The following is a 53,522-nucleotide window of genomic DNA, read 5'->3' as shown; positions in this document are numbered from 1 at the left end:
TCAATCACGAGGAAGCGGTGCCAGCAGTAGATGCGCCGCGCCACAGTGCCGAAGCACCTTCTGCTTCGGAGCCAGTACAGCCGGTGTAGCTGGAGCTTAGCGCTACACTCTTATTCGAAGGATCTTACTCCGCCAAATAGCAAGAAGCTGCTAGCGGGGTAAGGTCCTTCTCTCGTCAAGAAGACTCCCGTTTTTGAGTAGCTTTGATAACAACCACTGCTTTCTCCTAGCTTCTTTTGTTCGTGTCGCAGCCGCTTCTTTCCGTTTCCAACCTCACTATCGACTTCAACTCGCACCGGGGTGCCACGCGGGCAGTGAACGATATTTCCTTTGACCTACACCGCGGCGAGACGCTGGCAATTGTGGGCGAGTCGGGGTCGGGGAAGTCGGTGACGTCATTAGCTTTGATGGGGCTAATTCCGATGCCGCCCGGTCACCTCGTGTCAGGGGAAGCTAGGTTTCAGTCGTCGCACTTTGGCGAAGTGGACCTGTTGAAACTGTCGGATAAGCAGCTGCAACAGGTGCGCGGCAACGACATCAGCATGATCTTCCAGGAGCCGATGACTTCGCTGAACCCGGTGTACACCTGCGGCAGTCAGGTAGTGGAGGCGTTGCGACTGCACACGAAATTGAACGAGAAAGAAGCCGCGGCCCGCACCGTGGAGCTGTTCACGATGGCGCAGCTGCCGCGCCCCGAGAAGATCTTCACGTCGTACCCGCACGAAATCAGCGGCGGCCAGAAGCAGCGCGTGATGATTGCCATGGCCATGGCCTGCAACCCCGCCATCCTCATCGCCGACGAACCCACCACTGCCCTCGACGTGACGGTGCAGGCGCGCATGCTCCAGCTCATCGACGACCTGCGTCGGGAGCACAACACGGCCGTGCTGTTCATCACCCACGACCTAGGTGTAGTGGCCGAAATTGCCGACCGGATCCTGGTGATGTACCGCGGCCGGGTAGTGGAGCAGGGGAATGTGCTCGATATCTTCACCAATCCGCAGCACCCGTACACAAAAGGGCTGCTCGCCTGCCGACCAAAATTATCGGTCGGTAAAAAAAGATTGCCGGTAGTAGCAGATTTCATGCGCGAAGCCCCCGATGGGAGCTTTATTGCCACTGCAACTACCTTTAGTCAAACGCCTGACGTTGAAGATCCTGAGCTGTCTAAATCGAACCCTCAGAATAGTATCGAAACCACCAAAACGTTCCCCGTGGAACATTCTGTTTCACAGCTGAACGAACCGCTAATTGGTTTCAATAATGCACCTGGCACGGAATCAGGCCAGCCATTGCCTGGCTCGTCTGCTGTGCCTCTACCTACTAACGTGGCTGAGGATCTTACTGCCGGCAAGCAGGGCGGGAGTGTTGCTGCACCCAGTGTCTTCCAGGAAGACACGCTAGCGGCAAATGCTACTTCTGCTTCAACGCCGCTCTTGCAGGTCGAGAACTTACAGGTGTACTTCCCGATTCGCAAAGGCTTCTTCAACCGCAAGCCGGAGTTTGTGAAGGCCGTGGATGGGGTGAGCTTCGATATCTACCGTGGCGAAACGGTAGGCTTGGTAGGGGAGTCGGGTTGTGGCAAGACGACCCTAGGTCGGGCGCTGCTGCGCTTAGTAGAACCCACGGCCGGCCGCATCCTGTTCGAAGGCACTGACTTGGCTGCCCTGCCAACGGGTGAGCTGCGCCGCCGTCGCCGCGAGTTTCAGATGGTGTTTCAGGATCCGTACGCGGCCCTGAACCCGATGATGACCGTAGGCGAAGCCATCCTGGAGCCGATGCGCGTGCACGGCGTAGGAGGGACCCGCACCGAGCAGAAAGCACGGGTGCAGGAACTGCTGCTCACCGTCGGGCTGCGCGAAGATCATTACCTGCGTTACCCACACGAGTTTTCCGGCGGTCAGCGTCAGCGCATCTGCATTGCCCGCGCCCTGGCTTTGCAGCCCAAGTGCATCGTGTGCGACGAATCGGTATCGGCTCTCGACGTATCGGTGCAGGCACAGGTGCTGAATCTGCTCAACGACCTGAAGCGCGACTTTGGCATCACCTACCTGTTCATCACCCACGACCTGTCGGTAGCTAGGTTTATGTCGGACCGGCTGCTGGTAATGAGCAAAGGGCAGATTGTGGAGAGCGGCCCCGCGGCGCAGGTGTACGCTCACCCGCAACACGAATACACCCGCACGCTGCTCAGTGCCATTCCCAAAGACGAGCCCGCCGATATCCGCGCCGCCGTAGCCCGCCGGATGTAGGAACGCGCCACGGCGCGTTCGGCATGGAACGATGCCAATAGAACGAGAGAGTAACGGAATCAACCAAACGATGCCGCCGAACATGCCGTGGCGCGTTCCTACATGAGCGCGTTACTTTTTGGAATGAATCTCGATCCATTATCGTTAGAAGATATAGCTAGGGTAAGTCTCGCATGACCCGGCATTTTGCGCTACCAATAGCTATTCTCGGATCTATTTCGTAGTATCTGATCGAACACGGCAGCTAGCCTTTGTTCTGTATGCGTGCTGGCTTGTGCCGCACCTATTATTCCTAACCTCGGAGCAACACACTTACGTAAGCTCCAATCTACACTTTCTGGCCGCCTGAGAAACCGACAACAAACCGGCGGCGCCCATTTTCTACATGAAAAGAAAAGACGAATCATCGGCTCCCCGCGCCGCCGCGAAAGCCACCCGTGCGCCGAAAGGTGTACCTACTCCGGTGACCAAAACTGAGGTCTTCCGGATTTTTGCCGATAACCCCGGCAAAGTATTCTCCTACCGCCAGCTCTCCCGTCGCCTCGGCGTGACGACCAAAGAGCAGCGCGAGGATGTATTCAGTCACTTGAAGGCGCTGCGCAACAGCAACCAGCTTACGCACCTTCAGAACGACGATTATCGTCTGACTGATGCAACCGCCTTTCACAATGCTACCGAGCCCGCTAGTGGCCGCAGAACGCGTAAAAACGAAGCTCCGCTCGTAAGCCGTGGTGGCGGCCGTCCGGTAGAAACGGAATTCGGGCAAGACCCGGTAGTGCACCGCCGCCGCGATGCCGGCTTCGATTTCCCCGATGCCGATCAGCCCGAGACGCCGCGCCGCGCGAATAGTGGCGGCGAGACCATCGTCGGGACTGTAGCGCTGGCCACCGATAAGTACGCTTTCATCATTAGCGAAGAAAGCGAAACCGATGTGCGCGTCTTCACCGACCGATTGAAGTTTGCCATGCAAGGCGACACGGTGCGTATCCGCCTGCGCGGCTCCCGCGACGGCCGCCCCGTGGGCGACGTGGTGGAAGTGCTCAAGCGTCAGCGCACCGAGGTAGTCGGGCGTCTGTTTGTGCAGGGCGGTATCGGCTTTGTGAAGCCTGATAACCGCAAGCTGTACTTCGATGTGTTTGTGCCCGAAGAGAAGCAGCACGAAGCCAAGCACGGCGAAAAGGTGCTGGTTCGCATCACGGAGTTTCCGGAGGACTACGCCCGCTCGCCGGTAGGTGAGGTGGTGCGCAGCTTCGGACCAGCCGGTGAGAACGAGGCCGAGATCAACGCCATCATGGCGGAGTTCGGCCTACCGTTCGAATTCCCGGCTGCCGTGGAGGAAGAGTCGGAAGCCATTCCGGATGTGATCAGCGCAGCGGAGATTTCCCGCCGGCGCGACTTCCGGCCGATTACGACCTTCACCATCGACCCCGCCGATGCGAAAGACTTCGACGATGCCTTGTCCATTCAGCAGCTCGAAAACGGGCACTGGGAAATCGGGGTGCACATCGCCGACGTGACCCACTACGTGCGCCCGAACACCGAGCTGGAGCGTGAAGCCAAGTACCGCGCTACCTCGGTCTACCTGGTCGACCGGGTGATTCCGATGCTGCCCGAACGCCTCTCGAATGGCCTCTGCTCGCTGCGGCCGAATGAGGATAAGCTGACCTTCTCAGCCGTGTTTGAGCTCGACGAGAAAGGCAAGCTGTACGACTCCTGGTTTGGCAAAACCATCATTCACTCCGACCGTCGCTTCTCCTACGAAGAGGCTCAGGAGCGCATCGAAACCAAGGAAGGCGACTACACCGTCGAAATCAATCTGCTCAACGACATTGCCAAGAAGATCTGCGCGGCCCGCTTCAAGAAGGGCGCCATCAGCTTCGAGACGCAGGAGGTGAAGTTCCGCCTTGATGCGGAGGGCAAGCCGCTCGGTGTGTACGTGAAGGAGCGGAAGGATGCGCACAAGCTCATTGAGGAGTTCATGCTGCTGGCTAACCGCAAGGTGGCCGAGTTCGTGTTCAAGCTGAAGTCGCGTAAGCCACGCTTCACGATGGTGTACCGCACCCACGACGCGCCCGATCCGGACCGTTTGGAGAACTTTGCACTCTTCGCAAAGAAGTTCGGCCACACCCTCGATTTGAGCAACCCGAAGAAGCTGAGCAACGAGCTAAACGACCTCTCGGAGGAAGTGATGGGCCGCCCCGAGCAGAACGTCCTTCAAACCCTGGCCGTGCGGACGATGTCGAAGGCCAAGTACACCACCGAGCCCCTAGGTCACTTTGGCCTGGCCTTCGACCACTACTCGCACTTCACCTCGCCCATCCGTCGGTACCCCGATATGATGGCGCACCGCCTCCTGGAGCACTACCTGGAAGGTGGCAAGAACGTGGAAGTCGAGCCGATTGAGGAAGACTGCAAGCACTCTTCGGAGCGCGAGAAAATAGCGGCCAACGCCGAGCGCGCCAGCATTAAGTACAAGCAGGTCGAGTTCATGTCGAACGTGATTGGCGAGACGTTCAAGGGCGTTGTGTCGGGCCTTACCGAGTGGGGCATGTTCGTGGAAATCGAGGAGAACAAGTGCGAAGGCATGGTGCGCCTGAGCGAAATTCCCGGCGACTTCTACGAGCTCGACAAAGACCACTACCGCATCGTGGGGCAGCGCACCAAGCGCATCATCCAGTTTGGCGACGAGATGCAAATCATCGTGAAAGCCGCCAACCTGCTCGACCGCACCATCGACTTCGAACTGGTAGATAACAGGCCCGATTCGGTGAAGCGTCGCGAGCAGGAAGAGCGCGAAAGCCGCGGTGGTCGTGGTAGCCGCAGCGGCGGCCGAGGCAGCCGCCCTGAGCGGGAGCCGCGCGGTGGCAAAGGCAACCGTCGGCGCTAACCTAGGTAGCGCGGATTCTGTAATCCGCGCCTGAACGAACATCGACGCGGACTACAAATTCCGCGCTACAGCAGAGCCCCAACGCCGCAGGACGTTGGGGCTTTTTGCGGCAAATAGCCGCCGTGCTTGCCCGCCAATAAACCGCCAATCGTTTCCTCCGTACCTTGTCCATTCAACCCCTTCTTGCCCCTGTGGACCTCGCCTTTTTCACGCAAAAAATCACTGCCGGCCTAGCCGAACTGCGCTACGGCACCGAACCCGAAACGCTGTACGAACCCATCCGCTACATCATGGCCCTAGGTGGGAAGCGCATCCGGCCCTTGCTCACGCTGCTCGGTGCGCATCTGTTCACCGATGACCTAGGTGCCGTCGTGCGCCCGGCGTTGGCTACCGAAGTCTTCCACAACTTCACCTTGCTCCACGACGACCTGATGGACCAGGCGCCCCTGCGTCGCGGCCAACAGACGGTGCATGAAAAGTGGAACCCTAACGTGGCCATCCTGAGCGGCGACGTGATGCTGGTGCGGGCCTACGAGCTGTTCTTCGACGTGCAGCCTGAGCTGCTGCCGACTGTGCTGCGCAAGTTCAGCCAGGCGGCGGCGGAGGTGTGCGAAGGCCAGCAGTGGGACATGAACTTTGAGTCGGAAACCCAGGTCAGCATCGCCCAATACCTCGACATGATCCGGCTGAAAACGGCCGTGCTGCTGGGCTTCTGTCTGGAGCTAGGTGCCCTGCTCGGCGGAGCGTCGGCTGCCGAAGCAGACCGTTTGCGGCAGTTCGGCACGGATATCGGCTTGGCTTTTCAGCTGCGCGACGACCTGCTCGACGTGTACGGCGACGCCGCTACCTTCGGCAAGCGCGTCGGCGGCGACATCGTATCGGACAAGAAAACGTTCCTGTTGCTCACGGCGCAGGCCCAAGCCAACGCCGAGCAGCGTGCCACGCTGGCCCGGTACATCGGCCAGCCCGTGCAGGATGCCGAGGCAAAAGTGCGCGCCGTCACGACCGTGTACGACGCCCTAGGTATCCGCGCCCAAACGGAGGAGTTGATCAACCAATACTTCGTAGAAGCCTTGCAGCACCTAGGTCAGGTAGAAGTTGCTGCCGACCGCAAAGAGCCGTTGCGCCGCTTGGCGCTTCAGCTTATGGAGCGCGAAAGCTAGGTTGGTTGATGTGCTGGTGTGCTGATGCGTTGGTCAGATGATGCTCAACGCTCACACAAAGAACAACCAACTCACCAATCCGCACATCAGCACACCAGCATATCAACTCACCAGCACATCTATTCAACTCACCCCATCAATCCATGTTTGCAGTCGATGCTACGCTTATTCTAATTCTGCTGACCGCAGCTATTTCCATCTATGCCTGGTCGAACCATGAGTTTCAGGAAAGCTGGATGCTGAACCCCGTTGTGATGCGCAAGCGCAACGAGTGGTACCGCTTCCTGACCGCCGGTTTTCTGCACGCCGACCTGATGCACCTGATCTTTAATATGTTCGCCTTTTACTCGTTCGGCGTCATCATTCAGGCGGTTTTCGAACGGTTCTTCGGCCCACAAGATGGCCTTATGCGCTACCTGATTCTGTATCTGGGCGGCATCATCGTGTCTGATATTCCCTCTTATATCCGCCACCGTAAGGACGTTGACTACCGCAGCCTAGGTGCTTCGGGTGGGGTGGCGTCCGTTATTTTCGCGAGCATCCTGTTCAATCCGGTGGCGCCGAAAGGCAGCGGGATCTACGTTTTTCCGATTCCTTTTCCCATCCAGCCTTTCCTGTTCGGGCTGCTCTACCTAGGTTATTCCTACTACCAAGGCCGCCGGCAGGGCGACAATATCAACCACGACGCGCACTTCTACGGCGCTCTTTATGGGATGCTGGTCACATTGATCATGTTTCCGGAAGCTGGCCCAATATTCCTGAGTCAAGTGAAGCAGTACTTTACGTAAACAGTTGATTATAAATGTATTACGTATAATAATCACTCTGTTTTATATCCATTCGGGGAGGTGTGCGTAAAAACCCAAGTAGTTTTCACTTTCTCTCTCCATACCATGAACAAACTCGCTTCACTTTCAACCCGATTAGCCGTTCTTGTATCTACGTTTGCACTGGCTTTTGCTACTACGGCATGTAGCCGTCCTAGTCTTGTCAAAAGCAATGGCGTAGTAAGCATTTTTGGAGTTGTTTACTACATATTAGCATTCCTGACCATTGTAGATATATTCAAACAGTCTTGGGGGCTTTTCACAAAGCTTATATGGACTATAATTGTCTTGGTACCTTTTGGCTTGATATTGTATTATCTAATCTCGGGTAGAAACAAAGCAAGGTAACTGCCTCATCGACTTAAAAACTAAAGCCCTGTTGCAATCGTGCAACAGGGCTTTTTTGTGCGCATTTCTTTTTGGAAGCAAGATCAAAGGTTGCGCTACATGGAGAGAACCTAGGTTACGCTCACTTACTATTCAGCTCCTGCTTCTTCAGCTGCGCAAAGCGCTTTACCAGCTCACGCGCATTCGCAATTTCCTTCACCTGCCAATGGTCGCCTTCGTTGTGCATCTTCAGCTCGATCACCATCGTGGTATCGTACCTAGGCTGGGCAAGCTCAACACCTACCAGCGCCTGGTCGCCGTCCTTCCGCACGTACTTGATGCCTTTGAGGCGGCTACTGGCTCCTACCACATTATCCACAACACCCAGCACCGAAACCTTTCCTAAAGGGGTTGAGGGTAGCTGATCAGGATTGGGAGGTGTGCCAGATTCCACGAAGTGTTGCACTTCTTGCCTTGCTACCTCAGCCAGCTGTGGCCTGAGCGCTTGCAGCGCGCCTTGTAGCAATAGGCTATTAGAGCCAGGAATACCCAGCGCTTCGCTCTGATCAGCCACTTGGTTGATGAGGTTACTCGATACGCTCCGAACATCCACGTACTGCTCGAAGCCAGCTACATCATGCGTTTGAAAGGCTCTTGCGGCCTGCATCAGCGCGTACGTTGGGCCTGCCGCCAAGCTCCGATAGTAGAAGTAGCCGCCAATTAGGAGGCCCAGCAGGACGAGTAAGACAAGAACTTTCTTCATAAAAAGCTTTCTTAGGTAAGGCTCTGACTAACGCTCAAAGCTAGGATATAGGTTGCTATCAGGCCCAAATACACGCTTATCTTCCCCAGCTGAGTCTCTTTCATTTGAGCTGCTTTAAAGCAAACCTAGGTATGCTCTGGCAGGCTAAACCTAGCTTTTCAAGGCGGCCCCGAGCGGTGCTCTTACGTAGCAGGCGTATGGAAAAAACTACTGATTCTGCTGGCAATTACCTCAAGCTTGAAGTGCACGGCCACCGCGGCTGCCGCGGCTTGCGCCCCGAAAACACGTTGCCGGCTTTCCTCTACGCACTGGAGTTGGGCGTCGATACGCTGGAGTTGGATGTCGTGATTTCCGCCGATGAGCAGGTAGTTGTGTCGCACGAACCATGGCTCTCAGCGACGCTCTGCTCGGACGCTGATGGGCAATCTATCATGCCCGACCAAGAGCCCAGCTTCAACCTTTTTCAGCTGCCCTACACCTACATCCGGCGCTGCGACTGCGGGCTTCAACGGCAGCTTCGGTTTCCGGAACAGCGCCTGCAAGCCGCTTACAAGCCCTTGCTGCGGGAGGTATGTCAGGCAGTAGAGGCGCGTGCGCGTGAGCTCAACCGCGCACCCGTGCGCTACAGTATTGAGGTGAAAAGCACTCTGGAAGGAGATACTATCTTTCACCCGTCGCCCACTCGCTTCGTTGAGTTGGTGCTGGGCGAGGTGCGCACGGCTGGTGTTGAATCCCGAACGTCGTTCATTTCTTTCGACAAGCGGGCTCTGCAAGCGGCCCGCGAACAAGCCCCCGCGCTGCCGCTTGGTTTGCTGGTAGAAGACCTCAAACCGTTTCAGCAGCACCTCCAGGAGCTGGGTTTTATCCCGGCGCTTTATGGCCCCGAGTACCCCTTGGTTGATGCGCAGCTTATGGCTGAAGTGCGGGCACACAACATGCGTATTGTGCCCTGGACGGTGAACGAGCCTGCGGCCATGCGCGCCCTGTTACACCTAGCTGTCGACGGCATCACGACCGATTACCCTGACCGATTGTTGCGTCTGCTGAACCGCCTATAGAGCACCGAATTTTACGCGGGACCATACTGTTACATCAGGAGCCAGGTTCCCTCCAAACCTAGGTTCGTCTCTAGAAGAAGCAAAGCAGTTCCACGGCTATCCTGTGTCTTACACCAACAAAGCCTTGGTACGTTCAGAAACCTGCTTCTGAGCGTACCAAGGCTTTGTTGTATACACTTGTAACAATAATCTGTACCATGTACACGTGTTACATTGGTATTTTTCAATGTGTAACACGTTACACATTGAAAAATTATGATACATATGTGTTTGTATCGTTACATTGTACAAGTGTCTTTTACGCCTAGCTTTTTGTTAAAATGAAACAGCTTGAGCATCTTTACACCCCTAGCATATTACACCGCTGAATTCATGCCGCATCAAGGCGAAATACTTCAGGAAGCCATCAAAAACAGTGGTATCTCAATCACACGTATCGTTGATGAGCTAGGTATTACGCGTCCTACTATTTACCGTAAATTCAAAGAAGATACACTCGAGTACAACTTTGTAAAGAAAATAGGAGACATAATAGGACACGACTTCTCTAATGAATTTACAACAGTTCAGCAAGGAGTGTTGCCACTTGTGTCACAGTCTGTAACATCAAGTTTGAACCATAATGTAACACAGAAGCAGGGTGCGTTACAATCTGCTGATTCAGACCCTGTTAAACAGCTTTTAGGGCTGCAAATGAAGTATATAGCCCTGCTGGAAGCGTATAATGAGCTTCTGTTGAAGGTGTATGGACCTAAGTGACAGAAATGTTCCACGTGAAACATTTCTGTCACTTAGGCTTTATAGAATTGGACGCTTTTTTGAAGCAGGAGGGATGGGGTTCTGAGCAGGGTTAGTACCCAATTTTACAGCGCTGACCTTCGAGTAAATTCAACTCTTGATCAATGGTCAGCATCTCTCGGGCGGCCGCAAAATCTTCCTGGTACCGCTGCTTAAGCTCCTTGCGTTTGATGGCTTCCAGGAAGCGCCGGGTATCAATAGATGTCTCTAGAATAAGGCCGGGAACCAGCGTCGGCTGCCCTGCTTCGTTCTTCGCAACCATCGTGAAGTAGGAAGTGTTCGTGTGCTTTACCGAGCCCGTACGGACGTCTTCCGCAATGACCCGGATACCGACCAGCAGGGACGTGCGGCCAACGTAGTTAACCGAAGCCAGCAACGATACCAGCTCGCCCACCTCAACGGGTTGTAAGAAGTCCACACCGTCGACACTGACGGTGACACAGTAAGTGCCGGCGTGCTTGGCTGCGGCAGCATAAGCAACCTTGTCCATCAGAGAGAGGAGCGTGCCGCCGTGAATCTTGCCGCCGAAGTTGGCGTAGCCAGGAATCATCAGCTCAGTGAGCGTTACTCGCGAGTAAGACACTGGCCGGTAGTCGGGGGGAGGTAGCAAAGACATAAGTAAGTTGATAGTTGAAGCTTGGTGGCACCAGGCATGAGCCCGATAAGTAAAACCGCCACTTGAAACCGTAAGCTATCAACTTGGTCTTCCCCAGCGAAAGAACAGTGACAATGCGAAAAGCCGAACCACTCTCTTCCAGATGCTGCCTAGCAATTCCATGCAAGCGAAAGGAAGCTGCGAACGGAACGCTGGGATGAAAGTATAAACCTAGGTTTTAGCTAGAGAACCCGCAGCAAAGAGGTCGGGAACCTCACAGGCGGAAAAGGCGGATGAAAGCGCCAATCAGCTAAGATGGGATTTATAGGAAGATGACTTCTTGAATCACCTGTTCCCCAATCTCCGCGTTGATAATTTCTACAACGCGCGTTTTTGCCATCACAAGCTCGTGCTTGAGTGGGGCCGAGCTGAGCCGGACAAAGAGCTTATGATTGCTCACGTAAACTTCCTGGGTTTTCAGCGCCACAGCCTTACCCATGATCCTCTCCCAACTCGATACGACGGTTACCTCGTTCAGCTTACCCTGCAAGCGATAAGCTTTCAGCAACGCCGTAATTCCATCCTTCAGCGGCACGATATCCGCACGACGGGAGTTTTCGGGAGAGTTGGGTTTTTTCAAAACAAATAGGTACTATACACGCGCAGCCTCCTACAGGGAGACTGCACAAAGATACGACCTAGCCCTCCAGCTATAGCAGATAAGCTTTGCCGTTTTCCACCCGGAAGCGAGCTATTTGCTCCGAGACGCCACTAAGAATTCTGTCGGTTCGTTCCAAGTGGGTGTCGGTCAGGAACACCTGCCCAAACGTCTGGTCAGCCACAAGCTGCATGAGCCGCGTGATGCGCTTCTCGTCGAGCCGGTCGAAGATGTCGTCCAGCAGCAGGATGGGCTTGTGCTGCTTACGGGCAGCAATAATTTCGAATTGCGCTAGCTTGAGCGCAATAGCATACGACTTCTGCTGCCCCTGCGAACCATAGTTCTTAACCAATAGCTCATCCATGAGGAAAACGTAGTCGTCCTTGTGCGGGCCGGTGGTAGTACGCTGCAAGGCTAGGTCCTTCCGCTCATTAAGGCGTAGCAGCTGGCCAAAGTCAGCACCCGGTAGCTGGCTCTTATAGTCCAGCGTCACGGCCTCCTGACTATCCGCAAGCTGACGGTAGTGCCGTTGAAAAATCGGGACGAAATCGGCCAGGAACTGCTGACGCAACTGCACGAGCTGCTCGCCCAGAGGAGCCAACTGGTCATCTAAAACTAACAGGTAGTCGCGGTCGTAGCCCTGGCGGTCGGCAGCTAGCTTCAGCAGCGAGTTACGTTGTCGCAGCAGATGCGAGTACGACATAAGCAACTCTAGGTAGCTTTGGTCTAGCTGCGATATGAGGCTGTCGAAGTACTTGCGTCGGTCCTCGCTGCCTTGCCGGATTAGGTCCGTATCATAAGGAGAGATCAGTACAACCGGGTAGCGCCCGATGTGCTCCGTTATCCGGTCATAAGGCTGCTTGTCGTGCGTGACGACTTTCTTCTGGCCCAGGCGCAGGCTGCACTGAATCGTTTCGACGGTAGCGAGCGGAACCTGAAACTTCCCTTTTACCACGAAGAACTCCGCCCCTTGTTTGATGCTTTGCGTATCAGTAGGAGTGAATGCACTCTTCGTGAGCGACAGGTAATGGATAGCGTCTAGCAGGTTCGTCTTACCGCTGCCATTGTCGCCTACGAAGCAGTTAATGTGTGGCGAGAAGCCTAGGTTGGCTTCGTCGTAATTCTTAAAGAACAGAAGGTGTAGACTTTCGAGAATCATTCAGGTTCGGAATTGCAATCCTTTTACGTATTTTCGCATCCCAAACGCGAACAACCAAGAGCACAATGGCGGAAACGAAAGTAAAGGCTGCTTCAAATGCTTCCAACTCGACGGATAATTCGTCGAATCAGGAAGGAGCCAACAACCCTACAGCTGCTACCGATACGATAAAACAGCCAGATCCTATGCTGCCGCCTTCTAACGAAGAAGCTGCCGAAGCAACAGGTTCGCCGAGAGCTGAATCACCCGAGAACCCGGAGTTTTCGAAGGAGCAATACCTCTCTTGGTATGAGCAAATGCAGCTCATGCGTAAGTTTGAGGAAAAGGCTGGTCAGCTATACGGTCAGCAGAAGATTAAAGGTTTCTGCCACCTCTACATTGGTCAGGAAGCCTGCGCCGCGGGTGCCGTATCGGCCCTGCAGAAAGGCGATAAGTACATCACGGCTTACCGCGACCACGCCCACCCACTAGCCCTAGGTACCTCTCCGAACGCCATCATGGCCGAGCTGTTTGCTAAGGCAACCGGCTGCTCGAAAGGCAAAGGCGGTTCCATGCACATCTTCGATAAGGAGGTGAACTTCATGGGCGGCCACGGTATCGTAGGTGCGCAGGTACCCCTAGGTGCCGGCATTGCTTTCGCTGAGAAGTATAACAAGACCGGCAACCTTTGCATTTGCTACATGGGCGACGGTGCCGTGCGCCAAGGTGCTTTGCACGAGGCCTTCAACATGGCCATGCTGTGGAAGCTGCCCGTCATCTTCGTAGTCGAGAACAACGGCTACGCAATGGGTACTTCGGTGCAGCGCACGTCCAACGTGACGGAGCTGTATAAGCTAGGTCTGGCCTACGATATGCCTTCGGAGCCAGTGAATGCGATGAACGTAGAAGACGTGCACAATGCCGTGGCAAGAGCTGCCGAGCGTGCCCGTGCCGGTGAAGGCCCGACTTTCCTGGAGTTCAAGACGTATCGCTACAAAGGTCACTCGATGAGTGACCCGGCGAAGTACCGCACCAAAGAAGAAGTAGAAGAGTACCGTCACCGCGACGCCATCGAAGCCGTGCGGCACACGATCCTGAGCCACAACATGGCGACGGAAGAAGACTTGACCGCAATTGATGACCGCATCAAGGAACAAGTAAGTGCCTCTGTGGAGTTTGCTGAGAACTCACCGTATCCGACTGCCGATGAGCTGTTCAAAGACGTGTACGTGCAGCAGGATTACCCTTATATCCGCGACTAGCCTCTAACCCACATAATCTGAAAGCTAGGTTCGCCTTTCTTGAAATTAAGTAATGTCGAAGATTCCTTATACGCGCAATAGCCCGACGGCACGCCAGCAAACCACGCAAGTGCCTGCCGACCCGAATCAGCCCCTAGGTGCGGTTGGCTCGGAGCACCCGTTGCTGGAAGATCCAGATGCTTTGGCTGAACGTCTGGCCAACTCGGAAGACTTTCTGCGTCGCAACAAGAACTTGCTATTTGGTGTCTTGGCCCTGGTGGTGCTAGCGGTAGTAGGTGCTTTTGGCTATTACACTTGGCGTTCTTCACAAGATGAGAAAGCCCAGGCAGCGATGTTTCAGGCTGTGAACTACTGGGAGGCTGATTCGCTGAAGAAAGCCATGAAAGGCGACGGTCAGTATGATGGCTTAGAGTCAGTCGCCTCAGAGTATAGCGGTACGAAAGCCGGCAACCTAGCTAACTTCTACGCCGGGGTAGCTTCGCTGAAAGACGGCAAGTACCAAGCTGCCATCGATTACTTGGAAGACTTTAGCTCCGACGATCTGCTGGTGCAGGCGCGTGCTTATGCTTTGCTAGGTGACGCTAACCTAGAGCTTGGCAAAACGAAGGAAGCTGCTGATCTATACGAGAAGGCAGCTAACACGAATGCCAACGAGTACTTTTCGCCGGGTTACCTGATGAAGGAAGCGACTGCGAGAGAGCTGGCCAAAGACTATGACGGCGCTATCAAAGCTTACGATAAGATCATCAACGACTACCAGACCGCGGCTGAGGTAAACGAAGCCCGTGGGTTGAAAGCACGAGCTGAAGCACTGGCTGGTAAGTAAGAGCAAAAAGCTAGCTTTACGAACAACAAGAGGACGGTCTGGTGCCGTCCTCTTCTTTTTTAGGGAGGATCAGCGTTAGCCAGTAGCTCTGCGTTCATCTCTCCACTCACAGAACTCAAGAACAACTATGGCCACCTCTCTTAAGAATCTGAGCGATTACACGTCGGATCACTTTATTGACATCACAGATAAGCGCTTCGGACTAGTTGTGGCCGAGTGGAACCGCGAGATTACGGATGTGCTCAGTACGGGTGCTTACGAAACCTTGCTCAAGCACGGCGCCCAACCCGACAACATCTTCCGGAACACCGTGCCCGGCAGCTTCGAGCTGACCCTAGGTGCGCAACTGCTGGCCCAGCACGAAGAAATAGATGCCGTCATCTGCCTGGGTGTGGTCATCAAAGGTGAGACCAAGCACGACGACTACATCTGCCATGCTGTTGCCAATGGCATCACCAATGTTGGCCTGAAGTTCAACAAACCCGTCATCTTCGGCCTGGTGACTACCAACACCCTGGAGCAGGCTTGGGACCGAGCCGGGGGCAAACACGGCAACAAAGGTGTAGAAGCTGCTGTGGCCGCCATTCACATGCTCGGCTTCTAGCACCTAGGCTCCGGAATCTTATTGCGTTATAAGAAGATGGTATTGGTACGATAACAGACAAAACCGTAGCTTTGCGCCCGATAAGATAATTGCATTGACTAACTAAGAAGCTAGGATAAATCTTTGCTTACTATAGCTATGCAAACTTATTAAAGCCGGCTACTGTTGAGATATCATCATAAGCTCACCGGTAGTTGGTAAGCATGAAACACACCTGTTATTATCATTCTGCTACTTATTTCCCTGAACCAACATGAGTGAAGAGAACCTGCGCTATTCCAGGGAAGAACTGGTCGAATTTGAGGAGATCATTCAGGATAAACTCACGGCCGCCCGTAAGGAATTAGCATTCATCAAAGAAACCCTGAGCCGTCGCAACGACTCAGGTACCGACAACACAGCTTCTTCTTCGAAGGTGCTGGAAGACGGTGCCGACACGGCGGAGAAAGAAAGCCTGAACCAGCTGGCCTCGCGCCAGATGAAGTTCATTCAGCAGCTCGAAAACGCTCAGCATCGGATCAAGAACGGTACGTATGGTGTGTGCATCGGCACCGGCAAGCTGATTCCGAAGGAGCGTTTGCGCGCTGTGCCGCACACGCAGCACTCGATTGAAGCTAAAATGGCACGGCGCGACTAGCGCGACAGTTGCCTTCTACACTGCCCGGGCTTTCGGCTTACTCTTATTTCAGAGCTAGGCCGATCGTCCGGGCACTGTTTTCTGGGAAGATCTGTTGCAGTGATTCTCAGACTTTTGACTATCTACTTACATCATTCACTCGTACCGTAGCGATACGGCACTAAGCTCGCAAACATGAGCAAAAGACATAACTCCGACGATAACGCTGGCCGGCGTGGCCGCGGCAACAATCGCCCAACTGGCAACTCCGGTCAGGGTGCAGAAAGCTTCCGCAAATTCTTCGACCCAGCCGCTGCGAACAAGCCCGGCAAAGGGCGTGGAACTGGCGAAGGCGCCCGCGGCGATGAATATCCATCGCGTCCCACCTTTGGCAGACCTACTGGCAAACCTAGCTTCGGGGGCGGCAACTTTAGCCGCTCCAATGATCGGCCGGGCAATAATTTTGATGGCCCACGGCGGAGCAGCGGCGGCGATGACCATCGCCCGTTTAACCGCGAGAGCAGAGATGACCGCCGTTCATTCGAGCCAAGAGGCAACGCAGGGGGCCGTTCTGACCGGCCTAACAACCGCTTCGACGACCGTCGCGGCAGCGAAGACCGGCGTCCGCCTCGGCCGTTTGAGCCGAAGGCAACTTGGTCTGGTCAGCCATATCAGCAGGAAGGCAAGCCAACTGTTCCGCGTGGTAGTGCCGGCGAGCGGAATAGAAAGTTCAACAAAACGAACCCATATCAGCAACCTGAAGCTAAGCCAGCTCCTGCCCGCGAAGAAGGATTCAAGCGCACCGAAGACACCGGCCCGAACCGAGAGATACGGCCAGCGCGGCCTTTTGATTACCGTGGAGCACCCGAGCAGCGAGGTGGTGAGCGGGACCAAAAGCCAGCGGGTGGTTATAACCGTCCGGCTCGCCCGGAAAGCGGCTTTGGTCAGCGTAGCACCGGTGAGCGTGGCCTGGGTAATCGTGGCTTCGGCAGCGACCGGCAGGATGGACCTAGCCGCGGCTTCAACCGTCGCGACGACAAAGGTGATGCTCCGCGTACGTTCCGTGAAATCCGGGAAGCCGCCAAGGCCGGAGAACGGCGCTTCGGGCGTGATGCCAGCTCCAACCAGGCGGGCAAACCTAAACGCGGCGAAGTAGCCGGTCAGGCACCCGATTACAAGAACCTGCGGCACTACGAAGAGGATAAAAACCGTGGCAACAAACGGCGGCGTAACGAAGAAGATTTTGGCAACGAAACCATGCGCCTCAACCGCTATATCGCCAACGCCGGGATCTGCTCACGCCGCGAGGCTGATGCACTGATTGCGGCTGGCGAGATTCGGGTGAACGGGGAAGTGGTGACGGAAATGGGCTATCAGGTGCAGCCCAGCGACACGGTTCAGTATGGCAAAACAAACCTGAAGCGGGAGAAGCTGGTGTACGTGCTGCTGAACAAGCCGAAGGACTTCATTACCACCACCGACGACCCGGAAGGCCGCCGCACGGTGATGGACCTGATTGCCGGAGCCTCTTCGGAGCGCTTGTTTCCGGTAGGTCGCCTGGACCGCAACACGACGGGCTTGCTGCTATTTACCAACGATGGCGAAGTAGCGCAGAAGCTGACCCATCCTTCGCATAAGAACAAGAAGATCTATCAGGTCGAGCTGGATAAACCGTTGACGGAAGAGCACCTGCGGCAGATTGCTGAAGGTCTGGAGCTGGAAGACGGCAAGGCCGAAGTAGATGACGTGGCCGTAGTGGCGGGCAACGCGCACTTCGTTGGTATTGAGCTGCACATCGGCCGCAACCGCATTGTGCGCCGCATCTTCGAGCACCTAGGTTATGAAGTGGTAACGCTCGACCGGGTGCAGTATGCCGGCCTCACGAAGAAGGATCTGCCCCGCGGCAAGTGGCGCTTCCTCAACGAAAAGGAGGTTATTCGCCTGAAGTATTTCATGTAGCACGCAACCTGGGAGGCTAGCTTTGGCTCTTCCTAGTGAACGTGAATCTATTACGCTTAAACGATAGAAGCACCGTTCTCATCACTTGCCAATGCTGGCATGATGGGAGGGGTGCTTCTGTTGAAAGAACCAAGCTGTGTTAACCAAGCTTCATGCGCATCCTGACCGTTGATATCGGCAACACTGCCAGCAAGTACGGGTGCTTTGAAAACGGCGTACTACACGAAACGGCGGCGGTGCAAACCGTCGAACAGCTCCTGCACATTGCGGAGCGGCTACAGCCTAGGCACGCCATCGTATCGTCGGTAGTGGAGCCAACGACGGCCTGGGCCACGGAGCTGCAACGTGTAGTGCCGGGGCAGGTGCTGGAGTTTTTGCCGGCTACTACGCCGCTGCCCATTCGCAATGCTTACGGTACCCCGCAGACCCTAGGTGCTGATCGGCTGGCGGCCGCTGTGGGTGCGGCCTGGCTTCGGCCGAACGCCGATACCCTCATTCTGGATGTCGGCACGGCTATCAAGTGTGACTGGGTGGAAGGCAGCCATACGTTCTGGGGCGGTAGTATTGCGCCGGGTTTGCGGCTGCGTTTTCAGGCCTTGCATACGTTTACAGAGCGCTTGCCGTTGATTGAGATGCCCGCCGACCTAGGTGCTCCGGTGCCGCTCACCGGGGCCGATACGCAGGGCGCCATTCGAAGCGGTGTGCTGAACGGCGCCGTGGCCGAAGTCAATGGCCTGATAGACAGCTACCGCGCCCAACACCCAAACCTAGGTGTTATCCTGGCGGGCGGCGACGCTAACTTTTTTCAACCCCGGCTGAAAGGCCGTATCTTTGTCATCCCCGAACTCGTGCTGATCGGGCTTCACCGAATTTTGGTGCATAATGTGGAAGAATAAATTCGCCGGCCTGGTCGGTTTGACGCTTGTTGGCCTAGTGGCCGCACCACGCAGCCAGGGGCAGGGACTCGGCAACTCGCCTTATTCCCGCCTAGGATTAGGCGATGCGAACCCCAATACGGGCGGCGTCCGCCAGCTCGGTATGGGCGGCGTAGGTCTGGCTGCGCCAAACGGCGTTCATGTAAACGACCTGAACCCGGCGCTGATCTACTATACTAGCCGTACAACGTTTGAAATGGCACTTAATGGCCAGTTTCATACCGTTAGTAACCGCCTTGAATCGCAACGGGATGGAAGTGCTACCCTCGGCTACCTAGCTTTCTCCGTGCCCATTTCCAAGTGGTGGGCGGCTTCCGCTGGCTTACGGCCATATAGCGCCGTCGACTACAACTCCACTTCTACCGGCTCAGTTGCCGGCGACCCCACGGCCCAGACTCTGGAGCAAAACACGGGCACCGGCGGCCTAGCCGAAGCGCACATGTCGCACGCGTTCCGTCTGGCGAAAGGTCTCACGGTAGGCGGCACGGCTTCCTACGTGTTTGGCAGCATCGACCTAGCCTCTGGAGTGCTCCTGAATAAGGCGAGTGTGCAAACGCAGATCAATACCATCGAGCATGTGCATTACTCCGACTTCACATATCGGGTCGGAGCGCATTACCGGAATAAGCTTAACAGTAAAATCAACTACAACCTGGCGGGCGTTTATACCTTCCAGTCGCACCTGAATGGCTTCCGCAACACCTCCGTTGAGCGGCAGGATGCGGGCGTAATCACCAATACCACGCCGCAGGTTACCGACCAGCAGGGCGAAGCTGTCGTGCCCGCCTTGGCGCAGGCTGGTATCAGCCTAGATAACAACAAGAACTGGAGCATCAACGTGGATGTAGCGCAGCAGCAATGGTCGAAATTCCGATCTTTTGGCGTGGCGGGCGGTGCTACCACGGGCGTACCGTTGAACGACACCTGGCGAGCCGGCATCGGCGGTGAAATTGCGCCAGATCCTGGCTCCGTGGAGAGCTACTTCAAGCGCGTGAGCTACCGCGCCGGCATCAGTGTTGCTCAGATGCCTTACCGGCCCGATGGCAAGATGATGTATGACCGAGCGGTAAGCTGGGGCTTTTCCTTCCCTTTGCCCACAGCTACGGCACTGGATGCCACCACCATCAACCTAGGTTTCTCTTACGGTCAGCGCGGCAACACCGCCAAGAGCATCGAAAACCCCAGCGGCAACATCAAGGAAAACTACGTGAAGGCACAACTGGGCGTCACGCTGAACAACCGCTGGTTCCTCAAGCGCCGCATCGAATAACGCTACCTAGCTATGCTACGAAATGGAGGTCCGCTGGTAAGTGGTCTTATAGCATTGGTTGTCTTTGCGTTAGGAAGCTGTCAGAAGAAGGAGGAAGGCGTTGTAAAGAAAGTCGTGTACACGGGGCCGACGGTGGAAACCAACAACGTACTGACCTTAATCAGCGATTCTGCCAAGCTGCAAATCCGGCTTAAGTCGCCGCTGGAGCAGACCTTCGAAAACGGCAACCAGATTTACCCGAAAGGCATGGTCGTCACCTTCTATGGCGAAGGTGGGACGAAGGTAGTCAACACCTTAAGCGGCAAATACGGCAAGTTTGAGAAGGCCAAAAACCTTTACACCGTGCGCGGCGACGTGCGCGTGAGCAACGAGGAAAAGCAGCAGAAGATGAACAGCGAAGAGCTGTACTTCGACAAAACCAAAGCCCTCATCTACACCGATTCGGCCACCTTCGTGCGCGTCGAAACGCCCACAGAAGTGCTGACCGGCTACGGCCTCACGGCCAACCAGGATTTTTCCCGCTACCGCATTAAAAGGCCGACCGGCGTGTTTACGGTCGACCAACCGACGCCCGCGCCGGCTAAGTAACCTAGGTCCTATGCGTTTTGATCGATCCTTGCTGCGCACCATCCTGTTCTCACTAACGGTTGTCATGATGGTGATTGGCGTGTACCAAACAGTGTTGCAGGATGACCAGAACGCCGTCCGCGACAACTACTGGCTGTTCACGTTTGGTTTTAGCTTTTATCTAATTTATTGGTACCTAGGTCGTAAGGACCGGGAAGCTGCGCCACCTGCCGGCAAACCGGCTGCGCCAGCCGCACCAGCTAAGAAGAAAGCGGCGAAAAAGAAGAAGTAAGCGGCGCAACCTGATGCTTCTGCCAAGTGCGGGCATGAGGTTGTGAAAGGCAGCATTTCACTATTTCGCCATTTCACCTTAATTTGCAACTCTTTCTACTTTTCCATACTGCGCTTTTTTTCAAGTACATGGCTTTAATTAATACGATTCGGGAAAAATCGGGCTGGGCCGTTGGCGCTATCGTCATCGGACTGCTGCTCTTTATGGTGGGCGGCGACCTGATTGGCGGCCGCAACCGCCTGTTCAATCGCAACGAAACGGTGGTGGGCGAAATAGCCGGGGAGAAAGTAGAGCGGGCCGACTTTGAGAACACCCTGGAGCAGGCCAAGCAAAACTTTATTGCCCAGCAAGGCCGCCAGCCCGACGAGCAAACGATGGGTTATCTGCGCGAGCAGGCCTGGAACCAGACCATCTACCGCATTGCCTTTCAGAAGGAGTTCGACCGCTTGGGCCTAAAGGTTTCGGACGATGAGCTGACTGACATGGTGCAGGGCAAAAACATCAACCCGAGCATCCGGCAGGCCTTTACCGACCCCAAGACGGGCCAGTTCGACCGCGCTAAGGTGATTGAATACCTGCGCAACCTCGATAAGTTGCCGCCCCAGGCTCAGGATACTTGGCGTACGTTTGAAGCCAACCTCGTGCCCGAGCGCCTTGGCAACAAGTACAACAACCTGATCAAGATGTCAGCCTACGTGACGTCGGCGGAAGCTAAGCGCTTCAACGAAGATCAAAACACGCAAGCCAACATCCGCTACCTGTTCGTGCCGTACTTCTCCATTTCGGATTCGACGGTGAAGGTGAGCAACGACCAGCTGCAAGCCTACCTCGACGAGCACAAGAGCCGCTACAAAGTAGAGGAAGGCCGCAATGTTGAGTACGTGAGCATTCCGGTAGTGGCTTCCAAGGAAGACAGCGCCGCTATCCGCACGACGGTAGACCAGTTGGCCGAGCAGTTCCGTAGCGCCCCGAACGACTCGCTGTTTGTGAAGCTAAACTCCGATCAGCCCTACAATGGCGCTTTCGTAACGCCCGCCGATATGCCCGAAAAGCTCCGTGCTGAGCTGCCCCTGAAGACCGGCACCGTGTACGGTCCGTACGCTGAAAACGGTGTATATTCTATCTTCAAAGTGACGGGTGAGAAAGCCGGTGCGCAGCCTTCGGCCCGCGCCAGCCATATCCTTATCAAGCCGGAAGGCACGACGCCCGAAGCCAAAGCAGCCGCGAAAGCCAAGGCCCAGGACATTCTGAACAAGATCAAAGCGGGTGCTGACTTCGCTGCTATGGCGCGTCAGTACGGCACTGATGGCACTACCGCCACCGGCGGCGACCTAGGTTGGTTCACGCAAGGCCGCATGGTGCCGGAGTTCGAAAAAGCTGTGTTCGGTGCCAGCAAAGCCGGTCTGCTGCCAGCCCCGGTAGAAACGTCTTTCGGCTACCACATCATCAAAATCACGACGCCGAAGACTACGCAGACTTACCAGATTGCCGCCGTGCAGAAGGGCATTGTGCCTTCGGATGCTACGCGTGATGCCGCTTACCAGAAAGCGCAGGTATTGAAAGGCGAAGCAACTGACTTGGAGTCGTTCCGCAAGGCAGTAGCAAAAGACAAGACCCTGCAGAAGCAGGAAGCCAAAGGCCTCGGCCGTGGCGACCGGAACGTGAACAACCTGCAAAATGCCCGTTCGGTTGTGCGTTGGGCCTACGGCTTCAACCCCGATGGCAAGAGCACGAAAATAGGCGACGTGTCGCCGGTGTTCGACGACCTAGGTGACCAGTACGTAATTGCCGTATTGACCGGTGAGCGGAGCAAAGGCACCGCCGACGTAGCCAGCCTGAAGCCTGAGCTTTCGGCGGTAGTACGCAACGAAGCCAAGGCCAAGCAGATTATGAGCAAACTGAACGGCAAGTCGGGCTCGTTGGAGCAGATTGCCGCCGCTTATGGCTCCACAGCGCAGGTAAAAACAGCCGAGAACGTGGTGCTGACTTCCGGCGTGATTCCGGGCCTAGGCAACGAGCCGGCAGCTGTAGGCAAGGCCTTCGGTCTGAAGCCCGGCCAGAAGTCGGCTCCAATCCAGGGTGAGCAAGGCGTGCTGATTGTGGAGACGGTTAGCGTCAACAAGCCCACTGCTCCGGCCGATGTAAAAGCACTTCGTCAGCAGCTTACGGCACAGCGTTCGGCCCGTCTCGATGGCGCCATCTACGAAGCCGTGAAAGCCAAAGCCCAAATCAAAGACGAGCGGACAAAGTTCTTCTAAGCCGCACGCATCCTAGTCCAAGCAAAGGGCCGTACCTTAGGGTGCGGCCCTTTTTCGTTGTCGGTAGTTGAACCTAGGTTTTCAGCTCAAGGATTTTCTCGCCAGAGTGTAATGAAAGTGAGCAGCTGCGAGTTTAAATACCAGTATTTCCTTTTCGCATATGATTCGGTTGAACTCTTCGTCTAAACGATTGTGCGGGCTGCTGGCCCTAGGTCTGCTGCTCGCTGGAACACCCGTGCACGCTCAGGATGAGGAGAGTGGCGGCAACATTGCCCTGGCGAAGGAATATGCCCGGAAAGGCGAAAATGAAAAAGCCGCGTTCCTGTTTGGTCGGCTGCGCACCGATGAGCAAACGGCGCCCAACATCCTGCCCGATTACCTAGGTGCGCTTCAGGCGCTGCACCAGTATAAGAACGCCGAGAAGCTGGCCAAGAAGGCCATCCGCCAACGGCCGCAGGAACCTAGCTATGGCGTGGCGCTGGGCGGCGTGTACGCGGCCGCCGGCGACAAAACGGCCGCCACGAAGCAGTACGAGCGAGTCCTCAGCCAGCTCACCACGGAGCAGGTGATACCCGTAGCAAACGAGTTTGCGAAGCGCGACCAGCTCGACTGGACCGAAAAAACTTACCTGCGTGGTCGGGTGCTGGCCAAGAACGAGCGGGAATACGGTCCGCAACTCATTCAGCTGTACACCCAAACCCAGCAGACCGACAAGCTGCTGACAGAAACCCTGCGCCTCGTGCAGGATGATGCGCAGCAGCTGCCTTTCGTGCGCAACATGCTCCAGAATAGCTTGCACGAGGAAAAAGACTTCGACGCGTTGGAAAAGCAGCTGCTAGCCAACGTGCAGAAATACCCCGAGCAACAGGTATATAGCGAGCTACTGCTGTGGCTCCAGATGCAGCGCCACGACTTCACCGGCGCCTTGGTACAAGCCAAAGCGCTGGATCGTCGGAGCCGTGCGGAAGGCGGCCGGGTAATGGACCTAGCTTCTATCGCGCAGCGCAACAAGGACTACGAAAGTGCCATTGTCGGCTACGAATACGTGATTCGGGAGTATCGCACGGGGCCGTTCTACGGCATTGCGCGGCAGCGGCTGGTGCAGGCCCGCGAGGAGCAGGTGCGCAATACGTACCCCGTCGATCCGGCCAAAATCCGGAGCCTGATAGGGGAGTACCAGCAGGTGCTGACCGAGCTAGGTAAGACGCCCGAAACCGCGCCCGTGCTGCGCAACATGGCGACGCTCTACGCTTTCCAGCTTGATGAGAAGGACAAAGCCATTACGCTGTTGCAGGAGGTAATCAGTATGCCGCGGGCCAGCTCCGATGTGGTAGACGAAGCCAAGATTAACCTGGCCGATATCTACCTGTTGCGCGGGGAGCCGTGGGAGGCGACGCTGCTTTATTCGCAGGTAGAGAAGTCGCACAAGGATTCGCCGGTGGGCTACGAGGCCAAGCTGCGTAACGCACGCCTCAGCTACTTCGCCGGCGACTTCAAGCTAGCCCAGAGCCACCTCGACATTCTGAAGCTCGCCACGAGCCGCGAAATCGCCAATGATGCCATGCAGCTCTCGCTGTTCATCACCGATAACACGGCCATGGACACCGCCGGCATTGCCCTGCACGACTATGCCGCCGTGGAGCAGATGGTGTTTCAGAACAAGATGCCGCAGGCCATTCAGGGGCTTGACAATCTGTTGCAGAAGTACCCCGGCCACGCCCTCACCGACGACGCCTGGTACCTGAAAGCGCAGTTGCAGCGCCGCACCGGCGATTACCAAGGTGCCTTGAACACGCTTCAGCGCATCACGGCCAACCCGAAGTACGATGTGCTGAGCGATGATGCGCTCTTCCTCACAGCCAGCATCCTGGAAGAGAATGTGCAGGACCGCGAAAAGGCTAAGGAGGTGTACAACGAAGTGCTGGTGAAATACCCCGGCAGTATCTACACCGCCGAAGCCCGCAAGCGCTTCCGCAAGCTGCGCGGCGACGCCGTAAATCAGTAGGAACGCGCCACAGCGCGTTCATCGTTGAACAGCTAGGTTCTGTCAGATCATTCCTGAAAACTCCGGAAAGGTGGCCTTGGTTGTAAGTTTAGTGCTGTCTACTCGCCCGCGTGACTTGTGCCAATTACCCGTATGAAACCGAACTCCCTCACTGCCTTTTACGACGCGTGTGCCCCTACTGCTGAGTCCGCGGCTGGTGTCTTGCCGCCGCCGGATATGGAGCAAGGAGTGGGGCATTTTAACGTATTCCCATTGGCAGACCTCCGCGGAGCGCCCCCGATGACGTTTAACCGGCGGTCCTACCATAAGATTACGCTCTGCCGTGGGCGCAGCCAGGTGGAATATGCCGACCAGGCCCCGCACGTCGGCGCCAATACCTTATTTCTAGTGACGCCGCGCGTGCCCTACCGGTGGCTGCCGCTTACCGAAGCACCCGCAGGCTATTCTTGCCTCTTCGACGACGCGTTTTTGCTGCCCGCCCGCACCGGGGTAGTGCTGGCGGAGCTGCCGATTTTTCAGCCCGGGGCCTACCCGGTGTGGGAAGTGACCGAGGCCGACTGCGTGGCGCTCGAAGCTATTTTTCAGAAGATGGCACACGAGCTCGTGTCGGGCTACGCCTACAAGCACGACCTGCTGCGCACCTACCTCTGGGAGCTGATTCACCTGGTGCAGAAGCTACAGCCGGCCGCCGCTCGACTGGCTACGCACGGTGCCGCCGAACGCGTTGCCACCCAATTCACGGAGCTGCTGGAGCGGCAGTTTCCGCGCCAAAGCCCGCAACCGCCCCTGCGTCTGCGCACTGCCGCCGACTATGCCGACCAATTAGCGGTGCACGTCAACCACCTCAACCGCGTGCTGAAGGAAACGACGGGCCACACCACCACGGCCCTCATCAGTAGCCGCTTGATGCAGGAAGCTAAGCTCTTGCTGAAGCAAACCACCTGGAGCATTTCGGAAATTGCCGATAGCCTAGGTTTTGCCGATGTGGCCCACTTCTGTACCTTTTTCAAGCGCCACGCTGGCCAGACGCCGGGCGACTTCCGGCATTTGGCCGTGTTTGGCGTCTAACATGTTTGAATTGTAAAACAGATGGGTTGACTAGCGAAGTTTACTGCCCGACTATCACCTGGACCTTTGGGTGTACTTACTCGCCTCCTTATTCAAGGAGGTAAAACCCGCAGGCAACATGGCAAACAAGAAAATTGCGCTGGTCACCGGCGCCAACAAAGGCATCGGCTTCGAAATTGCGCGGGGACTGCTACAGGCGGGTTGCCGGGTGTACCTAGGTGCCCGCGAGGCCGCCAAAGGCCAGCAAGCTGTAGCGGAGCTAGCCGCCGAAGGCGACGTCCGATTCCTCGCAGTAGACCTAGCCAACCAAGCGACGCTCGACGCGGCGGCGGCTCATTTGCAGCGCGAGGAAGGCCGCCTCGACATTCTGGTGAACAATGCGGGCATCAATGTGGCCGGCGACGGCTCGCCCAGCAGTGCCGACGTGCGTAGCGTGGAACAAGCGCTCCAAACCAATTTCCTGAGCACGCTCGCCGTCACCCAAACGCTTTTACCGCTGGTGAAGCGGGCTGCGGCGGGGCGCATTGTCAACGTGTCTAGTCCGCTGGGCTCGCTCACCCTCAGTGGTCAGAACGACTGGGGCCTGCTGGGGTACTCCGCCTCGAAGGCCGCGCTGAACATGCTCACCGTGCAGCTAGCTTACGAACTCCGGGATACGGCCATCAAGGTAAACTCGGCCAACCCCGGCTACACGGCTACCGACCTAAACGGCTTTGCGGGCACGGACACCCCCGCGCAAGGAGCGGCGGAAGCCATCCGGTTGGCGTTGCTGCTCGCCGATGGCCCCACCGGCACGACTTCTTCTTCCGCTGGTCCGCTACCCTGGTAAGGAGTGCGCTACGCTTCGACCTAGGTGCGTTGCTTATTCTCGAATAGGGAAACTGCTGCGAAGAGCCTACCGCCCAAAGGGGAGTTTTAAACCAAGCTTTTAATCAGGACCAACGGCCATGCTCCGCCTCCGGACGCATGGCCGTTCTATTTACAGCAACTAAACTCCAGACCTAGCCTGGCATAACGTGCTGTGGCGCCTTCCTAGCCGAAGAACACGAACAGCAGCCCGATAAAGACAATAAACACCAGATACATCAGGCCATCGGTTAGAATGTATTGGCGGTACTGCGTGTAGAATTCGCGGAGCTTCTTCATGAAGACTGAATAAACGGCGGCGCCCAAAAGTACGCTTTTGGGGCCGGGCCGACAGACTGAGAATGGCCTAACGCCGTTTTCTTCTTACTTTTGAAGATAACGCCCCGATAGGTTCCCGCCCCGCATATGGAAAAACGATGGATTCGCAAGCCCGCGCCCGACCCGACGCAGGTCCGGCACCTAGCCGATGCGCTACGCATCAACGAAGCCATTATTTCGCTGCTTTGCCAGCGGACCGTATGCTCTTTCGACGAGGCCCGCACCTACTTCCGACCTAGCCTTACGGAGCTGCCCGACCCGATGCAGATGCGCGACATGGACCGCGCCGTTGGGCGCCTCGTGCGGGCCCTCCACAATGGCGAAAGAGTGCTCGTGTTTGGCGACTACGACGTGGATGGGACTACTTCCGTCGCGCTGGTGTACTCGTACCTGTGCCGGTTTTTCGGGCCTGAGCGCATCGATTACTACATCCCCGACCGCTACCAGGAAGGCTACGGCATCTCGGAAGCCGGCATCGAGTACGCCGTTGAGCAGGATTTCAAGCTGATTATTGCGCTCGACTGCGGCGTGAAGGCCGTGGAGAAAATCGTGTACGCGAACGAGCGGGGCGTCGATTTTATCATCTGCGACCACCACTTGCCCGGCGAGGAAATACCGGCCGCCGTAGCCGTACTCGACCCCAAGCGTGCCGATTGCCCGTACCCGGATAAGAACCTTTCCGGCTGCGGGGTAGGCTTCAAGCTGATGCAGGCCTTCGCCCAGAGCCAGGGCTTCGATGAGGAGCCGCTTTACGATCTGCTGGATCTGCTGGTCGTGAGCATTGCGGCCGATATTGTGCCCATTTCGGGCGAAAACCGCATCCTGGCTTATCACGGCCTGCGCCTGCTCAATGACCAAAACCGGCCCATGCGCCCCGGCTTGGATGCCCTGCGTGAGCTAGCCGGCCTGCATAATGGCACGTTGAATATCAGCAGTTTAGTGTTTGGCTTTGCGCCGCGCATCAACGCTGCGGGCCGGATGGGCGACGCCAAGCGCTCGGTGGCAATGCTGCTAGCGGCCACCAAGGAAGATGCTATTCAAAAAGCCGGCGTAGTTGATAAAACCAACACCGAGCGGCGCGGCTTCGACACGAGTATCACGAAGGAAGCGCTGCAAATGATTGAAGACAGCATCGCGCTCCAGAATGCCAGCACCACGGTGCTCTTCAAGCAGGATTGGCACAAGGGCGTAGTCGGCATCGTGGCTTCGCGCTGCATCGATAAGTACTACCGCCCGACCATCATCCTGACGGAGAGCAACGGCAAAGCCACCGGTTCGGCCCGTTCGGTTATTGGCTTTGATGTGCACGAGGCCATCGGCGAATGCGCCGACCTGCTCGACCAGTATGGCGGCCACATGTACGCCGCCGGCCTGACGATGCCCGTGGAAAACGTGCCCGCTTTTCAGGAGCGCTTTGAGCGCATCGTAGCGGGCCGGATTCGCCCCGAGCAGCTTATTCCACCCATCGAAATTGATGGAGTGCTGAACCTCAACGAGATAACCAGCAGCTTTTACCGGTTACTCTGCCAGATGGAGCCGTTCGGGCCGGGCAATCCCAATCCGGTGTTCGAGTCGGAGTCGGTGTACGCAGTGCCGGATTCGGCGCGCGTCGTTGGCAATTCGCATTTGAAGCTGGTGGTTACGCAAGACGGCCATCACACCGTGGACGCCATCGGCTTTGGCCTGGCTGATTACTACGAGCCGATTGCCAAAGGCTACCCGTTCAGCATGTGCTACACGGTGGATCTGAACGAGTACCGCGGCGTGAAATCCTTGCAGCTGCGGCTGAAGGACATTCGCCTGTAGGAACGCGCCACGGCGCGTTCGGCATCCGCGCCGTTCGGGCGTTTTTGCTCGGCATTCCTATTGCTGTTCTAACGTGTTCTAACAACATCGTTCAACGACGAACGCGCCACGGCGCGTTCCTACAAAAAGGCCTAGGTTCCGCACGGGGAACCTAGGCCTTTGTTTTTTAATCAGTTGAGCTTACAGCGTCGCTACCAGATCCTGGTCATAATCATCCAGATCCAGCGGCGTGATGAGGTCTTCGCCCATCAGGTGGCGCAGGGTGTTGTGCAGCGTGATGAGCTGCTTGAAGATATCATGCTCAATGCGTGAGTCAGCGGCAATCTGCGGCGACTTGAAGTAGAACGACAGCCATTCCTGCACGCCCGACATGCCGGCGCGCTTGGCCAGGTCGCTGAACAAAGCTAGGTCGAGCACCAGGGGCGCGGCCAAGATGGAGTCGCGGCACAGGAAGTTTACCTTGATCTGCATCTGGTAGCCGAGCCAGCCGAAGATGTCGATGTTGTCCCAGCTTTCTTTGTTGTCGCCGGCGGGCGGGTAGTAGTTGATACGCACTTTGTGGTACATATCGCCATACAGCTCGGGATTGACGTCGGGCTGTAGGATATCTTCCAGCACGCTCAGCTTCGAGACTTCCTTAGTCTTGAAGTTATCGGGGTGGTCGAGTACGTAGCCGTCGCGGTTGCCGAGGATATTCGACGAAAACCAGCCTTTGATGCCCAGGGAACGGATTTGCAGACCTGGCGCCAGGATGGTTTTCATCAGCGTTTGACCCGTCTTGAAATCTTTGCCGCCGATGGGCGTGCCGGTTTGGCGAGCTAGCTCAATCAGAGCCGGAATGTCGCAGGTCAGGTTGGGGGCTCCGTTCATGAAGGGTACACCTAGCTTGATGGCGGCGTAGGCGTAGATCATGGAAGGCGCAATGGCGGGGTCGTTGTTCTGCAAGCCTGCCTCGAAACTCTCGATGGTTTCGTGCACGGCCGAAGGTTCCAGGTAGCGCTCTGTGGAGCCGCACCACACGATAACTACGCGGGAGCAGTCGTTGGCCTCCTTGAAGTTTTCGATGTCATCCATCACTGCCTTGGCCAGGTCGGCTTTGGTGTCGGCTTGCTTCACATGCTCGCCTTCTAGGTTCTGGATGTACGATTGGTCGAACACGGCTTTCATCGGCGTAATGGCTTCCAGCTCATCGCGCACGGCGTGCAACAGCATGGGTTCCAACACCCTAGCCTTCAAGGCCGCTTCAAACACATTGTCGTTGAACACGTCCCAACCGCCAAAAACAATGTCATTCAGGTCGGCCAGCGGCACAAAATCCTTAATTTTGGGGTAGCGGTCTTCCGTGCGCTTGCCCAGCCGGATGTTGCCCATCTGCGTGAGCGAGCCGACGGGTTGGGCTAGGTTTTTCTTCACGGTGGCCACGCCTGCGATGAGCGTAGTCGCTACCGCGCCCAGACCAGGAATGAGGATGCCGAGCTTGCCTTCTGCTTTGCCAATAGAATTCTGCATGTGAATGGTTTTCGAGGGTAGTGGGAGTAGCGTGTAGTGGGGTGGTGAAGCCGGTTCAAAACAGTGGGCTTCAGCCGGAAAAATCAGTGTAAAAAAGAGCCGCAAAGCAGTGCCTCACGCAGCTAAGTAGAAGAAGCTACTTAGCTTAAAAACGCCTGCTTAAGCTATGAAGCTAAGGAACCATTCTGGAAAGAACAACAACTGCATAAGCTAGCTCAACAGTAGCTTTTCACCAGCAGGTACAAAGCTTTAGGGATTAAGTGAAAACGGAAGAACCTAGGGTTAGGTTGGGCTTTAGAAGCTACTTAGCTGCTTCTCGTTGATTATTAAATCTTTATCTCGCCCGTGTGGTTGAGCAGCAGCAGCCGGGCCGTTTCGTCGTAAAGCTCCAGCACACTCACCGAGGCTGCACTGATTTCCAGGCGTTGAAACATATCCAGGTGAATGCCGGCGTAGTAGGCCACGGCAGCCTTGATCAAATCGGCGTGGCTGACGACGGCCACGGTTTGGTTTGGATGTTGGGCACCTAGCTTTTCAAGGCCTCTCACGATGCGCGCCTGCGCATCCAGCATCAGTTCGCCGCCGGGGATGCGCGTGTTGCTGCGGAAGGTGTTGAAACGCTGAAACACGGGGTCGTTTTCCAGCTCCTTGAAGCTGCAATTCGTCCACTGGCCGAAGTCCATTTCCAGCACCTCTTCGCAGATGATAGTTTCGAGACCTAGGGCTTTGGAAATCGGTTCAGCGGTTTGCATGGCGCGTTCTAGTGGGCTGCTATAGAGGGCATTGACGGGCAAGCTAGCGAGCCGCTGGGCTAGGTATTGCGCCTGTGTCCGCCCTTCTTCGTTCAACGACACGCCCGGCGTGCGGCCAGAAAGTCGTTTGCCAACGGAGTCAGTAGTAGCGTGGCGGATCAGGAGGAATCGGGTCATGAGATTGTGAGAATGTAGCGCGAACTCTCGGAAGAATGTAGCGCGAAGCTCCCGCTTCGCGCACCGTTGAACGATTGATTTAGCGGCAACCTAGGTAAAAATCGTTCAACAATGCGCGAAGCGGGAGCTTGGCTAACGCCTTCCTACAGTTCGCGCTACATTCGTTGGATAGGCTTTCAACAACACCTATCTTGCTCGAATGGGCTAGTAAGCAAGAGCTGGCTACCAACGCTACCTGCCTGCAACGCGTACGAACGGCAGCAAGTCGTTATCTGACCAAAACCTAGGTTTTGCCTTTCCCCAACCTATCCTAACCAACCATATCTTGGCGCATTCGAAGAAGACCGCTCTAAAAATTGGCGTTTTAACCTTTCACCGCTGTATCAACTACGGCAGCTACTGGCAGGCGAAGTGTCTGGTAGAAGGGCTGCAAGCCCGCGGCCACCAAGCCGTTATCCTCGACCACGATTCGGACCGCGTTAATCAGGCCGAATGGACCTGCGCCTTTCAGCCGGTGCTGCCCACGGCCGTACCAAAATCCGATTACCCGCTTTACCGCGAGAAGATTCTGAAGTTCTTCGAGCTGTTTAAGACGCTGCCGATGTCCCCACGCTTTTCGCTGGACAACCCCGCCGAAATGGAAGAGTACGACTTGGTCGTGGTGGGCAGCGACGAAGTGTGGAACCTCACGCACCCGTGGTTTGGCCGCTGCCCGCTGTTCTACGGCGAAGGTATCCGGGCGCAACGCCTGATTTCGTACGCCGCTAGCTTCGGCAACTACGATGCGACCTGGGGCCTGGAACCCGACTGGGCCGAGAAGCTGCGGAACTTCGATATGATTTCGGTGCGCGATGCTAACTCGCAGGCTATCATCAACAATGCCCTAGGTTTCGTGCCGGAAATGGTGCTCGACCCCTGCCTTCAGTTCCCGATAACGCCCGACCCGCGCGACAACGACGCGAAGCTAGGTAAGTCCTACGTGGCCGTGTACGGGCATAATTTCACGGAGTCCTTTATCCGCGAAATTCGCCAGTGGGCCAAGCGCAAGCAGCTGCCGCTCATCAGCATCGGCTACCGCAATGATTGGGCTGATGAACAGTGGCTGACCGCAGACCCGCACGACTTTGCGCAGTTTATGGCACGCGCCGAGGCCGTAGCCACCAACTTCTTCCACGGCTGCGTGTTTGCCCTGCGCAATGCGCGGCCCTTCGTGTGCGAAACTACTCCTTACCGGCAGTTCAAGCTCCAGGGCTTAATGGCGAAAATCGGCGGCGAGAAGCACCTGCTGCCCGAAAGCACGCCCTCGGAAGTGTACGACGCCCGTCTGAGCGAACCGGTGAACCCTGAGATTTTGCAAAAGATTGAAGCCCTGCGGCAAACGTCCAACGCCTACCTCGACCGGGCGCTGAAGCTTAAAGAACTACAACCCGCATGAAGGAGCTACTAAGTCCGAAGGACATTGTCCGCTCCGGGTTGTGCATTGGGTGCGGAAGCTGCGTGGCGCAAGCTAGGTTGGCCGACACACACATGGAGTTCGATGCCTATGGGCAGCTCAAACCCGAAGGCTCGTCGTCGTGGTTTCACCATGATTCCGAGAGCTTTACCCGCACCTGCCCGTTCTCGCCCGGTGCCCGCAACGAAGATCAGCTAGCCGCCGAGCTATTCCCGGCGCCCACCCACCGCGACGCGGCCCTCGGTAGCTTCCAGTCGGCCTACGTGGGCTACGTGGCCGAAGAGGAGTTCCGTATGCAGGGCAGCTCGGGCGGCATGGTGACCTGGGTGGCGATGGAGTTGCTGCGCAAAGGGCTGATCGACGGCGTAGCGCACGTGGTAGCTACCAAAGACCCGCAAGCCGACGGCCGCTATTTTCGCTACCGCATCTCGCGCACCGAAGCCGAAATCAACGAGGGCGCCAAGTCGCGGTACTACCCGATAGAAATGTCCGAAATCCTGAGCACCATTCGGGAGGTGCCGGGACGCTACGCGGTGGTCGGTATTCCGTGCTTCATCAAGGCGGTGCAGCTGCTGCGCCAGGAAGATCCAATCATCCGGGAGCGGATTCAGTTTACCCTAGGCCTGTTTTGCGGGCACATGAAAAGCGCCCGCTTTGTGGAGAGCTTTGCCTGGCAGCTGAACGTGCCGATCAAGGAAGTGGAGCGCGTGGAGTACCGCCAAAAGCTTCCCGACCGCCCCGCCAACTGGTACAACGCCAAGCTTACTCTGCGCGACGGCAGCAGCGCCAACCGCGACTGGTGGAACCTGGCCGACGGCGACTGGGGAGCGGGCTTCTACATGAATAACGCCTGCAACTTCTGCGACGACGTAGTGGCCGAAACCTCCGACATTTCCTTCGGTGATGCCTGGGTTGAGCCGTATTCCTCCGATGGACGCGGTACCAACGTGGTGGTCGTTCGCTCACCTTTGGTGGAGCAATTGGTAGAAAGCGCTATCCAGGCAGGTCGCCTGAATCTCGAAACGGTTGATGCTAAGTTCGTTGAGCAGACGCAAGCCGCCGGTTTTCGCCAGCGCCGCGAAGGCCTAGCCTATCGGCTGACGTGGCGCAAGCGTGGCGTGCGTCCCCGCAAGCGCGTGGCTCCCGATTCGAAAACGCAGACGAAGCAGCGCAAGCTGATTTACCGCATGCGCAACTTCATCACGCAGGGGAGCCATAGAGTTTTCCGTCTTGCGCGCGCGCTCAGAAGTCCGCAGCTGTACCTAGGTTGGGCGCGCATGGTGCTATCTATTTACCACGGCTTAGCCTATCATCAAGGCAACTTTAGCGAGATGCGGAAGCGGTTTGATGGCTTGAGAAAGGCCTAAGAGGACTTGTAAAAGAACGTCATTCCTCCTGCCGTCGGAATGACGTTCTTTTTTAAGCGTTGCTGTGCTGCGTGTGTAGCTGTTTCAACTCACCCATCACCCGCTCCACAACACCTTCCCAATCACCTGCTTCCGCCTGCCGAAACAGGCGCATGGTCGGGTACCAGGGGCTGTCGTCGCGGTGCTGCATCCAGCGCCAATCGGCTTCGGCGTGCAGCAGGGTCCAGACGGGTACGCCGAGCGCGCCAGCCAGGTGCGCGGGCATGGAATCGACGGTAATCAGTAGGTCGAGGCCGCGGATGACACGGGCGTATTCGTACAGGTTCAGCGCACCGGGATTGATGCCTATGCCTTCCTGCCAACCAGCTTGCTCGGCGTCGCCTTGTAGAATGTAGAGTTGTACGCCCAGAAGCGTGGCTAATGGCGCTAACAGCGGAAACGGGATAGAGCGGCGGCCGTCCCAGTCGCCGGCTTTCCATACTAAGCCAACGGCAAGCTGCTCTTTATCAGGCGACAAGAACCTAGGTTCGACGTGCAGATAGGGGATGGACCTAGGTATAGTTTCGAGCGTGGTGCGAAAAATATGCGGCAGCTCCATGATTTCCACATCCACATCGTAGGCCACCTCGGGCGTACCGTCGTGGAGCGGCAGTAGCTGGTCGATGCCCGGTGCGGTTTTAAGGAGCGGAATCAGCTCCCGTTGCGCCCACACAATTACCTCGGCTGCAACGGCTTTCAGCAGCGGCATGTAGCGGATAAACTGAATCGTGTCGCCGAGGCCGTGGTAGCAGCGCACCAGCACGCGCTTGCCATCCAGGGAGGTACCGTTCCAGATGTACTGGAAGTGCCGCGGCAGATGCCAGCACGGTTTGTCGGCGCGGGCTGCCAGGTCTTTGTCCGTCTTCTGCCACGCTTTCTCAAATTCGCCGCGCAGCATGTGGCGCATCCACAAGTCGGGCGCGTCTTCCGGAGTGTCGTGGCTCATAGAGTGTTGGTGCTATTCTATACGTTATCCGTCATGCTGAACTTGCCGAAGCATCTCGCGTGCAGTGGTAAACCCTATCAAGTAGAGTTACTGCTGCACGCGAGATGCTTCAACAAGGTCAGCATGACGTTCTTGCGAACAAATAATAGCTTATGCGTAGCGACGCATCATTTCCACGCAAAAATCAGCGAATTCCTCGATGTGCTGGGGCGGGCTGGTGTGGTGCGGCTGCACGCCTTTCGACTCGGGCGTGAAGCAGAACGTAGCTGTTACGTCGAACTCGTCCAGCTTCTTCATCACATGGTCGAACCACTTGTCGGCGTCAGGGCGGAGCCAGTCGGCCCAGCTCAGGCCGGTACGCAACTTCTTGACACCTAGCTTGCGCAGCCAGTTCACGGCGTCGTCGAGGCGGTGATCTTCGTAGTGAAACCACTGGCAGATGCCGAACTCCGGCGTGAAGTCGGAGAAGTGCTTGCAGGCTAGCTTGGGCGAACCATCCTCGCGCAGCAGACCCATGTGAAAGTGCCGGTAATACGACGAGCCTTCGGCCTCACGGTGGCGCGTGGTGGCTTCCCAGGTGCGTGGCAAGTCGTAGAGGCTGTACCAGAACAGGCGCTCGACGCGGCCCATCAGCAGCTCCGCCGTTTTTTGCAGGCCGAACTCCTGCACTTCCTCGGCGCCGAAGCTCGAGGCGCCCACTTCCGTCACCCAGATAGGCAGGTTAGTAGCGGTTTTTATCTCCTCAATCTTATCCGGCCACTCATGAATCGACCACAAATTCCAGTCGAGGGGGAAGCCGTGGACGGCAATGGCGTTCAAATCCTGAAGCGCACCGTAGCCTTCTAAACGCTTGATAAACGTAGGGTCGATAGGCGAAATACCGCCCAAAACGCGTAAAATATGCGGCTTTTCAGCCTTCACGGCTTGCGCCGCCAGCTTCACCATCTCGCCGAACGTTCGCCATTCCGGATCAATCTCAAAAGCCCAGTGTGATTTGTTGTTTGGTTCGTTCCAGAATTTAACTGCTTCAATCATGTTTTGGAGTGTGGCGTAATTAAGGTTAGGTCGGCGCCAAGTTAGGGAGCGGCAGGCATTATACGGGCGCCGCGAAAGATGGCTAACCTAGGTGCGCCGAAGTAGGGGCTTGGCTAACAGATTGTCGTTCCGAGCCGCGCGAGGAATCTGAGTTTACGAACCTAGGTCATCAACCAGGTTCCTCGTGCGGCTCGGAATGACACCTTACGGCTTCGCCAAGCGGTTGGGCAGCAGGTAGCTTTTGCCGCTCCACCACACGTAGTTCCTGGCGGCGTAGGTGCCGCTGGCGCGCGAAGTTGGAATGGAGAGAATCAGATTGCTAGGGGTTTGATAACTCTGTAGCCGCAGCCATGTGAGTTCCCCATTGTGCCGCCGCTCCTGAAGCGTCACTTTTCCATCTTCCAGGTAAGCGGTGTAGAGTTCGGTACGCGTGCCGTCGAAGCGATAGATCAGCTTGTGCTTCCAGGCTAGTTTCGAGCTGCCTTTGGTTTTGGCGCCTGGCAGGTAGTACCCTTTCGCTAAGATGCGGTAAGCGCCATTCCGGGGCGCTTTTGTCGGCCGCTGTACACTTTGCTGCTCAATCTGCTGGCGTACAAGGCTAGCTTGTCGGAACAATGAATCGCGGGCAGTAGTGGCCACGGCCGCACTATAGGCAGGATTATCGGTGCCGGTAGTTGTGGTTTGGGCTGAGAGGGTTAGGGGAAGTACTAATAGGGCGCTGGGGAGCAATAGCTGCTTCAACAACATAAATAAAGCTAGGCTGATGAGGTGAAAGAACAGCTTAAATGTAGTGCTGCGCTCGACAATACCTCATCAGCCTACCCTTTACTTAATACAAGAAAAACGAATTTCCACGCTACGGCTTACCGCCTCGCCTGCATCCGTTCGCGCCACGCATCGAGGCTCCACTCGCCCGCGCCGGCTACGGCCAGAAAGAGGAAGAGAAAGCAGTAGAGAACAGCCGGTTCGCCTTGGTTCAGGATCGGGAGCGGACCTTGTGGCGCGTGGGCCATAAAGTAAGCCACTGCCATCAGGCCTGATAGAATAAAAGATACCGGTCGCGTAAAAAGGCCGAAGATCAGCAGCAAGCCGCCGCCAAATTCGAGCACACCTGCCAGCCCCATCAGCGAAAACAGCTCCACTGGGCCGTGGCCGCCGGCCGGGAAGTTGAACAGCTTTTGCATGCCGTGCTGCATGAACAGAAAACCCGCTACAATGCGCAAAACACTGAGCATCCGGGAAGACCAGAGGTTGAGAGCAGGAGATGTAGTAGTCATAAGGAGAAAGCTAGGTGAACTCGCGTTTTAACGTAGCTCCTGCCTCAACGTTTCCCGCTTTGCCTGTATAAGGCAAGTAGGCGCGGTGCTACAGCGGCCGTTGCCGGAAGGAAAGAACCTTTTGCCTTACGGGCGGCAACACAATAATCAGCAGCAGCAACAACACGATGCCCACGCTCACCATGCCGTAGTAGCTCATGGAGTAGCGTAGCTGGCTCTGAACTTCGAGCGAGTTTTCCAGCAGGCGCGTGGCCACGCGTTGGGCTGAACCTAGGTCCATGCCTTTGCTGTGCAGGTTTTGCTGATAGCTCTGCAAGCGTGTGGTAAGTTGGCTGGTGCCCGGCAGCACTTCCTGGGCCAAGCGGTTGATGTTCTCGGTGCGCCAGTACAATTGAAAGAAGTTGACCAGGGCAATGGAGCTGATAAACCCAAGGTAGCGTGCCGTAACGGCCGTGTAGGAACCCGAAAGGCTAATAGCTGGCGGCAACGACGACAGCGTGAACACCGTGATGGGCACCATCAGCGTGCCGACGCCCAGCCCTTGCAGAAACAGCGGCGCTACAAAAACTCCCGGCCCTTGTGACGGCCCAAACAGGAAGTACATCCACACATGATACACCAGCAACAACGTGAAGCCCACGAGCCAAATGCCACGCACAGAGTAGTTGAGCAGCACAAACCGCACAGTCAGGGCCATTCCGATACCAATACCTAGCAACGTAGGCACCTGAAGGGCCGCTAGGTGCCAACCATCCATGCGCAACACGCCGGCAAAGTAAGCGGTGGCAATGCCCGTCGTGCCGCGAAAAAGGTAGAAGAGCAGGAATAGCAGCAGTCCGAGCCGGAAGTTGCGGAAACGCAGCACACCTAGGTTGATGTACGGCCGCTTCAGGTGCAACTGCCGCACCACGAAGAGCGCTCCGAACACTAGCGCCAATACCAATGACAACCGTATCGAATTGTCTTCCAGCCAGTACAGCTTTTGCCCGTACGATACCAAGTAGCCCAACGAGAGCAGCGTAACGGCAAAGAACAAAAAGCTAGGCCACTCCAGCTGATAAAGCGGAATGCGCTTCTTCAGCCGCACATTGTTCAGAATCAGGATTAGCAGCAGTGCGCCAGGCAACTGAATCAGGATATAGATCTGGTATAGCGTGGGGAAGGTGAAATACTCCAACACCGGACCCGCAATGGCCGTGCTCACGGGACCCGCCGTAAGCAGGGCGCCGTAGAAAACCGTGTAGCCCATAGCGCGCGCCCGCGAAGTATCGAGGCGTGAGAAAATGAGGGTAAGACAAGGGCTTCCTACCGTAGCGCCAATCACGCCCTGCACGAAGCGCAGAAACAGGAAAATGGGCAGCTCGTGCACCAGCGAGCAAAGCCACGTTACGAACACCAGCAGCGAAACGCTCAGGATGAAATACTGGCGCGAAAGCAAGTAGCTAGACAGCCGCGGGTCGAACGGGAAAAACGATACCAATCCCGCGTAGTAAGCTAGGATGGAAAACTGCACGTCGGCTGGCTCAATGCCGTAGTAGCCCGCCGCGTAGCTAGAGTAGCTAGCATACAAACCCAGCGGCGCGAAGGAAGGCAGCAGGGCCATAAAGAGCACCACCCGCACAAACCACTCGGGGGCCCACTTCTTAAAAATAGGTTCGGATTGTTCCATAGTAGCGACTGAATGAGTCGTTGACTTCGTGAGCTGAGAAACTGGTATTCTGCTGGGAGAATGGAAGAAACTCACCAGCTCACTAACTCGCCGAATCACTTCTCCACGGTCACGAGGGCGTTCATACCGGCGGCTAGCTGCACCGTTCTTTCGGACTTGTCGGTGAGCTGAATGCGCACGGGAATGCGTTGCGTCACCTTGATGAAGTTGCCCGTGGCATTGTCGGGCGGCAGCAGCGAAAAGCGGGCGCCCGTAGCCGGCGACAACGACTCAATACGGCCGTTGAACACTTGGTCCGGGTACGCGTCGGTCTTGATCTTCACGGGTTGGCCCACGTGCATGTTGCGCAACTGCGTTTCCTTGAAGTTGGCCGTCACCCACTTACCCGCGTCCTCGTTTACGATGTAAGCAAGGGGTTGGCCCGCCTGAATGAGCTGACCTTCCTGAATGGTTTGCCGGCCCATCTTACCGTCGTAAGGCGCCGTGATGATGGTGTAGGAGAGGTCTAGTTGGGCCTTCTGCAACGCCACCTGGCGGCGCTTCAGCTCGGCTAGCAGCACCGGCCGCTGGGCACGCACCTCACCCACCCGCGACAAAGAAGTGGCGTAGTTCCCTTTTAAAGCTTGGTAGTCGGAGCGGGCCACTTGCAAGGCCGTTTCCACGCGCTCAAATTGTTGCCGCGTCACGGCCTCGTCGGCCAGCAGCTGGCGGTAGCGGTTGTATTCCTTCTGCTGCTCTTCCAGACGGGCGCGGGCGGCCCCGATCTGCGCCTGGCTAGCTTGTGAAGTGCGCTGCGAGGTTTGCACGTTGCTGCCAAGCACTTCTAGCTGAGCTTGGGTGTTGGCCAGAGATGCTTCGGCCTCCGCCACGGGTAGCACGTAGTCGCGGTCGTCGAGAACAACGAGCGTATCACCGGCCTTCACAGCTTGGTTTTCCTTGTACTTGATTTTACGAATGTAGCCTGTCACTTTGCTGTTGATGGGGTTGATGTACTCCTCCACCTGCGCGTCGTTCGTTTCTTCGTACTGAAACAAGCGCCAGCCGATAACGCCGGCCCACACGAGCAGCGCCACAAACAGCAAACCCGCCAGCCACGTCGTGATGCGGGCAATGATGCGGTCGGCCCGCTTGCTGGAATTCTCAATCTTCGTTGCCATGCTGACTTATAGAGTGCCCAGGGCTTTTTGTAGTTGATAGTATTGGGTAGCCGCTTGTGCCTGCGCCGATACCAAGTCGAAGCGCGACTGAAGTAGCTGGTTATCTGCGTCGAGTAGGTCGGTGAGCAGGGCGAGCTGGTTGAAGTAGGTGCTGTTCACGATGCGGTAATTCTCCGACGCTTGCTGAATGTTCTGCTCCGCCACCCGAATGCGCTCTAGCGTTTCTTGGAAGTGCACGTAGGCCGTTTTTACCTCTTCGCGCTTTTGGTCCAGCACATGCTCTTCGGCTAGCTTTTGGCGCTCCAATCCTAGCTCGGCAGCCCTTTCGGCGTGTCGGTCGTAGTAGCGCCCCGTGATGTTGTACGACACCCGCACGCCTACTTCACCGAAGCTATACACCTGGGGCACAAAGGGGAAAGTCAGGCGGTTGGGAAAGTTGTAGCTGTAGCCCGCAAACATGCCCACCTGCGGGCGACGAATTACCTCGGTGCTTTCTAGTCGCAGTTGGCTGAGGCGCGTCTGTAAGCCCGCCACGCGCAGTTCGGGCGCCTGGCCTTGCGCTTGGCGTAGGTAATCTTCGTAGCTGCCAGTGAGCATAGCGGTGGCCGGCAGAATCTCTTCAGCGGGCACATTGAGCTGATCTTCCGGCACACCCATTAGGATGTTAAGGCGCTGGTTGGCCAGGATAATATTATTGTTGATTTCGGTGAGCAGCAGCTGTTGCCGCGAAGTTTGAAGCTCGGCCCGCAGCACGTCGCTGCGCAGCACCACGCCATTCTTATACAGCGACTGAATCTGGCGCAGGCGTCGCTCCGACTCCTTGATGTTGCTTTCCGTGAGGCCCCGGTACACGGTGTTACGCTTCAGATCGAGGTACACCTGCGCCACGCGCACCCGAATGTCGGCGCGCGTTAGGTTGAGGCGCTGCCCTTCCAGCTCGGCGTTCACGGCTTGGGTCTCAATCTGATTTTTGATGCGGCCGCCGGTGTACAGGTCCCACTCGGTGCTGAGGGCCGCGCTATACACGTGCGGGCTAGGGGGTACCGCCACCGACTCTGGGTTCTTAAGCCATTTCTTGGGCTCGTAGCCGTACAGGGCACCTAGGTAGGTGTATTCGCCGCGGGTGACTACGCGAGGCAGCCGCTCCGTCTGGCGGTCCTTTACAAGCTCTTGGCTAATAACGACTTGCTGGCGCTGTAGCTGAACCTCTTTGTTGTAGGTTTCGGCCTGTTGCCAAGCTTTATCTAGGGTAAGTACTAGTTGAGCTTGCGTATTTGGCTGCGCTTGAGCTTGGTAAGACGCTACTGTTAAGATAGTTATTGCCAAAATCCAGGCCCGACTTTGGTAGATCATTTCCATATTTTTTTATACGGAACAAAGGTAAATTGGCTTGGAGTGCGGCGCTTTTTCTAATTCGCCATAGATTTGCTGAAATCGGCCAAAACCTAGGTATGCTCACTACCGCGCAGTTTCTCCAACAAGTCATCGACATCGACAGCCGGCCGGCTTGCATGTTTGTGCAGCACGCCCGCACCGAGCACAACTACCCCATGCACCACCACCAGAAAGGGCAGTTTGTGTACGTGGAAGAAGGCCTGGCGTACCTCTACGCGCCCAACAAAACCTACTTCATTCCGGCCCGCCACTACGTCTGGATTCCGCCGCTGCTGGAGCACCGCGTGTTCGTGCAGTCGCCTCAGCATCTGCTGCATAGCCTGTGTTTTGCCGTTGACGACGACCTAGGTCATCCGTTCTACAGCACGATGGGCATTTACCCCGTCACCACGCTTTTGTACGAAATGCTGCTGTTCACGGAAAAGTGGGACGGCCACATCTGCCCCGACGACCACGACCAGTACCTGTTCCTGCAAACGCTGAAGATGATCTTGCCCAAGATCAGCCAGCACCCGCTGCCCATCGTGCTGCCCACCACCGACGATGAGCGCCTGCAACCGGTGCTGGCCTACCTCCACCAGAACCTAGGTGAGCCGCTGGAAGTGGCAGCCGTGGCGCGGCGGTTTGGCTTTAGTATGCGCAACCTGTCGCGCCTGTTTCAGCAGCGCATGAGTCTGTCGTTTGTGCAGTATCTGAAGCTTTGCCGCGTCATTGCGGCCATGGAGCAGATGCTGCAAACCAGTAAGAATATCAGCGAAATAGCCTATAGCGTGGGGTATAATAGCTTGTCGGCGTTCAGCAATACGTTCACGCAGCTGGTGCATTGTCGGCCCACCGAGTTTATGCTCCGGGAGCACAAGCACAGCAAGCACATGACGCGCCGCTAACGCTATAAACAACAAAGGCGACTCATCATTGAGCCGCCTTCGGTAAGAAACCTAGGTATTGATTCTTACTGCACTGCAATGCGACGCGTCACCATCCCTTCGGCATACTGCACTCGTAGCATATACACGCCCGCCGCTAACGCCGCTGTAGAAACGGTTAGCTCTGGTTGCGTTATGGCTTGGCTGTGTACAACTTTGCCTAGGGCATCTATGAGGCTGACATGCTGCGGCCGGGCTTTTGCTTCTAATTGCAGATGCAGCTCGTCGTGGGCTGGTACAGGCCACGCGGCAGTGCGGGCTGCCGTTTCAGAGCTAGCTACGCGCAGAACATTAGTGTCGAGCAAGCGCACCAGGCCACTGATGCCGGTGTTGGTGCCGACTTGCTCAAAAGAACCGGCGGCGATAATGGCGCCGTCAGGTTGTACGAGAATCTTCGAAACCAGGCCACTAGAACTGTCGAGGGGCCCATAAGCACTCACGAAGCTTGGGTCTGATGTGCCATTATCAAGCAAGCGGCTCATCAAACTCCTAGTACCTGGCGGTGGATTTGGAAATGCGACACTGCTCACTGTATTGATCAATAAACGACCGTTGGGTTGTATCACTAAGTGAGTAGGCGAGCCTAAATAACTTGAAATAGGGAAGGTATTATCACCGCGACCATTCGGAAGTAATCGTTGCAGATAGCTTAATCCACGAATATAAATTCGGTTTTCCTTATCAATCGCAAGTACATTGGGTGATTGTACAAAATAGTCTCCTAGGGGTGTGAAACTACCATCCAAAGTACCATCTGATAAAATTCGATGAATGTAGGGATTATAAGTAGAAGTGTTATTTATTGCTATGACAACCTTGCCATCGGGTTGCAATAGGATTTGGTTAGTACTAGCACCTTGGATTCCGGAAATGTACCTAAAGCTAGCATCTTCTTGGCCAGTAGTTGACAATAGTTGAACAAGGCTTTGCGGCTCCGCACTAGCGCCTCGCACATTAAATGTTCCGACAACCAAGATCCTGCCGTCTGGCCGTAGTACGATTTGCTTTACTTGGGGACGGTTAGTAGGAGTTAGGGGTAGCGTAGGTGGTGCGAAGGATTCGTCTATTGTGCCATCAGTTTGTAAGCGGCCAAGTACTAATCGGTTATTCCCCGCGAGTGTTGTAAAGCGTCCGCCTACTAGTACTTTGCCATCGGACTGCAATGCCAAGGCTAGCACCTGATCGTTAACGCGACAAGCGGCAGTGTAAGCCACATCCGGCGTACCATCAGCATTGAGGCGAGCAAGGTTGAGGGCCGGTACACCGTTGACCTCCGTAAAATCTCCCCCAATAATGTACTTGCCATCTGGCTGACGCACCACATCGTTGACTGTTCCACGAGAGGTTGTGCCAGAGCTATAGCGCACGAAGATGCGCGACGGCTGAAACGTAGGGTCAATGGTTGGCCCTTGCGCTTGGCTCTGATAGCTAGCTAGGGTCAATAAGCTAGTGCTTAATAGCAAAAAAGCTTTCTTAATAAATCGTGTTGGCATAGTAGAAACAAGAACAGAAGGTGGAATGATAGACTTATAAGGTGATTATTTGTAGATAGGAAAGGTTGCATATACTTATACTATTTTATCTTCATCAATCCACATTCTAGAAAGGGCACGTACGAAACAGCCGCTTAGCTCGTGTTAACAAACCGGATGGCATTTTCGTGGTTCGCCAAAGGTCAAGGCCCCACGAGGCTACTCCCTTTTCACCCCTTACCTTTGCCGGTACGATGATTCTGAAAGCTGAACACCTGATTAAGAAATACAAAGCGCGCACTGTGGTCAACGACATGTCGGTGACGGTGGAACAGGGCGAAATTGTGGGCTTACTGGGGCCAAACGGGGCCGGCAAAACCACCTGCTTCTACATGATGGTGGGCATGGTGAAGCCGAACGAGGGCAAGATTTTCCTCAACGACGAGGAAATCACGCGCCTGCCGATGTTTCAGCGGGCCCAGCGCGGCGTCGGCTACCTGGCCCAGGAAGCGTCCGTGTTCCGCGACCTGACGGTGGAGGAAAACATCCTGGCGGTGCTGCAAATGACCAACATGCCCAAGCAGGCCCAGCGCGACAAAGTAGAAGAGCTGCTTAATGAGTTCAGCCTCACGCATGTGCGCAAAAACCTAGGTCGGGTGCTGAGCGGCGGCGAGCGGCGCCGTACCGAAATTGCCCGCGCCCTGGCCGTCGATCCGAAGTTCGTGCTGCTCGACGAGCCCTTCGCCGGCGTCGACCCCATTGCGACGGAAGAAATTCAGGGTATCGTGGCCAAGCTCAAGCACAAGAACATCGGCATCCTCATCACCGACCACGACGTGAACTCCACGCTCAGCATCGTGGATCGGGCATATCTACTGTTTGAAGGCAAGCTGCTGAAAGCCGGCACCGCTGAAGAGCTGGCCGCCGACGAAGTCGTGCGCCGCGTGTACCTAGGCAAGAACTTCGAGCTAAAACGCAGAATTTAGGGTAGTTATCATTTAACAATTACCATTTAACAGCTTTTCAGTTACCAGTTACCATTCATTACTTATCAGTCGATATCTGCTACTATTCTCGTTCAAAACCGGAATCTGAACCGTCAACTCAGCGTGCAGGGCAGCAGTATTGCGTCAGAATGCGTATCAGGCCAATTACTAGTAACTGAAAAGCTGTTAAATGGTAAATGTTAATTGTTAAATGATAAATGAAGTCCTGAGCTGGGCCGTGCAGCGGCGACTGACTGCGATTGATCAGTTTCGCGACCACCCGCACGAGGCGCAAGCCGCCGTGCTGCGCTCGTTGCTGCACACGGCTCAGGCTACGGAATGGGGCAAGCGCTACGGCTTTGCTGATAACCTAGGTTCGCGGGAGTTTGCCCAGCGCGTGCCCTGCGCTGCCTACGAAGAACTGTACCCGGAGCTGGAGCGGGTGCTGCGCGGCGAAGCCGACGTGCTCTGGCCCGGCAAAGTGGAGTGGTTCGCCAAGTCGTCGGGCACCACCAATGCCCGCAGCAAGTACATCCCCGTTACCCGCGAGTCGCTGCACGACTGCCACTACCGCGCCGGTCGCGACATGACGGCCCTGGCCACGCACCTGTTTCCGGAAGCGCGCGTTTTGGGCGGCAAAACCCTTTCGCTGGGCGGCACGCACGGCCCCAACCCGCTGCGGCCCGATGATGCCGACTCGAGGGCAGGCGACGTGTCGGCCATCATCATGCAGAACCTGCCGACCTGGGCCGAGTTCATCCGCACGCCGCCGCTGGAGCTGGCTTTGCTCGACGAGTGGGAAGAGAAAATTGAGCGCATTGCCCGCCACGTGCAGCACGTCGACGTGACGGTGCTGGCCGGCGTGCCCACCTGGATGATCGTGCTGCTGCGCCGCGTGACGGAGCTGGCCGGCGCCCAATCCATCACGGAAGTGTGGCCCAACCTGCGCCTGTTTCTGCACGGAGCGGTGGCCTTTGGGCCGTACCGGGAGCTGTTTCATCAGCTCATTCCGGATGCCCGCATGCGCTACCTCGAAGTCTATAATGCCTCGGAAGGCTACTTTGCCGTGCAGGATCAGCCCGACTCCGAGGATATGCTGCTGCTGCTCGACCACGGCATTTACTACGAATTTATTCCCGCCGATCAGTTCGACGCCGAGCACCCGCAAACCCTGACGCTGGAACAAGTAGAGCTGCACAAGAAGTACGCGCTGGTAATCAGCACCAACGCCGGACTGTGGCGCTATAAAATCGGCGACACGGTGCGCTTCACCAGTCTGGCGCCTTACCGCATCCGCATCACGGGCCGCACCAAGCACTTCCTGAATGCCTTCGGCGAAGAAGTCGTGATTGAGAATGCCGAGGCAGCTGTGGCAGCGGCTTGCCAGGCCACGCACACCACCGTGCGCGATTTCACGGCCGCGCCCATCTACTTCGAAGCCTCCGACCATTCCCGCGGCGGCCACCAGTGGGTGGTAGAGTTCACCCAGCCACCCCGCGACGCGGCCGAGTTTGCCACCGTCCTCGACCAAACCCTGCGCCACCTGAACTCCGACTACGACGCCAAGCGCCACCGCGACATTGCCCTGGCGCCGCCCTTGCTCACGGTAGCACCCGCGGGCACCTTCGAACGCTGGCTGGCGGGCAAGGGCAAGCTGGGTGGTCAGCACAAGGTGCCGCGCCTGAGCAACTCGCGCGAGCTGATGGATGAGCTGCTCGGTATTATCTGATTGGTACTTTCAAATGATGCACCGTTGAGCTGACAGCTGGGTTTAACCCAGCATGAGCCGGAACGGAATATTTCAGGATTAAGACTGTAACCCGTTCGCCTGCTGAATATTGCACAGATTACAAATAATATTCTGCAGAGAATTTTTATAAACTAGTGAGGAACCAGAAATAGAATTATATTGTGTATTCGGCGTGCTATTTGCCTAATCCCCACTCTATGTCTGCTCCCACACCTACTGCCAAGCGTGCTTACGTTTCCCGTCGGAAGCGTCATTCCTCCACCCAGAATCCGTCTTCTGTCAGCAGCAAGCTGATGGTTGGCGTAATCGGGCTGCTCCTGCTGGGGCTGCTCGTCAGCTTGGGTATTATTGCTACCAACCTGGTCAGCCCAGCTTCCGCAGATGTGGCAGACAACGTGATAACCGTCGTTCCCACATCTGCCCAACCTAGGTAGCCGCTTTATCCGAGCCTGCCCAAAAAGCACAATGCTTCTGCTTCCCCTCGGTTTGGCCGGGCAGGGAGGCAGAAGCGTTGGGTTTTAGCAAACCTAGGTTTACTCGTCGAGAATGTTGCCAAACATATTGCCCAGTACGCTGCCGCTTTCCTTGTTAGCGTTGCTGCCGTTCGGCATGAGCGCCTGAATCAGCTTCTTCACGGGCATCGATTGCAGCCACACGCGCCCGGTGCCGCGCAGCGTAGCCAGCAGCAAGCCTTCCCCGCCAAAAATCATCGATTTGAGCCCACCGGCGCGGGCAATGCTGAAGTCGATACCCGGCTCGAAGGCCACCACGCACCCCGTGTCAACGCGCAGCAGTTCATTGCGCAGCTGCTTTTCGATGATGGTGCCGCCCGCGTGAATAAAGGCCTTGCCGTCGCCAGTGAGCTTTTGCAGGATAAAGCCTTCGCCGCCGAAGAAGCCCGCGCCCAGCCGTTGGTTGAAGTGAATGTTGATCTTGGTGCCCCGCGCTGCCGCCAAAAAGCCGTCTTTCTGCACGATCAGGCCGTTGGGCAGCGTACCTAGGTCTACGGGGATGATGGTGCCGGGATATGGCGCCGAGAAGGCCACCCGGCTCTTGCCGTAGCCGCCGCGGTGCGTGAAGTGCGTCATAAACAGCGACTCACCCGTGATCAGGCGCGTGCCAGCCGAAAATAGCTTGCCCAACACACTCTGGTCGGGCTCCGAGCCGTCACCCATCTTGGTTTCAAAAGCAATGGCTTCGTCCATGTACACCATGGCGCCGGCCTCGGCTACTACGGTTTCGTTGGGGTCTAGCTCAACTTCAAGTACTTGAATGTCATTGCCGATAATCTTATAATCGACGTCGTGGGAGCGCATGGTAGGAGAGGGTTGAAGTAAGGAGTTTTCCACTTCAAGTATAAGGAACTATGCCCGATCTTCGACCTTCTAAAACAACAATGCCACCCCGGTTTGGAGTGGCATCAACGGATGTAGCGCGAAGCTCAGGCTTCGCGTATCGTTGAACGATTACGTTAGCACGATAACCTAGGTGCCAGTCGTTCAACGATACGCGAAGCCTGAGCTTCGCGCTACAACCTAGCTTGCTATTCTTCCGGCAGGTTAGCCGTGGTATCGGCCGCTTCGGCGGCGGGGTCGGGGTCTTCCTTCTTGGACTTCTTGGCTTCCCGGCTGGTCCGGCGCATAAAGTCTTCGTCTGATTCTTCCGGCTCCGGAGCATCTTCCAAAGGAAACTCCTCATCTTCCTCGATCTTCTCGCCAAACTGCCCGTCGCGGTTCACCAGCTTTTTGTCGCGTACGTGGCGATTCAGGAAGGCATTCACCTCCTCAATGGAATACGTGGAGGTGATTTCGCCCAGCGGGTTCACCTTAATCTCAAACCCTTCCAACTCCTTATGAACGCGGGCTTTTTTATCGGGGTCAGCTTTCTTCTTATTGCTGTTCGTGGGTTTCTTGGCCATGAGTGACGAGGATAAAAAGTGTCAACTACCTAGGTGTCGCAGCAGCCGCACTGGCAAGTGGGCGCCTGGCTACCTGGCTAGTACGCAGCCTTCTGCCTGCGGGATGTCTGAAGTTATGCGCGAAGACGCTACGTCAAAATCTGGTAGCCAATCGGCTTGAAGGCGTAGTTGTTCGACATCTCCGCGGAACACGCCGTCATGCCGATCAGCAAATCGGTTTTGGCTTCCAGCACCACGTAGTCGCCCGCTTTGCTTTTCGGCGGCAGCACATCTATTCTTCCGGTTTCTCCGTCCACCGTTACGTGCATGAAAATGTTGAAGCAGATCGGAATGGCGTCGGGGCTGATGCCGTACTCTTTTAGCGCCTCGCACAAGTTGCCGAAACACCCGCGGTGCGGATGCGTGTGGCCGTAGATGATGCGAAACGTATCGGCGCTGCATGGCGTGAGCAGGAAATCGTGCCGACCGACGGTGTCTTCCACTAGCTCAAACATGATGTTGCTGCGGTTGGAGTAGAACGGGTGTCCTTTGGTCAGGAAGATTGTCTCGGCATAGTCGATGGTGCGCCCCGAGGAAAGGTACTCGGCTTTGTCGGCCAGGTTATAGCACACAAAATCGGATACCTGCTTGCCCTCAATGTCTACTACCTTGAGCCGCTGGCCTTTGCGCAACACAAAGGCGGTGCCGCTACGCGGCGGAATGATGGTTAACTGCTCCATGTTGGCTTAAAAAAGGGCATTTCCAGGATTCGTCGTAGGCCTTGCCGCTGTACTGATAAACTTCCGATGCTTGTCCGTAATCCTGAAGCATGGGGTTGATGGAACCCGAATACGCCACGTCGCGGGTTCGGATGGTATTGCGGATGCTGTCGTAGCGGCCGTTGGTACGAATTTGCTCGAATTGCGCGTGCGGATTGAACACGAGGGTCGGGTAGGCAAACTGCCGCGCCAACCGTGAGCTGCCGGGGTGCAGCCCAATCACGAAAAAGGCTTCTTCCTTAAGGCTAAAGCTAAAGTCGGGCGAGGCTGGGTCGGCTACCACCCGCTGGTCGTAGCCGTACCGCCGGGCATCCAGGTTGGAGATGGACTGCATTCGCTGCCAGAACAGCTCTTCAAACAGTGCTTCGTTCGGCTCTTCCGGCCCTTTGAAGATGATAGCCGCGCTATGATACAGCTTATCCGACTGCCGGTAGGTGTCTACAAAGTTGTAGAGGAACTCCAGAATGGCCGTATCATCCTTGGGGCATGCCAGGTGGTCAACCACCAGGCATTGTAGCTGCTGAAAGGTGAAAGCTGTTTTGGCAGCTACGCACGGGAAATCTTTCTTATTTATAAAAGAAAGATATTGCTCAGTATATATATCGTTGTGATTGTCAGGCATGTTGAAACCCTTGCTGGGAATAAGAACCAGGAATAAGTAAATTATCCTGATTAAGTCTTACGCAAGAATTCACTCCGATGTTGACGAGCTTAAGTTACTTGGCTTGCGTTTAGGACCTAGCCTTTCCGGTTGTGCTTAAAAAGGTACTTGTTGGTAGTAACTACCTATAACCGCATAACTGCTTAGCTGAGCAGTATTTATTCAACCGCTGGACATACGAGTTGTTCCAAAAATTATAGCATCTTACCAGCCGAGCTACTGCGTTTTAACCGTAATTATCACAAAATCATATACAATACAGGAATGGCTTTAGATGAATCCGTTTCATACCTAGCTATCCACAAAGCAGATAAAACAGAAACGCCCGGCAGCAATGCCGGGCGTTTCTGTTTGGTACCATCTGTTTAATGCGCCTCAAGCCACCGCTTGGAAAGCTAGGCTGGCAACTGGCTCACTGCTAGCTCAATACGCTCGGCAGTTTCCTGCGTGCCCAAAATACTCATAATGTGCATCAGGTCGGGGCCGGCGCCGGCGCCCGTCACGGCTACGCGCAACGCTTGCAGCACCTGACCGATCTTGATGCCTTGCTGCTCCAGCACCTGCGAGAGCAGCGCCTTGATGCCGTCGGGCGTCGTATCGGCAGCCGTGGGCAGCGCCTTTGCGAATTCTGTGAGGCCGCCTGCTACCTGCGCGTTCCACTTCTTGCTGATTACCTGCTGATCGTAGCTGGTGGGGCGCTCGAAGAAGAGTTGCGCTTCGCGGGCCAGGTCGGCGGGGAACGTGGCGCGTTCCTTCACCAGGCCAGCAATCTGCTCTAGCTTGTCAGCCGGAAAATCAACGCTGATGCCTTGCTCGTTGAGCGCCGTGAGCAAGTACTGAGCTAGCTCCGCGTCGGGTTTGGCCCGCAGGTATTGCTCGTTGTACCAACGCACTTTGTTCTGGTCGAAGCGGGCCGGCGACTTGCTCACGCGCTCAATCGTGAAGGTGTCGATCAGCTCCTGCATCGTGAACAGCTCCTGCTGCGTGCCGGGGTTCCAGCCCAGGAAAGCCAGAAAGTTGATGAACGCTTCGGGCAGGTAGCCGCCTTCACGGTAGCCGCTGCTCACCGTCGGCTGGCCGGTTTCGGCATCGGTGCCGTGCCATTCCAGCGGAAAGACCGGGAAACCTAGCCGGTCGCCGTCGCGCTTGCTGAGCTTGCCGGTGCCGTCGGGCTTGAGCAGCAGCGGCAAGTGGGCAAACTGCGGCATGGTGCTTTCCCAGCCAAAATAGCGGTACAGCAGCACGTGCAGCGGCGCCGAGGGCAGCCATTCTTCCCCCCGAATTACGTGGGTGATTTCCATCAGGTGGTCGTCCACGATGTTGGCCAGGTGGTAGGTCGGCATGCCATCCGACTTCATCAGCACTTTGTCATCAATAGCCGACGAGTGTACCACCACCCAACCGCGAATTAGGTCGTTGAAGCGCACTTCCTCCTTGCGCGGCACCTTCAGGCGAATCACGTAGAGCGCGCCGCTATCCAGCAGCTGCTTTACCTCGTCTTCGGGCAAGGTGAGCGAGTTGCGCATCTGGCTGCGCGTGATGGAGTTATACTGTGGGTTCGGTACTTTGGCGGCCGTCAGGCGGGCGCGCAAAGCGTCGAGTTCTTCGGGTGTATCAAAGGCGTAGTAGGCGTGGCCGCTGTCAATGAGCTGCTGGGCGTACTGCATGTACATGGGCTTCCGCTCGCTCTGCCGGTAGGGCGCGTGCGGGCCGCCCACCCAGGGGCTTTCGTCCAGCTCGATACCACACCACTCCAGGCTCTGCCGGATGTAGTCTTCCGCGCCGGGCACGAAACGATTCTGGTCGGTATCCTCAATGCGAAGCAGCATCTTGCCACCTAGCTTGCGGGCCAGCAAGTAGTTATATAGCGCAGTGCGCACGCCGCCAATGTGCAGCGGACCAGTAGGGCTAGGTGCAAAACGCACCCGTACTTCTCTCTCCATACAAATAGGTCGCGGCCTCAATCAGTCAAAAACCGCGGTGCAAAGGTACGAAATGGTGAGGTGGTGCAGTGGTGAAATGGTGAGTTTAACCTGTTATGCTTCGCTTACGGCACCAAAACATCAAACTCGCCATTTCACCACTGCACCATCTCACCGTCTGCGAAAACCTAGGTAGAGCACCAGTCCGAGCAGCGTAATGCCGCCGCGGATTGCCCAGGCGACGCTGGGGCCCCATTGGTCAATCCACGTCAGCAGCATGTGGTGGAGGCCAAAAAAGGGCAGCACTAAGGATACTAAACCAAACAAAAACAGGCCAAGTCCGAGCTCTTTCATGAGGTGAAGTGGTGAGATAGTGAGTTAATGAGATAAACAGTAGATGCTCGCGCAGCTACGTTTCCACACTGACTCACTCTTTTTTTTCATCTCACCACCTCACCACCTTACTACTTCACCGCAATGCAGGAGATTTCTACTTGCACGTCCTTGGGCAAACGGGCTACTTCCACGGTTTCGCGGGCTGGGGCGTAGTCGGCACTGAAGTAGCTGCCGTAGATTTCGTTGATCAGGCCAAAGTTACCTAGGTCTTTCACGAAGATGGTGGCCTTCACTACATCGGTGAGCGAGTAGCCGGCTGCCCCCAGCACGGCTTGCAGGTTGCGCATTACCTGGTGCGTTTCGGCCGCAACATCGCCGTTGCCAACTAGCTGGCCGGTAGTATCCAAGGCAATTTGGCCCGAGAGATAAATGGTGTTGCCCGCCTGAATAGCCTGGCTGTAAGGCCCAATTGCAGCAGGTGCCTGATCGGAGTAAATGATGGTGTTGGCCATAGAAAGGGAAGTCAGATGTATTAATAATGGGGTACGCAAAGTAAGAACCTAGCTGTCATTCCGAGCAGTGCGAGGAACTCGGTTAATAACCTAGGTAGATAACCTCTGATTCTTCGCGCTGCTCGGAATGACGGCTAGCACGTAAAAAAAGCCGCTCGGTTTCCCGCAGCGGCTTTCTCAAAAGATTTGATTACCAGAAACCTAGCTTACTCCACCGTCACCGATTTCGCCAGGTTGCGGGGCTGATCGACGTTGCAGCCGCGCAGCACGGCAATGTGGTAGGAGAGAAGCTGCAACGGAATTACTGATACCAGGGGCATCAGCGCCTCGCTGGTAGCAGGCACTTCAATCACAAACTCAGCCATTTGCGGAATAACGGTGTCGCC

48 protein-coding genes (1 of these 48 only partly in view) are annotated in these 53,522 nt (G+C 56.2%); 26 read left to right on the top strand and 22 right to left on the bottom strand.

Going from position 1 to position 53,522, the window contains the following annotated elements; genetic code table 11:
- Window positions 1-242 precede the first annotated feature (242 nt).
- The 4 genes from IEX74_RS06150 (at window position 243) to IEX74_RS06135 (ending at window position 7,090) form a co-directional block, all read left to right on the top strand.
- Window positions 243-2,252, top strand: a complete 2,010-nt coding sequence (locus tag IEX74_RS06150) for an ABC transporter ATP-binding protein (RefSeq protein ID WP_188812156.1) — start codon at window positions 243-245, stop codon at window positions 2,250-2,252.
- A 385-nt stretch (window positions 2,253-2,637) separates the two neighbouring features.
- Window positions 2,638-5,139: a ribonuclease R gene (rnr, locus tag IEX74_RS06145; protein WP_188812154.1), complete on the top strand. Its 2,502-nt coding sequence runs from the start codon at window positions 2,638-2,640 to the stop codon at window positions 5,137-5,139.
- Between the two features lie 191 nt (window positions 5,140-5,330).
- The gene (locus tag IEX74_RS06140; RefSeq protein WP_188812152.1) at window positions 5,331-6,302 is read left to right on the top strand and encodes a polyprenyl synthetase family protein; all 972 of its coding nucleotides are present in this window, start codon (window positions 5,331-5,333) and stop codon (window positions 6,300-6,302) included.
- 143 nt (window positions 6,303-6,445) lie between these two features.
- Window positions 6,446-7,090: a rhomboid family intramembrane serine protease gene (locus IEX74_RS06135; protein ID WP_188812150.1), complete on the top strand. Its 645-nt coding sequence runs from the start codon at window positions 6,446-6,448 to the stop codon at window positions 7,088-7,090.
- A 508-nt stretch (window positions 7,091-7,598) separates the two neighbouring features.
- On the opposite strand, the gene IEX74_RS06130 is transcribed toward IEX74_RS06135, so the two are convergent.
- Entirely contained in the window at window positions 7,599-8,219 is a 621-nt protein-coding gene (locus tag IEX74_RS06130; protein ID WP_188812141.1) for a DUF2939 domain-containing protein, read from the bottom strand.
- A gap of 197 nt (window positions 8,220-8,416) precedes the next feature.
- Here IEX74_RS06130 and IEX74_RS06125 point away from each other — a divergent pair, with 197 nt between their 5' ends.
- Both IEX74_RS06125 and IEX74_RS06120 read left to right on the top strand, forming a co-directional pair.
- Window positions 8,417-9,277: a glycerophosphodiester phosphodiesterase family protein gene (locus IEX74_RS06125; RefSeq protein WP_188812139.1), complete on the top strand. Its 861-nt coding sequence runs from the start codon at window positions 8,417-8,419 to the stop codon at window positions 9,275-9,277.
- A 372-nt stretch (window positions 9,278-9,649) separates the two neighbouring features.
- Window positions 9,650-10,036, top strand: coding sequence for a helix-turn-helix domain-containing protein (locus IEX74_RS06120; protein WP_188812137.1), 387 nt, complete (start codon window positions 9,650-9,652; stop codon window positions 10,034-10,036).
- 91 nt (window positions 10,037-10,127) lie between these two features.
- Here the strand turns inward: IEX74_RS06120 and IEX74_RS06115 are convergent, their stop codons facing one another.
- The 3 genes from IEX74_RS06115 to recF form a co-directional block, all read right to left on the bottom strand.
- The gene (locus tag IEX74_RS06115; RefSeq protein ID WP_229755133.1) at window positions 10,128-10,691 is read right to left on the bottom strand and encodes an acyl-CoA thioesterase; all 564 of its coding nucleotides are present in this window, start codon (window positions 10,689-10,691) and stop codon (window positions 10,128-10,130) included.
- A gap of 301 nt (window positions 10,692-10,992) precedes the next feature.
- On the bottom strand, window positions 10,993-11,310 hold the full coding sequence (locus tag IEX74_RS06110; protein WP_188812135.1) for a DciA family protein: 318 nt from the start codon (window positions 11,308-11,310) through the stop codon (window positions 10,993-10,995).
- A 70-nt stretch (window positions 11,311-11,380) separates the two neighbouring features.
- The gene (gene recF / locus IEX74_RS06105) at window positions 11,381-12,487 is read right to left on the bottom strand and encodes a DNA replication/repair protein RecF (protein WP_188812133.1); all 1,107 of its coding nucleotides are present in this window, start codon (window positions 12,485-12,487) and stop codon (window positions 11,381-11,383) included.
- Between the two features lie 185 nt (window positions 12,488-12,672).
- Here recF and pdhA point away from each other — a divergent pair, with 185 nt between their 5' ends.
- The 14 genes from pdhA (at window position 12,673) to recJ (ending at window position 29,119) form a co-directional block, all read left to right on the top strand.
- The gene (gene pdhA / locus IEX74_RS06100; protein ID WP_188812992.1) at window positions 12,673-13,728 is read left to right on the top strand and encodes a pyruvate dehydrogenase (acetyl-transferring) E1 component subunit alpha; all 1,056 of its coding nucleotides are present in this window, start codon (window positions 12,673-12,675) and stop codon (window positions 13,726-13,728) included.
- A gap of 52 nt (window positions 13,729-13,780) precedes the next feature.
- A complete protein-coding gene (locus tag IEX74_RS06095) occupies window positions 13,781-14,554 on the top strand; it encodes a tetratricopeptide repeat protein (RefSeq protein WP_229755132.1) in 774 nt (257 codons plus the stop codon).
- Between the two features lie 127 nt (window positions 14,555-14,681).
- Window positions 14,682-15,158 carry a 6,7-dimethyl-8-ribityllumazine synthase gene (gene ribH, locus IEX74_RS06090; protein WP_188812131.1) on the top strand — a complete coding sequence of 159 codons (477 nt, stop codon included), beginning with the start codon at window positions 14,682-14,684 and terminating at the stop codon, window positions 15,156-15,158.
- A 253-nt stretch (window positions 15,159-15,411) separates the two neighbouring features.
- Window positions 15,412-15,795: a TraR/DksA family transcriptional regulator gene (locus tag IEX74_RS06085; RefSeq protein ID WP_188812129.1), complete on the top strand. Its 384-nt coding sequence runs from the start codon at window positions 15,412-15,414 to the stop codon at window positions 15,793-15,795.
- 174 nt (window positions 15,796-15,969) lie between these two features.
- Entirely contained in the window at window positions 15,970-17,733 is a 1,764-nt protein-coding gene (locus IEX74_RS06080; RefSeq protein WP_188812127.1) for a pseudouridine synthase, read from the top strand.
- Window positions 17,734-17,885: 152 nt separating this feature from the next.
- Window positions 17,886-18,629, top strand: coding sequence for a type III pantothenate kinase (locus IEX74_RS06075; RefSeq protein WP_188812125.1), 744 nt, complete (start codon window positions 17,886-17,888; stop codon window positions 18,627-18,629).
- On the top strand, window positions 18,616-19,938 hold the full coding sequence (bamG, locus tag IEX74_RS06070) for a BamG family beta-barrel-assembly machinery protein (protein ID WP_188812123.1): 1,323 nt from the start codon (window positions 18,616-18,618) through the stop codon (window positions 19,936-19,938). The genes IEX74_RS06075 and bamG overlap by 14 nt, the downstream gene beginning before the upstream one ends.
- A 12-nt stretch (window positions 19,939-19,950) precedes the next feature.
- Complete coding sequence (gene lptC / locus IEX74_RS06065) at window positions 19,951-20,526, top strand: LPS export ABC transporter periplasmic protein LptC (protein WP_188812121.1); 576 nt, start codon at window positions 19,951-19,953, stop codon at window positions 20,524-20,526.
- 10 nt (window positions 20,527-20,536) lie between these two features.
- Complete coding sequence (locus IEX74_RS06060; protein WP_188812119.1) at window positions 20,537-20,797, top strand: hypothetical protein; 261 nt, start codon at window positions 20,537-20,539, stop codon at window positions 20,795-20,797.
- Between the two features lie 128 nt (window positions 20,798-20,925).
- Window positions 20,926-23,055, top strand: coding sequence for a peptidylprolyl isomerase (locus tag IEX74_RS06055; protein WP_188812117.1), 2,130 nt, complete (start codon window positions 20,926-20,928; stop codon window positions 23,053-23,055).
- 160 nt (window positions 23,056-23,215) lie between these two features.
- Window positions 23,216-25,060, top strand: coding sequence for a tetratricopeptide repeat protein (locus IEX74_RS06050; RefSeq protein WP_188812115.1), 1,845 nt, complete (start codon window positions 23,216-23,218; stop codon window positions 25,058-25,060).
- Between the two features lie 132 nt (window positions 25,061-25,192).
- A complete protein-coding gene (locus IEX74_RS06045; RefSeq protein ID WP_188812113.1) occupies window positions 25,193-26,128 on the top strand; it encodes a helix-turn-helix domain-containing protein in 936 nt (311 codons plus the stop codon).
- A gap of 118 nt (window positions 26,129-26,246) precedes the next feature.
- A complete protein-coding gene (locus IEX74_RS06040) occupies window positions 26,247-26,957 on the top strand; it encodes an SDR family oxidoreductase (RefSeq protein ID WP_188812111.1) in 711 nt (236 codons plus the stop codon).
- 443 nt (window positions 26,958-27,400) lie between these two features.
- Window positions 27,401-29,119: a single-stranded-DNA-specific exonuclease RecJ gene (gene recJ, locus IEX74_RS06035; RefSeq protein ID WP_188812109.1), complete on the top strand. Its 1,719-nt coding sequence runs from the start codon at window positions 27,401-27,403 to the stop codon at window positions 29,117-29,119.
- Window positions 29,120-29,299: 180 nt separating this feature from the next.
- Here the strand turns inward: recJ and IEX74_RS06030 are convergent, their stop codons facing one another.
- Window positions 29,300-30,628 carry an inositol-3-phosphate synthase gene (locus tag IEX74_RS06030; protein ID WP_188812107.1) on the bottom strand — a complete coding sequence of 443 codons (1,329 nt, stop codon included), beginning with the start codon at window positions 30,626-30,628 and terminating at the stop codon, window positions 29,300-29,302.
- A gap of 326 nt (window positions 30,629-30,954) precedes the next feature.
- Window positions 30,955-31,557 carry a histidine phosphatase family protein gene (locus IEX74_RS06025; RefSeq protein WP_188812105.1) on the bottom strand — a complete coding sequence of 201 codons (603 nt, stop codon included), beginning with the start codon at window positions 31,555-31,557 and terminating at the stop codon, window positions 30,955-30,957.
- Between the two features lie 325 nt (window positions 31,558-31,882).
- On the opposite strand from IEX74_RS06025, the gene IEX74_RS06020 reads away from it, so the two are divergent.
- Both IEX74_RS06020 and IEX74_RS06015 read left to right on the top strand, forming a co-directional pair.
- Window positions 31,883-32,992 carry a polysaccharide pyruvyl transferase family protein gene (locus IEX74_RS06020; protein WP_188812103.1) on the top strand — a complete coding sequence of 370 codons (1,110 nt, stop codon included), beginning with the start codon at window positions 31,883-31,885 and terminating at the stop codon, window positions 32,990-32,992.
- Entirely contained in the window at window positions 32,989-34,377 is a 1,389-nt protein-coding gene (locus tag IEX74_RS06015) for a Coenzyme F420 hydrogenase/dehydrogenase, beta subunit C-terminal domain (RefSeq protein ID WP_229755131.1), read from the top strand. Before IEX74_RS06020 ends, IEX74_RS06015 begins: the two co-directional genes overlap by 4 nt.
- A 52-nt stretch (window positions 34,378-34,429) precedes the next feature.
- Here IEX74_RS06015 and IEX74_RS06010 read toward each other — a convergent pair whose 3' ends face one another.
- From IEX74_RS06010 to IEX74_RS05980, 7 genes are all read right to left on the bottom strand, one after another.
- Window positions 34,430-35,362, bottom strand: coding sequence for a glycosyltransferase family 9 protein (locus tag IEX74_RS06010; RefSeq protein ID WP_188812101.1), 933 nt, complete (start codon window positions 35,360-35,362; stop codon window positions 34,430-34,432).
- Between the two features lie 150 nt (window positions 35,363-35,512).
- Window positions 35,513-36,397 (bottom strand): glycosyl hydrolase, encoded by an 885-nt coding sequence (locus IEX74_RS06005; protein ID WP_188812098.1) that lies wholly within the window; start codon window positions 36,395-36,397, stop codon window positions 35,513-35,515.
- 204 nt (window positions 36,398-36,601) lie between these two features.
- Complete coding sequence (locus tag IEX74_RS06000; protein WP_188812096.1) at window positions 36,602-37,144, bottom strand: hypothetical protein; 543 nt, start codon at window positions 37,142-37,144, stop codon at window positions 36,602-36,604.
- A 116-nt stretch (window positions 37,145-37,260) separates the two neighbouring features.
- Window positions 37,261-37,674, bottom strand: coding sequence for a DoxX family protein (locus tag IEX74_RS05995; RefSeq protein WP_188812094.1), 414 nt, complete (start codon window positions 37,672-37,674; stop codon window positions 37,261-37,263).
- 88 nt (window positions 37,675-37,762) lie between these two features.
- A complete protein-coding gene (locus IEX74_RS05990; RefSeq protein ID WP_188812092.1) occupies window positions 37,763-39,343 on the bottom strand; it encodes an MFS transporter in 1,581 nt (526 codons plus the stop codon).
- A 95-nt stretch (window positions 39,344-39,438) separates the two neighbouring features.
- Window positions 39,439-40,500 (bottom strand): HlyD family secretion protein, encoded by a 1,062-nt coding sequence (locus IEX74_RS05985; RefSeq protein WP_188812090.1) that lies wholly within the window; start codon window positions 40,498-40,500, stop codon window positions 39,439-39,441.
- Between the two features lie 6 nt (window positions 40,501-40,506).
- The gene (locus tag IEX74_RS05980) at window positions 40,507-41,859 is read right to left on the bottom strand and encodes a TolC family protein (RefSeq protein ID WP_188812088.1); all 1,353 of its coding nucleotides are present in this window, start codon (window positions 41,857-41,859) and stop codon (window positions 40,507-40,509) included.
- Between the two features lie 92 nt (window positions 41,860-41,951).
- Between IEX74_RS05980 and IEX74_RS05975 the strand changes: the two genes are divergently transcribed.
- A complete protein-coding gene (locus IEX74_RS05975; RefSeq protein ID WP_188812086.1) occupies window positions 41,952-42,782 on the top strand; it encodes an AraC family transcriptional regulator in 831 nt (276 codons plus the stop codon).
- A 65-nt stretch (window positions 42,783-42,847) separates the two neighbouring features.
- On the opposite strand, the gene IEX74_RS05970 is transcribed toward IEX74_RS05975, so the two are convergent.
- Window positions 42,848-44,314, bottom strand: coding sequence for a T9SS type A sorting domain-containing protein (locus IEX74_RS05970; protein WP_188812084.1), 1,467 nt, complete (start codon window positions 44,312-44,314; stop codon window positions 42,848-42,850).
- 233 nt (window positions 44,315-44,547) lie between these two features.
- Between IEX74_RS05970 and lptB the strand changes: the two genes are divergently transcribed.
- From lptB to IEX74_RS05955, 3 genes are all read left to right on the top strand, one after another.
- Entirely contained in the window at window positions 44,548-45,279 is a 732-nt protein-coding gene (gene lptB, locus IEX74_RS05965; protein ID WP_188812081.1) for an LPS export ABC transporter ATP-binding protein, read from the top strand.
- 211 nt (window positions 45,280-45,490) lie between these two features.
- A complete protein-coding gene (locus IEX74_RS05960) occupies window positions 45,491-47,008 on the top strand; it encodes a GH3 auxin-responsive promoter family protein (RefSeq protein ID WP_188812079.1) in 1,518 nt (505 codons plus the stop codon).
- A 218-nt stretch (window positions 47,009-47,226) separates the two neighbouring features.
- The gene (locus IEX74_RS05955; RefSeq protein WP_188812077.1) at window positions 47,227-47,463 is read left to right on the top strand and encodes a hypothetical protein; all 237 of its coding nucleotides are present in this window, start codon (window positions 47,227-47,229) and stop codon (window positions 47,461-47,463) included.
- Window positions 47,464-47,562: 99 nt separating this feature from the next.
- Here IEX74_RS05955 and IEX74_RS05950 read toward each other — a convergent pair whose 3' ends face one another.
- From IEX74_RS05950 to glmS, 8 genes are all read right to left on the bottom strand, one after another.
- Window positions 47,563-48,345: a TIGR00266 family protein gene (locus tag IEX74_RS05950; RefSeq protein ID WP_188812074.1), complete on the bottom strand. Its 783-nt coding sequence runs from the start codon at window positions 48,343-48,345 to the stop codon at window positions 47,563-47,565.
- 227 nt (window positions 48,346-48,572) lie between these two features.
- Window positions 48,573-48,947 carry a hypothetical protein gene (locus tag IEX74_RS05945; RefSeq protein ID WP_188812072.1) on the bottom strand — a complete coding sequence of 125 codons (375 nt, stop codon included), beginning with the start codon at window positions 48,945-48,947 and terminating at the stop codon, window positions 48,573-48,575.
- Window positions 48,948-49,075: 128 nt separating this feature from the next.
- Complete coding sequence (locus IEX74_RS05940) at window positions 49,076-49,666, bottom strand: DUF1989 domain-containing protein (protein WP_188812070.1); 591 nt, start codon at window positions 49,664-49,666, stop codon at window positions 49,076-49,078.
- Window positions 49,635-50,327: a guanitoxin biosynthesis heme-dependent pre-guanitoxin N-hydroxylase GntA gene (gene gntA / locus IEX74_RS05935; protein ID WP_188812068.1), complete on the bottom strand. Its 693-nt coding sequence runs from the start codon at window positions 50,325-50,327 to the stop codon at window positions 49,635-49,637. Before gntA ends, IEX74_RS05940 begins: the two co-directional genes overlap by 32 nt.
- Before the next feature lie 434 nt (window positions 50,328-50,761).
- Window positions 50,762-52,309: a glutamate--tRNA ligase gene (gene gltX, locus IEX74_RS05930; RefSeq protein WP_188812066.1), complete on the bottom strand. Its 1,548-nt coding sequence runs from the start codon at window positions 52,307-52,309 to the stop codon at window positions 50,762-50,764.
- A 150-nt stretch (window positions 52,310-52,459) separates the two neighbouring features.
- Window positions 52,460-52,642 (bottom strand): hypothetical protein, encoded by a 183-nt coding sequence (locus IEX74_RS05925; protein WP_188812064.1) that lies wholly within the window; start codon window positions 52,640-52,642, stop codon window positions 52,460-52,462.
- 110 nt (window positions 52,643-52,752) lie between these two features.
- Complete coding sequence (locus IEX74_RS05920; RefSeq protein ID WP_188812062.1) at window positions 52,753-53,136, bottom strand: RidA family protein; 384 nt, start codon at window positions 53,134-53,136, stop codon at window positions 52,753-52,755.
- 206 nt (window positions 53,137-53,342) lie between these two features.
- A protein-coding gene (glmS, locus tag IEX74_RS05915) for a glutamine--fructose-6-phosphate transaminase (isomerizing) (protein ID WP_188812060.1) crosses the window boundary here: on the bottom strand, window positions 53,343-53,522 show its 3' portion. The gene runs 1,656 nt beyond the window's last position; only the last 180 of its 1,836 coding nucleotides appear in the window; its start codon lies beyond the right edge, outside the window — the gene reads right to left on this strand; it ends in the stop codon at window positions 53,343-53,345.

Origin of the sequence: Hymenobacter cavernae (assembly GCF_014641455.1) — a bacterium.
Taxonomy (GTDB): Bacteria; Bacteroidota; Bacteroidia; order Cytophagales; family Hymenobacteraceae; genus Hymenobacter; species Hymenobacter cavernae.
The sequence above is the reverse complement of the archived record's forward strand: the minus strand, read 5'-3'. Positions and strand labels throughout refer to the sequence as shown.

Bases quoted from the DNA above. Each gene is read 5' to 3' on its own strand.
- rnr (WP_188812154.1), top strand. From the start codon at position 2,638: ATGAAAAGAAAAGACGAATCATCGGCTCCCCGCGCCGCCGCGAAAGCC.
- IEX74_RS06135 (WP_188812150.1), top strand. From the start codon at position 6,446: ATGTTTGCAGTCGATGCTACGCTTATTCTAATTCTGCTGACCGCAGCT.
- IEX74_RS06130 (WP_188812141.1), bottom strand. From the start codon at position 8,219: ATGAAGAAAGTTCTTGTCTTACTCGTCCTGCTGGGCCTCCTAATTGGC.
- IEX74_RS06125 (WP_188812139.1), top strand. From the start codon at position 8,417: ATGGAAAAAACTACTGATTCTGCTGGCAATTACCTCAAGCTTGAAGTG.
- IEX74_RS06120 (WP_188812137.1), top strand. From the start codon at position 9,650: ATGCCGCATCAAGGCGAAATACTTCAGGAAGCCATCAAAAACAGTGGT.
- IEX74_RS06115 (WP_229755133.1), bottom strand. From the start codon at position 10,691: ATGTCTTTGCTACCTCCCCCCGACTACCGGCCAGTGTCTTACTCGCGA.
- recF (WP_188812133.1), bottom strand. From the start codon at position 12,487: ATGATTCTCGAAAGTCTACACCTTCTGTTCTTTAAGAATTACGACGAA.
- pdhA (WP_188812992.1), top strand. From the start codon at position 12,673: ATGCTGCCGCCTTCTAACGAAGAAGCTGCCGAAGCAACAGGTTCGCCG.
- IEX74_RS06095 (WP_229755132.1), top strand. From the start codon at position 13,781: ATGTCGAAGATTCCTTATACGCGCAATAGCCCGACGGCACGCCAGCAA.
- ribH (WP_188812131.1), top strand. From the start codon at position 14,682: ATGGCCACCTCTCTTAAGAATCTGAGCGATTACACGTCGGATCACTTT.
- IEX74_RS06085 (WP_188812129.1), top strand. From the start codon at position 15,412: ATGAGTGAAGAGAACCTGCGCTATTCCAGGGAAGAACTGGTCGAATTT.
- IEX74_RS06080 (WP_188812127.1), top strand. From the start codon at position 15,970: ATGAGCAAAAGACATAACTCCGACGATAACGCTGGCCGGCGTGGCCGC.
- IEX74_RS06075 (WP_188812125.1), top strand. From the start codon at position 17,886: ATGCGCATCCTGACCGTTGATATCGGCAACACTGCCAGCAAGTACGGG.
- bamG (WP_188812123.1), top strand. From the start codon at position 18,616: ATGTGGAAGAATAAATTCGCCGGCCTGGTCGGTTTGACGCTTGTTGGC.
- lptC (WP_188812121.1), top strand. From the start codon at position 19,951: ATGCTACGAAATGGAGGTCCGCTGGTAAGTGGTCTTATAGCATTGGTT.
- IEX74_RS06060 (WP_188812119.1), top strand. From the start codon at position 20,537: ATGCGTTTTGATCGATCCTTGCTGCGCACCATCCTGTTCTCACTAACG.
- IEX74_RS06055 (WP_188812117.1), top strand. From the start codon at position 20,926: ATGGCTTTAATTAATACGATTCGGGAAAAATCGGGCTGGGCCGTTGGC.
- IEX74_RS06050 (WP_188812115.1), top strand. From the start codon at position 23,216: ATGATTCGGTTGAACTCTTCGTCTAAACGATTGTGCGGGCTGCTGGCC.
- IEX74_RS06045 (WP_188812113.1), top strand. From the start codon at position 25,193: ATGAAACCGAACTCCCTCACTGCCTTTTACGACGCGTGTGCCCCTACT.
- IEX74_RS06040 (WP_188812111.1), top strand. From the start codon at position 26,247: ATGGCAAACAAGAAAATTGCGCTGGTCACCGGCGCCAACAAAGGCATC.
- recJ (WP_188812109.1), top strand. From the start codon at position 27,401: ATGGAAAAACGATGGATTCGCAAGCCCGCGCCCGACCCGACGCAGGTC.
- IEX74_RS06030 (WP_188812107.1), bottom strand. From the start codon at position 30,628: ATGCAGAATTCTATTGGCAAAGCAGAAGGCAAGCTCGGCATCCTCATT.
- IEX74_RS06025 (WP_188812105.1), bottom strand. From the start codon at position 31,557: ATGACCCGATTCCTCCTGATCCGCCACGCTACTACTGACTCCGTTGGC.
- IEX74_RS06015 (WP_229755131.1), top strand. From the start codon at position 32,989: ATGAAGGAGCTACTAAGTCCGAAGGACATTGTCCGCTCCGGGTTGTGC.
- IEX74_RS06010 (WP_188812101.1), bottom strand. From the start codon at position 35,362: ATGAGCCACGACACTCCGGAAGACGCGCCCGACTTGTGGATGCGCCAC.
- IEX74_RS06005 (WP_188812098.1), bottom strand. From the start codon at position 36,397: ATGATTGAAGCAGTTAAATTCTGGAACGAACCAAACAACAAATCACAC.
- IEX74_RS06000 (WP_188812096.1), bottom strand. From the start codon at position 37,144: ATGTTGTTGAAGCAGCTATTGCTCCCCAGCGCCCTATTAGTACTTCCC.
- IEX74_RS05995 (WP_188812094.1), bottom strand. From the start codon at position 37,674: ATGACTACTACATCTCCTGCTCTCAACCTCTGGTCTTCCCGGATGCTC.
- IEX74_RS05990 (WP_188812092.1), bottom strand. From the start codon at position 39,343: ATGGAACAATCCGAACCTATTTTTAAGAAGTGGGCCCCCGAGTGGTTT.
- IEX74_RS05985 (WP_188812090.1), bottom strand. From the start codon at position 40,500: ATGGCAACGAAGATTGAGAATTCCAGCAAGCGGGCCGACCGCATCATT.
- IEX74_RS05980 (WP_188812088.1), bottom strand. From the start codon at position 41,859: ATGGAAATGATCTACCAAAGTCGGGCCTGGATTTTGGCAATAACTATC.
- IEX74_RS05975 (WP_188812086.1), top strand. From the start codon at position 41,952: ATGCTCACTACCGCGCAGTTTCTCCAACAAGTCATCGACATCGACAGC.
- IEX74_RS05970 (WP_188812084.1), bottom strand. From the start codon at position 44,314: ATGCCAACACGATTTATTAAGAAAGCTTTTTTGCTATTAAGCACTAGC.
- lptB (WP_188812081.1), top strand. From the start codon at position 44,548: ATGATTCTGAAAGCTGAACACCTGATTAAGAAATACAAAGCGCGCACT.
- IEX74_RS05960 (WP_188812079.1), top strand. From the start codon at position 45,491: ATGATAAATGAAGTCCTGAGCTGGGCCGTGCAGCGGCGACTGACTGCG.
- IEX74_RS05955 (WP_188812077.1), top strand. From the start codon at position 47,227: ATGTCTGCTCCCACACCTACTGCCAAGCGTGCTTACGTTTCCCGTCGG.
- IEX74_RS05950 (WP_188812074.1), bottom strand. From the start codon at position 48,345: ATGCGCTCCCACGACGTCGATTATAAGATTATCGGCAATGACATTCAA.
- IEX74_RS05945 (WP_188812072.1), bottom strand. From the start codon at position 48,947: ATGGCCAAGAAACCCACGAACAGCAATAAGAAGAAAGCTGACCCCGAT.
- IEX74_RS05940 (WP_188812070.1), bottom strand. From the start codon at position 49,666: ATGGAGCAGTTAACCATCATTCCGCCGCGTAGCGGCACCGCCTTTGTG.
- gntA (WP_188812068.1), bottom strand. From the start codon at position 50,327: ATGCCTGACAATCACAACGATATATATACTGAGCAATATCTTTCTTTT.
- gltX (WP_188812066.1), bottom strand. From the start codon at position 52,309: ATGGAGAGAGAAGTACGGGTGCGTTTTGCACCTAGCCCTACTGGTCCG.
- IEX74_RS05925 (WP_188812064.1), bottom strand. From the start codon at position 52,642: ATGAAAGAGCTCGGACTTGGCCTGTTTTTGTTTGGTTTAGTATCCTTA.
- IEX74_RS05920 (WP_188812062.1), bottom strand. From the start codon at position 53,136: ATGGCCAACACCATCATTTACTCCGATCAGGCACCTGCTGCAATTGGG.